Below are 55,805 nucleotides of genomic sequence, written 5' to 3' on the forward strand. Positions count from 1 at the left end.
GAGGATGGCGTGGTGCAGGATGATGCGCGCGCCCTCCCACGCAACGGTGATACCCTGGATATGGAACAGGACCACCAGGATCGCCGCGGTGCCGCGCAATCCGTCCAGAACTTCGAAATGCGCCTTGCCGGTAGCTGTGCGGTCGAGCCTGGGTGCGTTTTGCGCCTCATGCCGGGCTTCCGGTGTTGCCGTAAGCCGTGGCCTTGCCAATCGATCCAACTTGTCCGCTCCCGCAGTCGCTTTTCTTGTTGCGGTCGGACTGGGTGATTTACCGTTAAATCACAAGAGCCTTTTTCAGCCCGATCCGCGATCCGCGCGCGGTTGGGTATGAAGCGCCAAGCCCCTGCAATGGCCGGCATTCGGGCCGCTGATGGATAGATGCAAGCGGCCATAGCGCTCCGTAAGTGCGGCTTCGCGATTCTGCGGGCAGAGGCAGGCTGGCGAATCGAGCTGCACGTTATTGCATGTTCTGTTCTCGTTTGTGCTGGTTTTGCGCCAGTCGATCCTGTAGGCGGCGCCTATGACGAAAGAGATTCCCTCCGCCCGGCGCGAACTGATCGCGTCCCGGCTTCTGGCCGGGGAAGCGGTCAGCAGTACGGCGCTTGCCAGCGAATTCGCGGTTTCCGAAGATGCGGTGCGGCGCGATCTGCGGGCGCTGGCGGCGCAGGGCACATGTCGGCGGGTCTATGGCGGCGCCGTGCCCATAGGCGCGGGCAGCACCCCGATCGCAGCGCGTTTGAGCGAGGACTCGGAAGAGAAGCGCGCTCTGGCCAGCGCGGCGATGACGCTCATATCGCCGGGAAGCTTCGTTTTCATCGACAATGGCAGCACGAATGTGCTGGCCGCGGAGTTCCTGCCGGACGATGCCGAACTTTCGGTCGCGACCAATTCCGTCCATGCGGCGGCAAGGCTGGCGACGCGCCAGGACGTGCCCTTCGTCCTGCTCGGCGGCGGCGTGGACCTGGCGATCGGCGGCTGCGTCGACGGCACGGCCATCGAAGCCTTGTCGCGTCTGAACATCGATCTCTGCCTGCTTGGGGCCTGCGCGGTCTCTGCGGAGCGCGGCGCCAGCGCTTTCGACGCGGCCGATGCGGCATTCAAGCGCGCGCTTGTCGGGCGAAGCCGGTGCACGGTCGTGCTTGTTTCGAACGACAAGCTGACCGCAACGGCGCCGTTCACGGTTGCCGATCTGGACAGCATCGACCACATCGTGCTGTCCCACGACGCCCCCTCCTCCCAGGTTGCCGAGCTTGAGCGGGCCGGTGCAAAAATCCTGCGCGCTGCGGCCCCGCAGGCGAACTAACGGAAATCACCGATCATGACACACGATGCCGGCTCCCGGTTCGCGACCCGTGCTGCCTTTCTCGTGGCCGGCTTCGGCCTTGCCTGCTGGGCCCCACTGGTCCCGCTGGCGAAGGCGCGCCTTGGCGTGAGCGATGGCACGTTGGGGCTGCTGCTCCTGTGCCTGGGACTGGGTTCGGTCGCCGCCATGCAACTTGCCGGCCCGCTGACCTCGCGCATGGGCGCTCGTCCGGCGGTAATCGTCGGCGGAGTGGGGCAGGCGGTGCTGCTGCCTTTCCTGGCCTACGCGCCCGGCGTCGGATCGATGGCGCTGGCCTTGCTGCTGTTCGGGGGTTTTCTTGGCGTGATCGAAGTGGGCATGAACGTACACGCGGTGGAAGTCGAGAAGCGCGCCGATCGTCCGCTCATGTCGGGTTTCCACGGACTCTTCAGTGTGGGCGGCTTTGTCGGCGCATCGATGATGACGCTTGCGCTTTCGGCCGGACTGGCGGCCGTGACCGGCGCGATCGTCGCCGCGGCGCTCATGATCGCGGCGCTGATCCTGGCGGCGCCCCGATTCATCGCGACGCCCCGCGCGCAGGAGGCACCGCTCCTTGTCGTGCCGCGCGGCATCGTCGTCCTGCTTTCTCTGCTGGCCGCGCTCACTTTCCTGACCGAGGGCGCGATCCTCGATTGGGGCGCGCTCCTGCTGAGCGGCAAGGGGCTGATGCCGGCAGCGCAGGCGGGCATCGGCTATAGTGTCTTTGCCGTAGCGATGACGTTCGGCCGCCTGACCGGCGATCCCGTGGTGGCGCGGCTTGGCGATCGGCGCACCATGTTCTGGGGCGGACTGCTCGCCATTGCCGGCTATGTCGTGCTGCTGACAGCGCCGGTCGCGCCGCTTGCTTTCGCGGGCTTCCTGCTGATCGGTCTTGGCGCATCGAACACGGTGCCGGTGCTGTTCCGACTGGCCGGGGCGCAGAAGGCGATGCCGTCGGGCCTGGCCATCGCCTCGGTCACAATGGTGGGCTATGCCGGTATCCTGGTCGGCCCGGCCGCCGTAGGCTTCGTGGCGCAAGGCATCGGACTGCCGAACGCCTTCTGGATCCTTGCGGCGATGCTGCTGCTGGTGCCGCTCTGCGCCGGCCTTGCCACTGGCCCGGCTGCGCGCGGGTCCTGATCGGGCGGCCCTGAACTCGGGGTAAGTGCCCATTCCGGCGACCCGGGAATATAGCCATTCTCGAAAGCGAAATGGCCCCGCCTGCTTCCTTGTCCGGCTCACCCGGCGGCGCGTCCTGCGGTAGCCGGGAGCCGTGGGGGCGGCTCTGGATGACGGCGCTGGTCCTGCCCATGGGGCTCACTCTTGCGACCGGGACCGCCATCGCCGCCGGTCCGAACGACCAGATGGACGAGATCGACGAGCAGGCGACCGCGGTGGCCGAGGCTGCCAGGGCCGGCATTGGGAAGAAAGGGGACAAGGACGTGCTGGCCGTGCCCTTGCCCATCACCAGCCCGGTGCTGGGCGTCGGCCTCGTCGTGGCCGGCGTGGTGTTCTACAATCCGAACGGCGCGCCTTCGCCCTGGATCAGCGGCGCCGCGGCGATGAAGACCAACAACGACAACTGGCTGCTGGGCGGCTTCCACAGCATGTCGCTGGCAGACGACCGCTTTCGCTTCACCGCCGCCGTCGGTGCCGGCAAGCTCGTCACGGACTACTACGGAACCGGCGACGCTGCCGGAGACCGGGACGTTGCCGCCCAACTGGACGAGAAGACCGTCGCGCTGCGGCTGCAGCCCCAGATGCGGGTGCTGCCCGGGCTCTATGCCGGCGTGCGCGCCCTGGCCATGCATGTGAAAGTGAACCCGCGGGATGCGGACCCGGCCTTTCCGGATCTGGCCATTCGCCAGGACCAGCGCAACAGTACCCTCGTCCAGTTCGGCCCCGCCGTGACATACGACCGGCGCGACGACAGCCTGAACCCGCGGCAAGGCGCATTCCTGCATGCCGAATGGCTCTGGGGGATCAAGGCGCTGGGCAGCGATTACAAGGGCGGGAAATTCACGGCGGGCGCCAGCGTCTACGTTCCCTCGGGCACCAGGACGGTCTGGGCGTTCCATGCCGGTCTCTGCGATGCCGCGGGCGATCTGCCTTACTTCGACTTGTGCCTCTATGGGCAGAAGAACGATCTCAGGGGGTACAAGGCCGGGCGCTACCGCGACGGCATGAGCTGGGCACTTCAGGCGGAATGGCGGCGGCACTTGTTCGGCCGCGTGGGGATGGTGGCATTCGGCGGGATCGGCGGGATCGCTCCCAGCCTTGCGCAGCTTGGCAGGACCGATTTCCTGCCGGCCGGGGGCGTCGGGCTGCGGTTTCAGCCTTCGCGGGCCACCAACATCAACCTTCGGCTCGACCTTGCGGTGGGGAAGGATTCGCAGGCCGTCTATCTCGGCATTGCCGAGGCCTTCTAGCGCCTGGCCCGCGACGCCCGCCAGATGGCGTCAGAACATCACGCCGAGACCCAGGATCCCCACATTGGCGTTCGGTTCGCCATTGCCCACGGAGAGGTGCTTGAATTCCACTTTGGCATAGAGCTTTTCGGTCAGGTTCTGCTCCCAGCCGGTTCCGAGCCCGACGGCATTGCCGCAGTCCCGGCAATCCTTGGACTGCCAGTTCAGGCCCACGAAGACTTTGCTTTGCGGCAGGACTTCCGCTCCGGCGCGGCCGCCGATACCCCAGGCGACGCGGGTGCCGTCCGTCAGCAGCTTCTCGGCCGTACCTTCGACGCCGACGAAGAAGGTCTCGTTCAGATCGACATCGTAGCCCAGGGCCACGCCGGTGATGGCATCGGTTTCTTCGTCGTTCAGTTCACGCCGCCCGTGAATTCGACATAGGCCTCGTCGGCCCATGCGGGCGTGCCGGCGAGCATCAGGAGGAGAGCGAAAGGAACTGCTGCGCTGCGCATGTTTCGGAACCGTCCATAGGATTGGCGGCCCCAACCCTAGCAGCCCTGTTTGCCGAACATTCTAGGGGTTTCCACCGCTATCCGGGCGGACGAAGCCCCACCCCGCCTAACCGCGCGCGTGGTCACGCCAGCGTTTGCAAGGCGCCGCCTTGCGCTGCGGACGCGCGCATGGCGTCCATGATCCGCATGCATTCCAGGCCGTCGCGGAACGTCGGCGCCGCCACGCCGCTCGCTTGGGCCTGGCCGGTGATCCGCGCTTTCAGCGCTTCGGCGAGACGGGTGAAAGGCGCCAGTTCGAACGGCGGGCCGCGACCGGAGGCGGCGGGATCGGACGGGGCCGGAGCCTGCGGTAGCGCCAGTTCGGGGGGCACTTCAAGCTGGCGGGTGCCGGCGCTGTCGGCCAGAAACACCTTGCCGCCATCGATCCAGACGGTGCCTTTCGATCCCGCGCAACGGCAGAGGCTCGCCGGTTGGCCCCAGGCGCCCGCCGATTGCTGCATCGAACCTTCGACACCGCTCTTCGTCACGAAGCGCACCGAGTAGGAATCCTCGGCCACGTCCTTTCGGTCGGACACGGTCAGGAGGTTCGCGCTCAGGGCGTGGATGTCGCCCAGCCAGGCGCGGACCTGGTCGATCAGATGGGAGCCCCCGGCGCCCAGCCAGCCGCCACCGGCCTCCGCGTCGAACCACCAGCGCGGGAGCCGGGCGGCAGGATCCGCGCAAAATGGAATGAACTGGTCCATGACCAGGAAGCGCGGCTCGCCGATCAGGCCGTCCCGGATGGCCTGGCCGAACAGCGCCCGCTCAGGCAGCCAGCGGAATTCGTGCGAGACCATGTGCACGACCTGCCGTTCGTCCGCGGCGTCCAGAAGGGCGGCGCCTTCGGCCGCATTCAAGGCGAAGGGCTTTTCGCAAAGGACATGGCATCCGCGGGCGATGGCCCGGTGGGCCAGGCTTGCATGCGTGTCGGGCGTGGTGGCGATCGTCACCACTTCCGCGCCGGTGGCGGTGATCGCTTCGTCGAGATCGGTGAACCAGGCGGGAACCCCGCTGTCGGCGGCCTTGCGGGCGAGCCTTTCCTCGTTCCGCCCGACCAGTGCGGCGACCTCGAACCCAGCGGCGCGCAAGGCCGGAACATGGATGCGGCAGCCGAAACCGGTGCCGACGACGATGGCTGGGATGGTCTTCATCCACGATTCTCCGCGGAGCGGGCAGGCTCCGTAGTCTTGACGCCAGCGGCGCATTTCCTCCGCCGATTGTTCACAAGAAAGTGCGCACTGTCGATGCCGGGCAAGCCGGATCCACCGCGCTCGCGGCGCTATTCGCCGGTGCGATGTCTCCCTTGCCGCGGTCAGGGCGCTTTACCTCGGCCTGTTTCGCCGCCACCCCGGAAGGCCGCCAAGGCAGTCGGCGCTCTCATGGAGCGGCGCCTGCCTTTCACCTCCGCAGCGGCGCCGGGCAGTCCGCTCCGCACGCTCGATCGGGACCAGGATGCGGCCGGTAAGTCTTGAGTTCGTCAGCACCTTCGGCCTGCCTCCCGTCGAGTCCGTGCAACTGGCGGCGCGGCTCGGCTATCAGCATGTCAGCACCGTGCTGGAACCGTTCCGCGAGAGTCTGGAGGGCCACCCGCATTTCTCGCTGCGCAGCGACGCGGCGCTGCGGCGGGACCTGCTGGCGGCGATGACCGACACCGGCGTCACGATTGCCTCCGGGGAAGGCATCGCCGTGCTGCCCGGCCGCGATGTTCGGGATCTCTACGCCGGGGACCTCGAAATCATGGCCGAACTGGGGATTCCCAGGATCAATGTGGTGAGCCTCGATGCCGACCTTGCGCGGACATTCGACCAGCTTGGCCGGTTGAGCGAAATGGCCGGTTCCTTCGCCATCGAAACCCTGATCGAATTCGTCCCCATCCTCCCGATCCGCGACTTGGAGACGGCGATGCGCGCGATCCGCCATGTCGGCCGCAGGGATTGCCGGCTCACGTTCGACATGATGCATTTCTTCCGCACCGGCGGGCAAACGCAGGACATTGCTGCAATCGACCCGCAGGCGATCGGCTATATCCAGCTATGCGATGCGCCCTTCGCGCCGGTCATCGCGGACTACATGGAAGAAGCCGTGTGCGAGCGGGCCGTCCCCGGGGAAGGCGAATTCCCGCTGGCAGAGGCGCTCGCACAGCTTCCCACGGACCGGGTGGTGGGGGTCGAGGTACCGCAACGATCGGCAGGCGCTGCCGGCGTCTCCCTCGATGCCAGAATGGCGCACTGCCTGGCGGCGGCACGCCGGCTTCTTGCATGAGGAGCGGCCGGCAAATCCTTCAACGCCCAAGCGATGGTTGCGTACCAAGGCTGCGCTTGGGCCGATGTCCGGCGGGCGGAAATTGACCCTGCGCGCACCGCTGCGCTAAACATCCGTTCAACAGTGGAGAGGTGCCGGCAATGGATCTGGAAAGCGAAGTCGCGGCCCTCAGGCGCAGCGTGCAGCATATCAGGGACCGGCAGGAGATCCTCGATGTCATCGTCCGCGAATCGCGGGGGCGGGACCGCCACGACGAGGCGCTGACGGCAAGTTGCTACTGGCCCGAGGGTGCGGACGAACACGGCCCCGTGCCGCTGCCCGCAACGGAATATCCCGCGAAGGCCAATCGCGGGCATGCCGCGATGTTCGCGATGAACCAGCACAACCTGGCCAACCATTCCTGCGAGATCGACGGCGACACCGCCTATTGCGAGACTTACGTCATCGGCACCCTGCTTTCGCACGACGGCCTGACCTGCACGATGGCGGCGGGTCGCTACATGGATCAGATGGAGCGGCGGGACGGCGAGTGGCGGATCCTGTGGCGTCGCTCGACGGTGGAGGCCGCGATGCAGGGCGATGCCTCGTGGTTGCAGACCCCGGCCGTGAAGGGCTTTCTCAAGGGACGGCGCGACCGGGACGATCTTTCCTACGACCGCCCGGTCGCAGTGGGCGCGGCGGGTACGCGCTGGTGAGGCGCGCACCGGTAAAGGGGGCTGGCCAGGCTGCCCTCCTGCCGGAAATCAGCGGATAATCAGGGGGTGGTGGCGGTGCGGCGCCACCTTGTGGGTATCGCGGTATGACGGCGGCTGGCGGCCGCCCTCGTCGGTCAGCCCGTATCGCACGGCCATTTCCGCCCCGATCACGGTTTCGCCGTTGAGCGCGGCCAATTCGGGATCGTTATAGAGCGCCCAGATCACATGGCCGGTAAATTCCGGCGTTTCGATCTGGCCGCGAAGATAGCCGTACTTTTCCGGATCGGCGGCGATCATGGCCAGCAATCTGTCGGTCGCCAAAGCCCCCATCCAGATCGACAGGGCCGCGACGCGGGTACCGGCCGCCTTGAAGTCCACCGCCATGTCGAAGGCCATCTTGTCGATCCCGGCCTTGTGCGCGCCATAGGCAGGCCCCATCGCGTAATGCGCGGCGCCCGAGGCCGAGGTGAAGACGATCAGCCCATGGTCCTTCGCGGCCATGCCCGGCGCCGCCAGCCAGCTCGCCACGTAGCTGCTGCGTATCCCGACATCGATCATGTCGGCAAGTTTGCGCGGCTTTTCCCAGAACTGCCCGGGCATGGACAGCTCGTCATAGACGGCGGCGGCATTGTTGACGAGAATATCGATCCGGCCTTCGTCCGCCAGGACCTGATCGAACAGCGCTTCCACCTGGGTGTCGTCGCCATGATCGCAGCGCACCGCGATGCCCTTGCCCCCGGCGCGCGTCACCGCCTCGCCGGTTTCGTAGATGGTGCCGGGCAGGGCATGATCGCCCTGCCGTTCCGACCGGCCGGTGACGTAGACGGTGCATCCGTGGCTGCCCAGCGCAATGGCAATCCCGCGTCCGGCACCCCTGCTGGCGCCGGTGACGATGGCGATGGTCCGCTCTGTCATGTGCCGTTCTCCCTCAGGCCGCGCGACCGGCCAGCGAGGCTGGCTGCCCGATGGGGGTATAAGCGCGGTAGGCAAAGCGCCATTCGCCGCCCTCCCGCACGAGGCGGTCGGTATAGAGGCCGGTCATCGTCATGCCGCTTCCGGATTTCAGCGCGATGGTCTCCAGCACGGTGGAGAGCACGCTGGCGCCGTCCTGCGTGAAGGCGATCGGGCCGATCTCGTTGAAAGGCGTGACGCTGCGGAAATCGGTCCAGGTCGCGGTCCACATCTGCTCCAGCGCGGCATGGCCGGCAACTTCGAACTGGGGCGTTTTCCAGGTGGCGTCCGCGGACCAGCAGTCCAGCCAGTCGGCGCCGTCCTGGCGGACGACGGCCATGGCATAGCGCCCGTAGACTTCGCGGATGAGCAGCCGGTCTTCGATCCTGCTATCGGACATGTCCTGCGTTCTCCCGTTCCCGCCCCGGCCTGCGCGGTGTCCGCCGATTTGCGAGCGGGCGGCGGGGCTTGTCAATGCGGGCATCCCAGAGCGCGCAGGGGCGATGCCAGAGGCCGGGACCGGACCTTTCAGGCGGCGGCTGGCGGCGCCGTCAGCGGGCCTTTTCCAGGAGATCGTAGCGCTGGATATAGTCGCGGAACGGCTCCCGGGCCTGGTCCGCGGTCATGCCGAAATCGGTGATGTCATACTTGTGCGTCCCGCGCGCGAGTTCGGGTTTTTCCGCAATCCGCTTCGCCAGCCCCGGCCGGAGGGTTTCGGGAATGTCCATGTCGATGAAGGCGTAGATGCGTTCGAGGACGGCCATCGGATCGGCATGGAAGTCGGCATGGACGACATCGAGGACCTGCCCGGGAAAGCGGCTGCGAACCCGCTGGGCCTTCTCGACCGCCTCGGACCACTTGGCCACTTCGCGGATCAGCATGTTTTCCGACCGCTCCTGTCGGCGGCCTTCCTCGAAGAGCGGGTGAAGGTTCGCCATGAGCGACACGAGCGAGGGGATCGCCTTGCCGGGATCGCGGTGCGTCTGGATGATCTTCGCATCGGGGAACACCGCAAGCAGCAGGTCGAGGTTCTCGATATGCCCCGGGTTCTTGAGCAGCCACCGGCGATGCGGCTCGTTGCTGCCGATCAGCTGCACGCAGGCGCGGAAGTAATCGTAGGAGGCCGCTTCGGACTGGCTTCGCCACCAGGCGTCGTAAGTCTGCGCAGAGGGCCCGGCGCAGGCCAGGATGTTCGAGGTGAAGCCGTGCCACAGGATCATGCAGCATTCGTGGACTTCCTCGGCCGCGCGGAAATGGGCGGCCTGGTGATCGGGCGCGGCGGCGTGCTGGGCATCGATGCCGGCCATGGTCTTGCGGAACTGCGGATAGTCGGCCCAGGTCTCGATCGGCGGGCGAGGCATCGGGGAATCGATCAGCCAGGTCTGAAGCCCCTGGAAGCGGGGATCCACGGCCATCAGGCGGTGCAGCGCCGTGGTGCCGGTGCGCGGAACGCCGGTGATGACGACCGGGCTCACCACCGGATGGCGGTCGAAACCGGGATGCTGTTTCATCGCACGATAGGCATGTGCCCGGCCGCGCAGGATGGCCACGATCTGGCCCCAGGCCGCGCGCCGTCCCTGTTCGTGAAAGCGGGGGTCGTAGTCCATGGCATGAAGGTAGGCGTTCAGCCCGGGGCGATAATCGTCCGGGCCGAAGTCGCTGCTGCCGATCTCCGCGGCGACGAGTTCGTGCAGGGCATCGCCCGCATGGCGGAATGCGCTGGGGGGATCGTACGTCAGGTCCATTCGAAATCATCCTCGCCCGCGGCCGTTCTTGCGCGAGGCACCATGTTCGATCGGCGATTCAAGACAGTCAAGACTATCTAGCTTGGCCGGGCCGATATCCTGCCTGCGATGTGGCGGGGCTGCTCCTGCCAGAGGGCTTGCGGCGCCGCACTATGACAGTGCATGCTTTCCTCGGCGCAATGCCCGGCCCGACGCGGTGCCGGGACGGCCGCACTCGACGGGACCGGACAACCGGACGCTTTCAGCAGAAATCCATGCCGCGAAGACCCCCGGGCGGGCGCGGAGGGAATGGGTGAGGATATCGTATGGGTCCTTCAATAGAACCGCTCGCCAGCTACCTGGCCCCTCTCGAAGAAGCGGCCGCGGAGCTGGCGAACACCTGGCACCCGGAAGACCCGGCCTATCGGGCGGAAGTCTGCCGGCAGGCGCTGATGAACCTGTCCTACGGCTATTTTGTCCATTTCAACGCCGATGCCGAGCATCCGGACTGGAGCCCGCTCTACAACCCGGTGTTCCTGTGCCAGCCCAATCCCGACGATATCTACCTCTTCAGCCCGCTGCGCGATGACCTGACCTACCGCGTCAGCGGCGACAGGGGCACCGTGAGCAAGCTGATCTTCGTGACCCAGCGCGGGATTCCCGGCACGCTCGAAACGGTGGGTGAATATGGCGCGGCCAGCAGTTTCGACGATTCGGACTTCACCGTCGGCCCCGACGGGCGGATCGACATCGTGTTCAGCGCTGTGCGGCCCGAGGGATACGAGGGCGACTGGTCGCAGCTGAAGAACGGGGCCGACTGCATCTTCGTACGCTATCGCATGATCGACTGGAGCTGCGAGGTCGATCCGCAGCTCACCATCGAATGCCTGGACCAAGTGCCGATGAAGCCGCGTCTCTCGCCCGAAGCAATCGCCGCGCGCCTGGGCCGTCAGGCCGCGGTTCCCCGCAACCAGAACCGGCTGTTCTACACGATGCAGAACGAGATCCTGGAGGCGGTCGGCCAGAACAGGATCCATCCGGTGCGGCTGCCCGGCCTCGACAAGCAGCTCTACTGGCCCGCGGTGTTCTCTTTCGAGGAGGACGAGGCGCTGATCGTCGAGACCGAGATGCCGGCGGTCGCGCGCTACTGGAACATCCAGCTAAATGACCCTTTGTTCAACGCGGTCGAATATGTCTACCGGCAGAGCAGCCTCAATGGATCGACCGCGATCATCGACGGCGACGGCAGGCTTCGCATCGTCATCGCGCTGACCGATCCCGGCGTGCACAACTGGCTGGACCCTGCGGGCTATACCGAGGGAACGCTTTACGGGCGCTGGTACGATTGCTCCAGCCTGCCGATCCCCACCATCACGACTGTCAAGCTGGCCGATCTGAAGGCGCACCTGCCGCCTGGCACGGCCACGGTTTCGCCCGCCGAGAGGGAGCAGGCCCTGCGCAGCCGCGTGCGCGCCGCCCAGCGCCGGCGCCGCTGGTAAGGCCCTTCCCCCGAGACCGACCATTCCGACTGGAGACGCATTGTGGCCACCAAGACAACCTCGATCCTGGATTACCTGGGCGATCTCGAACAGGCGGTGGACAATCTGGCGATGAGCTGGCGGCCTGAAGACCCGGCCTATCGCGCCGATGTCTACCGCCAGACGATGACCAGCCTGTCCTATGCCTATTTCATGTATTTCCACGCCGATGCCGAGCATCCCGACTGGGCGCCACTGTGGAACCCGGTCTTCACGCTTCAGCCCAACCCGGACGATATCTATGTGCAGAGCCCGATCCGGGGGGACTTGCGCTACCGGGTCTCGGGCAATCGCGGGACCTGCCGCATCCTCTCGTTCACCACGCAGAAGGCGCTTTCGGGCACTGTCGACGAGATGTCCCGGCCCAATGGCCATAATGAGGTGGATTGCGACGATCTGGGCATCGGGCTGGGCGAGGATTTCGAGATCCGGTTCAGCGCGGTGCGGCCGGAACGCCATGCCGGGCACTGGGCGCCGATCGATCCGGAGGCGCGGGGCATGTACTTGCGCTACCGGATGTATGACTGGGAGAACGAGACCGATCCGCAGCTCTCGATCGAATGTCTGGACCCGGTTCCGCCCAAGCCCCGGCTCTCGCCCGAGGATATCCTGGCGCGGATCGGCGAGATGGCGCGCTTTCCGGCGCGCAAGACGAACCTCTACTACCCCATGCAGAACGGCGTGAAGGACCGCGCGGGCTTCAACGTCTTCGAGCCGGTCCGCATGCCCGGCGCGCTGGTCAAGCAGGTCTACTGGCCGGCCTGCTTCCAGCTCGCGGAAGACGAGGCGCTGATCATCGAGACCGAGATTCCCGAACGGGCGCCCTACTGGAACATCCAGCTCAACGACCCGCTCTTCAATGCGCTGGAATATGTCTATCGGCTGTCCAGCACCAATGGCGCCATGGCCAGGCTCTCGTCGGACGGACGGTTTCGGGCGGTGATCGCGCTGACCGACCCCGGCGTGCCCAACTGGCTGGACCCGGCCGGCTACACCGAAGGCGGCATCTATGGCCGCTGGTACGATTGCAGCGCGGAGCCGACGCCGACGATCCGGCGCGTCAAGCTGGCCGAGCTGCGCGATCACCTTCCCGAAGACACGCCCCATGTCACCCCCGCGGAGCGGCGCGAAGAGATCGCCCGGCGCGTGCGGGCCTGCCAGCGCCGCCGGCGCTGGTAACACCGCGCCTTGGCGCCGAGAGTGGCCAGCGCCGCCGGCGCTGGTGAAACCGCGCTTTGGCGCCGGGAGTGGCCAAAGCCGTGGCGGCGCTATAGGACGGCCGCAAGTGAGGCGGTGTTTGGCGGAGCAGAGTTTGGACAGGCAGAACGACAGGCCGCGGCAAAGGCGCGCTCCCGCACAAGTTCGGGAGGAAATTCTCCGCGCCGCGGAAGCGGAGTATTCGCGCTATGGTTTCTCGGGCGCCACCACGGCGGCCATCGCGGCGCGCGCCAATACGACCGAGACGCAGATTTTTCGCTACTTCAGCTCCAAGGCCGAGTTGTTCCGCGAAGCGATCCAGCGCCCGTTGGACAGCCACCTCCAGACCTTCATGTCGAACGTCTCCGCCGCCAGCGGCGATGCACCGCTGGAAGCGCAGGCCAAGACCTACATCGCCGAGTTGCAGGACTTCATCGCCGAGCACCAGCGCATGTTCCTCTCGCTCATCATGGCGGAAACCGGCAAGAGCAGCGAAGTGCAGGGCATGGCCGCGGTCGATGCCCTGCACGACTATTTCGCGCGCGGCGCCGAAGTGGTGCGCGGTCGTACCGGGGGCACGGACAAGCTGCCGCCCGAACTGATGGTCCGCATCAGCTTCGCCTCGCTGCTGGGCTGCGTGCTGTTCAAGGACTGGCTCTATCCCGAAGGCATGGCCGACGATGAGACCCTGCGCGCGGCGACCACGCGCTTCGTGATGGACGGGATCTACGCGGACCCCGCGTAGCCCTGGGCGTCGATGGGGGGTGGGATGCGGACCGGATCGGGTCCGGTCCCACGCCAAGCTGTCCACGCCGTCCTGTCACGCCGTCCTGTCACGCCATCCTGTCACGTCATCGTGACGTGGACTTTGGTTTCCTCGTTCGGGCCGCGCAGCATCGCCATCGTCTCGGGCAGGGCCGTCAGCGGCACGGTGCTGGTGACGATCGCCTTGGGGTCGACGTGGCCCTTGTCCATCTGGTCGGCGATGTAGAGGAATTCCTTCATCGAATAGCCGACCAGGAACTGCACGTTCACGCACTTGTAGGAGGCGAGGGCGGGTATCACCGGATCGGGCGAGGTGCAGAAGCCCAGCGAGACGACCCGGCCGAACGGCCCGGCATGCAGGATCGCCTTGCCCAGCATCCCTTCCGCGCCCACGCATTCGAACACGACCTCCGGCACGCCGCCGAGCGCTTCCCTCACTTCGCCCATTTCGTCGTTTCCATAGGGAATGAAGCGGTCGGCGCCCATCTGCAGCGCCAGGTCGGCGCGGCGGGCGGAACGGGACATGACGACGATCCTGCCCGCGCCAAGACGCCGCGCCCAGTAGATCGCGTAAAGCGCCACGGTGCCGCCGCCCAGCACCACGACCTTGTCGCCGGGCTGGATCCGCGCGTGTTTCACGCCGTAGAGGCTGATCGCCATCGGTTCGATCAGGGCGCCGTCGGTGAGCGTGAGGACGGACGGTAGCCGGGTGGCCACGGCAGCCGGCACCCGCGCCAGTTCGGCAAAGCCATGCATCGCGCTGCCGGGCGAGGCCTGGCACAGCACGTTGTTCTGATGCGCGCAGCCCGGGCACTCCCCGCAGGCGACCGAGGGCAGCACGGCGATGCGGTCTCCGATCGCCAGGGTGGAGACGCCCGCGCCGAGCGCGACGACTTCGCCGGCATATTCATGGCCGAACTGCGAACCCGCGCCGAAATCCCAGCCGGCGCCCTTGGTCATCGACAGGTCCGTGCCGCAGATGCCGCAGCGGCTGACCCTGATCAGCACTTCGCCGGGCGCGGGCTCCGGATCGGGCAGTGTCTCGATGACGACAGGCTGGCCCTGCCCGGGATAGATGGCCGCTTTCACGAATGCGTCTCCATGGTTGTCACCGCGATCGCGTCAGGCGACCTCGCCTTTCATGAAGGCGGGGTTGATGGCGCCGGTGAACACGCCGCTGGCGAAGCCCTGGTCGGTGTAGAGGAAGCTGCCGGTAACCGCGCCGTTGAGCGGACTGTTGAGCAGGACCAGCGGCCAGGCCTGATCTTCCGCCGTGGCCATGCGCCCCAGCGAGGGATAGGGCCAGGCGTCGAGAAAGCCTTCCGGCAGCAGCTTTTCCTGCTCGTCCATGAAGGCGGTGCGGGTGGGACAAAGGCCGATCGCATTGAAGCGGATGCGCCGGGCATTGCCGTATTCGACCGCCTTGTTGGCCACCCAGACCACCAGCATCTCCTTCGAACTGGTATAGCCGTCGCGGACGCGGGCATCGGGATCGGCCTCGCACCAGGCATAGGCTTCGTCCGGGTCGGAAATCGCCAGCATTTCCAGTGACTGGGCGAGGTTGCCCTGCCAGCCCATCGCCGCATCGGAAGATATCAGCGCGATCCCGCCGCCGTCGCGGACCGAGGGCAGCAATTCTTCCACGAACAGACGCGTGCCTATGTAGTTGACCCGCATGCAATACATCGGCCCCTTCATGTGCGGCGGCAGGCCGGCGCAGGGGAACACGAAGTCTATCGGCGCTTCCGCCAGCGCGGCGGCGGCGGCGCGGACCTGGTCGAAGTCGGAGAGATCGCACTGCCGGAAGCTGAGGTGCGGCACTTTGGGCGGCTGGATGTCCACGATGTGCACTTTGGCGCCGAGTTCGCCGAGGATGCGCGCGACTTGCTCGCCCATGCCGGACGACCCGCCGGTGACCACGACTGTCCTGTCCCGATATCCCAGCCCGTCGAGGTTCTGCATGCTCAATCCCTTCGCCATGGTCCGGTCCGATCGCACTGCTGGAGCCGGGCTCGCCTTGTGTCGTGACCTATCACCCCGACACGCCGTGCAGAAGGTGGATAGCGAGCACTATCCTGTTTCGCAGCTTGCCAAGGGCCCTGAAACCGCTGCGGCGATGCCCGCCGACAGTCGCGGCGCCCCGCCCGAAACGCTCAGTCCAGCCTGAAGCGCGGCGGGTCCAGCTTGAGACCCGGCGTGCCTGAACGACCGCGATAGAGAAAGGAGTTCCGGGCAGTGATCTTGCCCGCTTCCTTCAGGGTATCGCCGCCATCGACGGGCACGGAATTGACGTAAACGTCGCGCATGTCGGCGCCGCCGAAGCGCACCTGGGTGATGGCGCCGCCCGGAGTGGGACAGTCCGCCAGCCGGGTACCGTCCGGCGCGAGGCGGGTGAGGGCATTCGAGCGGAAGCCCGTGATCCAGAGGTTGTGATCGGCGTCGAGGGCCATGCCGTCGGCATCCGCCTTGTCGAGGATCATGCGCCGGTTGGACACGGTGAGGTCGTCCGCCACGTCGAAGGCCCAGGTGCCCCGGAACGTGTCGTTGCAGTAGAGGCGCCGGCGTCCGGCATCGAACATCAGGCCATTGGTGAAGCCGATGTCCCCGGCGACCTGGATGACTTCGCCGGAAGCGGTCATGCGATGGATCGCCGTCGGCCGCGCGGGTTCGCCCTTGATGACGCTGACGATGTCGAGCGTGCCGAAGAACAGCCCGCCCCGGCCGTCCGGCGCCATCTCGTTGATGCCGTTGATCGGCTGGCCGTCGATTTCGCGCAGCAGCCAGCCCGATCGCCCGGTTTCGGGGTCGTTCCACATGATGCCGCCCTCGCCGGTGGAGAGCACTGCGCCATCGGCGTTCATCGTCACGCCGCCGGTCCACCGCCGATCGGGGTTGAAGGACGCGACCCGGGTGCCGTCGGGCTTCACGCCGTGGATGCCGCCGGCAATGACGTCGCTGTACCAGACGATGTCGCGCAGATGGTCGATCGCGAGGCCCTCGATGTAGGTCCCCGCCGCTATCCTGTCGAATGCCTCGATTGCCGCCTGCATCGATTGCCTCCTCCCGCCAGCCGTTTCATCCGCCCTGTCTTCCCGCCGGACAGGATGTTGGCCGCGCCATATCCTGTCAAGGCGGAGGCAGGCCGGCGGGGACCAAGCGGATCAGCGCGCTGGGGGGAGGGTGGGGACGCCTGGTGGCACTTGCCCGAATCCCGCCGCCGATCCATGCCGAAGCGCAAGATCGGTCGAGCAGGTGTCCGCGATCCGTGGCTAACGGAGAGCGTCACGGAGGAAGGAACGATGAAGGCGGCGCTCGATACCTACCATGCCCGGATGCTGCGGGCGCTGGACCATATCGACCGGCACCTCGACAAGGCGCTGGACCTCGAAACGGTGAGCCGCGTGGCTGCCTTTTCGAAGTTCCACTTCCACCGACAGTTCACGGCCATGTTCGGGATCTCCGTCCATCGCTATGTCCAGCTGGCCCGCATGAAGCGCGCCTCGCACCGGCTGGCCTATCGCGAGGGGCAGAGCGTGACCGACATAGCACTGGATGCCGGTTACGAGGCGCCGGACGCCTTCGCCCGCGCGTTTCGGCATAGGTTCGGGCAATCGCCCTCCTCGTTCCGCAAGAGCCCCGATTGGGCGCCGTGGCTCTCGGCCTTCGAGCCTCTCGACACAGCCAGGAGCAAGTTCATGCACAGGACATTCACGCAGGAAGACGTCGTTATCCGCGAGGTGCCGAAGCAGTTGGTGGCGATCATGGAGCACCGGGGCGACCCGGCCGGGTTGGGAGGCACCATCCAGCGCTTCATCGCCTGGCGCCGCCGCGCCGGTCTGCATCCCTCCAGAAGCGCGACATTCAATATCTGGCGGTCGGAGCGCCGCCCCGCCGCACCGGCCGATTATGGCATCGACCTTTGCGCGGGCATCGAGGGGCCGGTCGCGGCCGATGGCGAGGCGGTGCGGATCGGCGAGATCCCCGGCGGCCGCTGCGCGGTGCTGCGGCAGGTCGGCCAGACGGATAACCTGGAGCCGGCGGCGCTCTTTCTCTATCGCGACTGGCTTCCCGGCAGCGGCGAGGAAGTCCGCGACTTCCCGCTCTATTGCCAGCGCCTGCGCTTCTTCCCGGAAGTGCCGGAGCACGAAGCGGTGGCGGAGCTGTTCCTGCCGCTGAAATAGCGCGCGCGGTTCAGGCGGCAGGCCGCCATCGTTCGAGCTGGGTCAGCACGTCATTCACGATCTGCTGTTCGGTAAGGCCGGTAAGGTCGCGGTGGCGCTCGGTGGCGACCTGCCCCGTCAGCATCCAGGTCAGGCTGCGGCGGCCTTCCGAGGCTTCCAGCGCGGTATAGGCGGGCAGGGGGTGCGACCGGGTGCCCAAGCTGTAGACGAACCGGCTCTCCGGCCCGAACGTGATGGTGAGCGCGGGCTGCCCCTCACCCTCGGTGACATGGCTGTCGGCCCAGCCTTCCGCCAGCATGGCTGCGCAGACGGATCGCAGCGCGGGGGTGCCGCGCTCCGCCAGTTGCCGGACGATCTGCGCCTTGCTGGAAGGCACGAAAAGGCGTTTGAGCCTTTCGCTGACGGTCGCGGGCTCATCGTCGGAAATGGTGATGCCTGCAAGGTCGGCTGGTGAGGTGGTGGCCGAACCCGTAGAAGCGCGCCATGGCCGTGGCGGAGAGGGCAATGGTCACGAAGTTGGTGACGAACAGGGCGAAAGCGCCGCCCAGCACGGGCATGTTCCATGTCGCCAGACCGAAGCCGACCACTGCGAGCGGCGGCATCAGGGCCGTGGCGATGGCGACGCCGACGATCGTGTCGCCGCGCCCGCGGATGATCGCGAAAGTCCCCGCCAGGGCCGCGAACAGCGCCACCGCCAAGTCGAACAGGTTGGGCTGGGTGCGGGCGATGATCTCGCTGGTCGGCGCCTGCAGCGGGGAGAGGGCCACGATCAGCGCGGTGAAGATCGCCGCCGCCACCGCGCCCACCGCCAGGGCGGTAAGCGAGCGGCGCATCTCGGAGAAACCGAACAGCGCCAGGCTGAAGCCCAGCCCCAGGATCGGGCTCATCAGCGGCGAGATCAGCATGGCGCCGATGACCACGGCCGGCGACGAGAGCAGCAGGCCGAGCACGGCGATGCCCGCGGACATCATCACCATGAAGGCATAGCGCGGCGACCACCCGGAATCCTCGGTGATGCGCGCCATCACGCTCTCGTGATCGACCCGCCCGACGACCGATCGCCGCCACCAGCGATAGGGCGCGATCTGCTCGAACCGGTCCTGCATGGCGCTGTTTGGGCTCTCCGCCCTTGCTGCCTGTTCCACCCCCCGTTACCTCCTTGTCTGCAGTCCGGCCCGATCCGCGGTCCGGCAACAACCCGCCGCGCGCCCTTCGGTTTCCGCCCGGCACGAAATCGGCCCTCTCGCCGTTCCGCGCAAGCCGGCGCTCAGGACATGGTGCGCGGGCAGCTGCCCAGTGCGGCAAGCACCATGCGGTAGTCGGTGAGGGCCTGCATCTTGCCCTCGTAGGTGGCGGAAATATTGGCCCGCTCGGCCGGGGCAGGCGGCAGGAAGCAGGCCAGGCTGTACCATTCGAGCGTGCCGCGCGCGGGCGGACGGCCCGCCGTCGCCACCACCGCGGAGAACGAGACGCCCCAGGCGGGCGCCTGGCCCGGTTCATGGCGGACCGTGATCGAGGCGCTGCGCCCGCCCTCGGTATCGAGGAAGATCTGCGTGCGTCCCTGCCCGGCGAGGTTGCCGGGCACGTAGAGCATTTCCCGCACCCGCGTGACATTGCTGGGCGCATTGCGGGCGACCCGGCTGCGCAAAACGGCGCGCAGGCGCACTTCCTCGTCCGGGCTCCAGAGGATCTGGGCGGTGGGGGCGATCAGTTTCAGGTCCTCGGGGCGGCCCGGCACCGGGGAGGGAACAGGATGACATCGCGGCCGGGCAGTTCCGCCGGTCCCATTCCGGTCATGACGCCGTTTGCGGGGCCGTGCGCGGGGCCGTCTTGGGGCAGGTCCACCAGATAGCGCAGTGATCCGCCGATCGGCGAGGCGCCAAACAGCAGCGCGCCGGTTGTGGCCTCGACATAATAGCGGGCATGGCCGGGCGCGGGGATGCGCTGGCTTGCGGTGCTCACGCGCGTCACGCCGGCGACTTGCGCCCTGACGACCATATCCGCCCGTTTCGCGAGCGAGACCACGTCGGCATCGGTTGGCCCTGCCTGCGCAGCAGAGAGTCCCGCCTGCGCAGCAGCAAGTCCTGCCTGCGCAGCATTTGGCCTGGTTTGCGCGGCGGCGGGTGGGGGCGTCAGGGCAAGCAGGGCAGCGGCCGCCACGGCGGAGACTGCGGAAAGGAGCGGGCGGCAGGTATGGGCAAGGCGGCCTTCATGTCACGCAGGGTCCTGAACGGGAAGGGAGGGAGCGGGGGGCAGGACGGCGTCCGGCGAGGATGCCGACCGCGCGACCGCGCCTGACAGGTCGAGACCGGTGGGCCGCTGGAAAACGCGGAGGTCGAACTCCGGGATGATCGCGATCAGGTGGTCGAGAATATCGGCCTGGATGCTTTCGTACTGGGCCCAGGCCGTAGTGGAGGCGAAAGCGTAGATCTGCAGCGGCAGGCCGTATTCGCCGGGTTCGAGCTGGCGCACCAGCAGGGTCTTGTCCTTCGCGATGTCCGGGTGCGCGGTCAGGTAGGCGTGCACATAGGCGCGGAAAGTGCCGATATTGGTCAGGCGGCGCATGTCCAGGATCTCGCCTTGCGCGTGGTCCTGGTTCCAGCGGTTCACTTCGCCGCGGCGCTCCGCCAGGTACTGGCGCAGCAGGGTGAAGCGCGAGAGCGCCTCCAGTTCCCCGGCCGTCAGGAAGCGCACGCTGTTCTGGTCGATCATCAGCGAGCGCATGATGCGCCGCCCGCCCGATTCCGACATGCCGCGCCAGTTGCGGAAGCTCTCGGTGATGAGCCGGTGAGTCGGCACGGTGGTGATGGTCTTGTCGAAGTTCTGGATCTTCACCGTGTGCAGCGCGATGTCGATCACGTCGCCATTGGCGTCGAGCTTGGGCATCTCGATCCAGTCGCCCACGCGGACCATGTCGTTGGAGGTGATCTGCACCGATGCGACCAGCGAGAGGATGGTGTCCTTGAACACCAGCAGCAGCACGGCCGCCATGGCGCCCAGCCCGGACAGCAGCAGCAGCGGAGACTGGTCCATCAGCGCGGCCAGCACCAGGATCGCGGCGGCGCCGTAGACCAGCAGCTTGGCCACCTGGACATAGCCCTTGATCGGCCGGTGCCCGGCTTCCGGGCGGCGTTGGTACACGTCGTTGGCCAGGGTCAGCGCGCCGGACAGGGCCAGGGCGAGCGTCAGGATCACCACGGCCGCGCAAAGGCTGTGCACGAAGCCGACCAGCGCGGGCGGCAGGCCGGGCACCGTGCCGATCCCGCCCTGCACGATCACGGCGGGCAGGATGTTCGACAGGCGCGCGACGATGGCGCCGATATGCCCCGCCTCGACATCGAAAGGCGTGCGCCGCAGCAGGCGCATCATGCCGCTCAGGACGATGCGCTTGGCGATCCAGTTGGCCAGCCAAGCGGCGGCGGCCAGGAGCAGCAGGGCGATTCCGGTGTGCATCCAGGGCTCGGAGGCCCAGGGCGCCATGGCCCAGGGCCCGCTTGCTCCGGGGGCAGCCAGGGCGGCGAAAGCATCGGTTTTCAAAGGGAATCCTCGGTTAGGCAGTCAGACGGCGCGCAGCGGCTTGCCGGCGGTTTCCTGGGTATAATACAGCGCCACCAGCCCGACGAGACAGGCGGCGATCATCACGTAGGCGGGGGTGAGCGGATCGCCGGTCCGGTCGATCAGCCAGGCGTTCGCCGCGGGAGCGGTGCCGCCGAACAGCGAGGTCGAGAGGTTGTAGGCGATGGCGAAACCGGCAAAGCGCACCGGGGTGGGGAAGAAGGCGGGGAACGTCGCCGAAATCGTCGCCAGTTGCGGCACGTAGAGCAGCCCCAGCAGGGCATAGCCGATCACCGCGCTGGCAAGGCCGGTATCCATGAAGTGATAGAGCGGCACCACCGCCAGCATCAGCCCGATCAGCGAGGCCATCCACATCGGCTTGCGCCCCACCCGGTCCGACAGGGCGCCCGCGAAGGGAAGCAGCACCATCATGAACAGCATGCCGGCGATGGGCACGGCCAGCGCGGCGTCGGTCGAAAGGCCCAGCCGGCGCTCCAGATATGTCGGCATGTAGCTGAGCAGGGTGTAGTTCACCACGTTGAGCGCGATCACCAGCCCGCTCATCGCCAGCAGCGGGCGGCGGTGGCGGCGCATCAGGTCACGCAGCGGCGTGGCGGATGCGTTCTGGCCGCTCTCTTCCACTTCGCGGAACAGCCGCGTCTCCTCCATGCTTGCCCGCAAGTAGACGCCTACGAAACCCAGCGGTCCTGCCAGCAGGAACGGCAGGCGCCAGGCCCAGTCGCGCATGGCGGCATCGCCCAGCAGCAGCGAGAAGCCCAGCATCAGCAGGGCGCCGCCGCAGAAGCCCGCCAGCGTGCCGACTTCCAGGAAGCTGCCATAGAAGCCGCGCTTCCGGTCGGGCGCATACTCGGCCATGAAGATCGCCGCGCCGCCGTATTCGCCGCCGGTCGAAAAGCCCTGCACCATGCGCACCACCACCAGCAGCGCCGGTGCCCAGAGGCCGATCGCCGCGTAGGAGGGGATGAGGCCGACGCCCACCGTGGCCGCCGCCATCATCACGATGGTGATGCCCAGCACCGCCTTGCGGCCGTAGCGGTCGCCCAGCGGACCCCAGAAGAAGCCGCCCAGCGGCCGCACCAGGAACGAGATCGCGAATGTCGCCAGAGCGAAAAGCGTCGCTTCGGCGGCCTCGCCGGGGAACAGCGCGGCGGAGATATAGCTGACGCCATAGGCATAGATGCCATAGTCGAACCACTCGGTGGCATTGCCGATCGCGGATGCGGCGATGGCGCGGTGCAGTACGGCCGGCGAAGTTTGGTCGGTCATTCAAGAGTGCTTTCGTCCGAGGCCACCGGGTCGAGCGCGGCGGACATGGGCGTGGTGCGCGGCAGCACGACGTAGGTTTCCTGGAGATGGCCGGGGACCGGCTCGGAGCGGACCTGTCGCCACAGGCCGAATGCCAGCGCGGCGCCGGCGCAGGCGGCGACGAAGAGGAACAGCCCGGCCGTTCCCAGCAGGGTCATCGCCAGCGCTCCCAGCGAGGGGCCGATGGCGGCGCCCAGCGAATAGAGCAGCACCAGCCCGCCGCTGGCGGCGACGCGCTGCTCGGCCGAGAGGTGGTCGTTGGTATGGGCGACGCAGAGCGGATAGAGCGCGAAGCTGAGGCCGCCCCACAGCGCGCCGAACGTCAGCAGCGGCAGGTTGCCCTCGGTCAGGGCGATGGCCAGGCTGGCGGCCAGCGTGCCGGCGAAGGCCATGACGATCACCATGCGCCGGTCCATCCGGTCGGACAGGCGGCCCAGCGGCCATTGCAGCGCCACGCCGCCCATGATGACGACGCTCATGAACAGCGCGGTCGCGGAAAGGTCCAGCCCCGAGCGCCGGGCATAGACCGCGCCCATCGCGTAGAAGGCACCGAGCATGATCCCGGTCAGGAAAGCGCCGACGATCCCCAGCGGCGAGACCGCGTAGAGTTCGCGGAACGAGAGCGAGGAGGCTTCCCCCGGTGCGGGTGCGGCGATGCGGGTCAGCACCACGGGCACGGCGGCGAGCGAGATCAGGATCGATCCCACCATCAGCGGCATCGTCGATGCCGCGTCGCCGAGGTTGAGCGTGAACTGCCCGATCGCCTGCCCGCCGTAGAGTGCGATCATGTAGCCGGCCAGCACGCTGCCGCGCCCCGCGCCTTCGGCCCGTTCGTTCAGCCAGCTTTCCAGGCAGACGTAGATGCCGGCCAGGCAGATTCCGTCCGTGAAGCGCAGCAGGCCCCAGAACGGCACGTCGCGGTGGATGGCATAAGCCAGCGTGCTGGCGCTCAGCACGGCCACGAAAGCGGCGAAGGCGCGGATGTGGCCGATGCGGCGCAGCAGCGACGGCGCGCGCATGGAGCCTGCGACCAGTCCTGCGAAATAGGCGGTGCCGACCAGGCCGATCGCCAGGGTGCCAGACCCCCCGCGCTCCAGGCGCACGCTGACGAGCGTGTTCATGAAGCCGCCGCCCGCCATCAGCACGAAGATGGCGAGCAGCAGGCTGCGCACGGGGAGGATGGCTTTCAGCATGATCAATCAAGCGATCAGGCGGCAGCCAGTTCCTGGGTTCCGGCCGGTTCCGGGGTTCCGCCAATCGGGGCGGCGGCGCCGCCCTCGACCAGCGCCTTGTGCAGCACCCGCACCGCCTGGTCGAAGGCCTCGACCGCGACGATGAACTGCACGTCGACATTGCGGATCTGGTGCTGCATCGCGGCCATGCCGATCCCGGCCTCGGCCATCGCCATCAGCGCGCGCGGGACCAGGCCCGGCTCCGCAAGGTCGCTGCCGATCACCGAGACCATCGCCACCGGTTGCACCGTCACGGCGGCGCCGGGCCAGTGCGCCTCGATGTCCGCGACGATGGCGGCCATCTGCGCCGGGCTGGTGCCCGAGAGGTAGTGCGTGATGGTGTTGGCGTTGGAGCTCTTGCTGACGATCCACGCCCCGTGGCGGGTCAGCGCCTCCAGGATCGCGGCGTCGTAGCCCTTCTCGCCGACCATGTCCTGTTCGAACACCTGCAGCGCCTGGACCGAGACCAGCCCGGTGACGATCTCCACGCGCGGACGGTCGGAAACGTAGTCGCCGCAGATCAGCGTGCCGCCGTCGTGCCGGTCGAACGTGTTGCGCACCCGCAGCGGGATGCCGGACTGGCGCAGGCCCCGCCCGGCCCGCGGGTGGATGGCCTCCATGCCCAGGTTGGCAAGCTGGTCCGCCACGTCGTAGTTGGTGCGCCCGATCTTGCGCGCCACCGTCTCGCCCACCAGGCGCGGATCGGCGCTGGAAAGGTGGAACTCCTTGTGGATGATCGCCTCGCGCGCCTGCGTCAGCACGGCGATGCGCGAGAAGGTCATTTCCGAATAGCCGCGCGCATAGCGGCGCACCATGCCGCCCTCGCAGCCCGCATAGCCGGTGACGATGGGCATCTGCCTGGCAAGGTCGATCGGCGCCATGGCCTCGACGATGCGCTCGTCCAGGCTGCGCATGTCCGCGTGGTCCCAGAGCGTCAGGTCGACGAAGACCGCGTTCACGCCCCGGTCGCGCAGCATCAGCGCGGTGGAGTGCGCCGAATGCGCCTCGCCCAGGCCGGCCAGCATCTCGCGCACGGTGGTCATCTGGTCCTTCAGGCAGAAGCGACCATGCGCGCGCAGGCGGTCGAGATCGTCCAGGCAGGTTTCCAGCGCGGCGATGCGCATGGCCACGAAGGCATCCGCTTCCTCCCGGCTGGCGGAGCGCGCGAACATCTCGGCATTGCGGGCCCACATCGCGCCCATCACGTCCGCCAGGGCGGAACGCCAGGCGCCGGGCACTTCGTTGCGGATGAAATGGGCATGGACGCCGGGCTCGCCCGACTTCTTGTGCTCCAGCAGCAGGTCGGTCATCCCGGCATAGGCCGAGACCACGAAGATCCGGTTGTAGAGGTCTGCACCCTTGCGGCCGGCGACCAGCACGTTGTCGAACACCGTGGAGGTGGCCGCCATCGAGGTGCCGCCGATCTTCTCGACGGAATGGGTCCGGTTCATGCGGCTTCTCCTTCGAGGATGCCGGAAACCGGCATGATCGTCTTCACCTCGCGCGCGGCGATGAAGTCCGGACGCGGAGTGGCGGCGGCGAAAGGCGCTTCGAGCCGGTTGCTCACGGCGTTGTAGACCAGGAAGGCATTGGCGCGCGGGAAGGGCGTGATGTTGCCGTTGGACCCGTGCATGGTGTTGCAGTCGAACACGATGACCGTCCCCGGCTTGCCAGTGGGCGAGACGATGCCCTGGCGGTGCGCCAGCTGGGCCAGCGTATCTTCATCGGGCACGCCGTATTCCTGCTTGCGCAGCGACGCGCGGTAGTGGTCTTCCGGCGTCTCGCCCACGCAGGCGATGAAGACGTGCTGCGATCCGGGCATGACCATCAGCGGGCCGTTGTGAGGCGTGTTTTCCGCCAGCAGCACCGACATCGACAGCGCGCGCATGCGCGGCATGCCGTCCTCGGCGTGCCAGGTCTCGAAGTCGGAGTGCCAGTAGAACTCCTTGCCCTTGAACCCCGGTTTGTAGTTCAGCCGCGACTGGTGGATGTAGACCTCGTCGTCCAGCAGGTAGCTGGCGACGCCGGCCAGCCGCGCGTCGGCGGCCAGGCGGCCCATGGTCTCGCTCTGCTCGTGGATCTCGAAGATCGAGCGGATCTCGCGGCTGCCGGGCTCGGCGATGACGGTTTCGTCCTTCAGTCCCGCCGGGTTGCCCAGGAGGCGGCCGGTCTCGGCCTGGAGCGCGGCCATTTCGGCCTCGGAGAACACGTCCTCCAGCACCAGATAGCCGTCACGGTCGAACTGGGCGATCTGCTCGGCGCTGAGCGGTGCGCCGGGCTGCCATTCGCGGCGCGCGACGGGTTCGCCGCGGGGAAAGAGCTGCGGCTGCGCAGCGCAGCGGGTGGGATAATGATCCTGCATCGTCTGGCCTTCCTCCTCAGTCCGTGAGGGCCGGCTCGCCGGCATCTTCACTGGCGTCGGCGGGATAGGCGCCGCTTTCGTCATGAACCTCGCGTCCGGTGACGGGCGGGTTGAACACGCAGGCGCAGAGGATGTCCTCGGTGGGCCGCACGATGTGCTTGTCGTTCTGGTTGAGCGCGTACATCACGCCGGCCTTCAGCTCATGAGTCAGGCCGGTGCCCAGGTCCTCGATGGTCCCGGCGCCCTTCAGCACCAGCACGGCTTCCAGGTGGTTCTGGTAGTGCATGTGCAGTTCCTCGCCCGCGAACATCGTCGTGACGTGGAACGAGAAGCCCATGCCGTCGTCCTTGAGCAGCAGCCGGTCGGAGTGCCAGCCGTTGGACTCGACGTGGCGGTCGGACTTGCGGATTTCCTTGAGTTGGCGAACGATCATATGGTCAATTCCTGAAAATCTGTGCCTCTAGTTCGAGGCGATCTGGAAGGGTGCTCAGGCAGCGACGCCGAGCGGGCGCTTCACCGGGGCGATCGCCTCGGCCAGCGAGGTTTCCAGGATGTCGAGGCCCACGTTCAGCGTGGCATCGTCGATCACGAGCGGGGCGAGCACCTTGACGATCTCGTCATGCGCGCCGCTGGTCTCGATGATCAGGCCGGCATCGAAGCAGGCGCCGGTGATGCGGGCGGCGATCTCGCCGCTGCCCACGTCGATGCCGCGCATCATGCCGCGGCCGCGGGTCGAGAGGCCATGGCGGTCGGCCATGCGCTCCAGCCGGCCTTCGAGGATGCCGCCGCGGCGGGCGACGTCGTCGGCAAAGGCGGGATCGGCCCAGAATTCGCGCAAGGCCGCCGTGGCGGTGACGAAAGCGTGGTTGTTGCCGCGGAACGTGCCGTTGTGCTCGCCCGGCGCCCAGATATCGAGGTCGGGGCGGATCAGGGTGAGCGCGAAAGGCAGGCCCATGCCCGAAAGCGACTTGGCCAGGGTGACGATATCCGGCGTGAAGCCCATGCCCTCGAAGCTGAAGAACCCGCCGGTGCGGCCGCAGCCGGCCTGGATGTCGTCGACGATCAGCAGCGCCCCGTGCTTCCTGGCGAGCGCGGCGATCTTGCGCAGCCAGCCGGGGCTGGCGGCGTTGAGGCCGCCTTCGCCCTGCACCGTCTCCACCAGGAAGGCGGCGGGCGCATCGAGACCGCTCGACGGGTCGGACAGGCGCTGTTCCAGCAGGTCCGCGGTATCCACGCCCTCGCCATAGTAGCCGTCGAAAGGCTCGTGGCTGACATGGTTGAGCGGCACGCCCGCGCCGCCGCGCTTGCCGGCATTGCCGGTGCAGGCCAGCGCGCCCAGCGTCATGCCGTGGAAGCCGTTAGTGAAGGCCACCACCATCTCGCGGCCGGTCACCTTTCGCGCCAGCTTGATCGCGGCTTCCACCGCATTGGTGCCGGTCGGCCCGGTGAACATCATGCGATAGTCCAGCCCGCGCGGCTCCAGCACGACATCCTCGAAAGTGCGGAGGAACTCGGTCTTGGCGTCGGTGTGCAGGTCCAGCGCGTGAGTCACGCCGTCACCGGCGATGTAGTCCACCAGCGCGGCCTTGAGCACGGGATGGTTGTGGCCGTAGTTCAGCGAGGAGCAGCCCGAGAGGAAGTCGAGATAGCGGCCGCCCGCATTGTCGTTCATCCACACGCCCTGCGCCTTGCCGAACTGGCGCGGCATGGAGCGGGAATAAGTACGCACGGCGGATTCGCGGCGCTCGTAGATTTTCGTGTCGGGCGCGGCGGCGCTCGGCATGGGCATCTTGGTCATGTCAGGGTTCCCCTGTTCAGGATTGGGCGGACGGCAGGGGCGCGATGCTCGCCTGCCATTCCGTGTCGTGCGCACCGGCAAAGTGCGCGTCGCGCTCGAAGCGCGGCGATTTCGAAAGCTGCGCGCCGTGGCGGCGCGCGAAGGCCGTGAACAGCGCCCAACTGGCGGCATTGTCCTCGGTGATGGTGGTGGTCAGCGTGGTCGCGCCGAGTATGGCGGGCCGGGTCAGCAGGGCATCGAGCATGCGTCCTGCCAGTCCCTCGCCGCGGGCCGAGGCGGCCACGGCCACCTGCCACACGAAAAGACGCTCGGGATGCGAAGGCGGGCGATAGCCGGAGATCCAGCCGACGGCCTGCCCGTCCCGCTCCGCAAGCACGCAAGTATCGGCAAAATCGCTGCACTGGAGCAGGTTGCAATAGGCCGAGTTGGGATCGAGCGGCGGGGAAGCCGCGATCAGGGCCGTGACGGCGGGGCCGTCTTCGGCAGTGGGGCAACGCAGGCGCAGCGGCGCTTTGGCCACGTCTTCCTGCGGCGCGTTCTCGGGGCCCCCGGAAAGATCCCGGAGGCTTGCCTCGTTCGCATTCAAATCTAAGATTACTTCACCCTCCGAAGCACATCGTTGTGCTTGGCTATTGCCTCATAGTGACTGCGTTTGCGGCGAAACATACTGATTCGGCGCGGCATTGCAACAGTCCACCGGAGGAATGGTTCCAGAGACCCTGCCGTTTCATGTCACAAATCTTCCATATCCGAAGCATATTCACACTTGGCGCAAAGCCCCGTCAAAGCTAGCTGTCGGGCATGGAATCGGACCTCACGCCAGCGGCGCTGACGGCGCTGCGAAAAATTATCGACGCCGCCGATCTGGATAACCGGAAAATGGCCGCCGCGACCGGTCTCACCCCGTCGCAGGGCCTGGTCCTGCGCCAGATCTGCGGGCACGAATCGATCACGCCCGGTGCGGTCGCCACGGCGCTGCGGTTCGGCCAGGCGACGATCACCAATATCGTCGACCGGCTGGTCGCCGGCGGCCTGGTCACGCGCACCCGCAGCCTGACGGACAAGCGGCAGATGTTGCTGCAGGCGACGGACGAGGGTCGCGAGAAGCTGCGCGCCTCCCCGTTCCCGCTGCAACTGCGCTTCAGCCAGGGCTTCGGCGCGCTGGAGCGGTGGGAGCAGGCCATGCTGCTGGCCGCGCTGGAGCGGCTCGATGCCCTGCTCACCCCCGGCCGGGGCGAAGAGACGCCGCCCCCGGCGCGCTAGAGGTTCCGCTAGATCCGGAACGTCAGGTAGGCGGCGGCATAGAACAAGTCGCGCCCCGGCTTGAACTTCTCCGAAACATCGCCGTAGATCGTGTAGAAGCCGAGCGTTGTGAAGGGGTTGAGCGCATAGCGCCCGGCCGCCGTGGCACGCTTTCCGAAGAAGCGGGAATCGGTCTCGTCGGCGCGGCGCAGCACTTGCCCGCCCAGCGAATAGACGCCGTCGTGGATCGAGGTGCGCCACAGCCCTGCCGCCGAGAAGTCGAGCGTCAGCTTCGCGTTCGGCTGGAGCGTCAGCATCGGCTGGAAGATCGTCAGGTTATGCGGCCCCAGGTCGCCATTGTAAGTGAGCGGCTTGGGGAAAAGCGGGCCGTAAGTGCCGGCCTTGCCGTCGGCGGGGTTGCGGTCGCCCGAGCCTACGTCCACGCGCAGGGCCAGCTTGGGCTTCCAGCCGCCCTGCCAGCCGTGAGCGATGGTGCCGGTGACGTAATAGGCATCGATGTCGAGGTTCCCGAACGAGCCCCATTGCCGGATGCCCTCCACATCGACGCTCCAGGCATCGGCCTTCCCGGCATAGCGCAGCGAAAGCGTGCGCCGCCGGTCGCGCGCGGCGGGTGCGGTGGCGAAGGACACGCTGGCGCGGTCGGAGGAAACGAACAGCATTTCGGCCCGGCCCGTATGGCTTCCGGCACCGAAAGTGCGCCCGGCGTGGAGCCCGGTCAGGTCGTAGTCGTGGTTGGTCTCGTCGTCGAAGGTGCCCAACTTTTCCAGCACCGCGTGGCCGGTGAGGAAGCCGCCGTCCCACGGGCCCATCGTGCCCATCACGCGCAGGAGGTCCAGCGAGCGACGGGTGTTGGCGCCTTCGCGCATGTCGAACATGGTCTGGTTGCCGATGCCGATTTCCTGCCGCCCGAAGCGCGCGGTGATCCGGGCGCTGCCGACCGGGACATGCGCCTCGACGAAGGCCTGGTTGAAGTCCAGGCGGCCTTCCTCGATCGGCGCCACCACGGAATCGAGCCCGGTGCTGGTGGCGTGCTCCAGGTCCACGAAGGCGCGGAACAGGCCCTCGACCTGGAGGTCTCCCCAGACGCGGGTGCGCTGCTGGAAATTGCCGTCGTCGTCCTGCGGACCGCGTCCCCAGCGTTCGCCGATGCGCAGTTCGGGCCGCAGGCGCAGCTCTCCGCCAAGCGAGGCATACGTATTGCCCGCCAGCGGAATGTACTTGATCCGGGTCCAGAGATTGGCGTCGCGCACGGCGCGGAAGCTGGAATAGTCCTCGTCATGGTTGATCGGCTTGAAGGCCGGCTTGGGCGCCTTGGGGCGGTTCGGACTTTGCGGCGGCGCGATTTCGGGCGCGGCGGTCTGTGTTGCGGCGGGCGCCTCGGCGGGTGCTTGCGCCGACACCGGCTCGGGTACTTGTGCGGGCACCTGCGCGGTGGCTGCGGTCAGGGCATGCGCCATGATCTGGAACATTGATACTCTCCCGTTTTTTCGTTTGTTCTGAAGGGGGCGACCCAGTCGCAGCCGCTATGTCATCGTCTTGCGGCGAAAGTCTGGAGCATGTGCACGGCCAGCCCGAAGACCAGGCCCCAGAAGGCGGAGCCGAGGCCCGCCAGCGTCATGCCCGAGGCACTGACCGCGAACGTGACGAGCGCCCCGTCGCGGCCCTGCTCCGCGCGCAAGGCGGTGCTGAGCGAGCCGGAGACGACCGGAAACAGCGCCAGTCCGGCCAGCGCGGCGATCAGGGTCTTGGGCAAAGTGGCGAACAGGGCCAGCACGGTCGCCGCGAAAGCGCCGAAGATCAAATAGGTCACGCCGCCCGCGATCCCCGCGAGATAGCGCTTCGCCGGATCGGGGTGCGCGTCCGGGCCGAGGCAGATCGCGGCGGTGAAGGCCGCCAGGTTCAGGCCGTGGCAGCCGAACGGGGCGAGCAGGATCGAGCCTATGGCGCTGGCCGAGACGATCGGGCGCGCCGGCGGGGTCTCGTAGCCCGCGGCGCGCAGGACGGCGATGCCGGGAAGGAACTGCCCGGTCAGCGCCACGACCGCCAGCGGCAGGGCGATGCTGGCGGTGGCGGCCCAGTCGAACCGGGGCGTGGTCCAGACCGGCACGGTCGGGCGGGGGGTGCCGATAATGCCCGAAAGGCCGCCGTCCAGCATGGTCAGCACCACGCCCGTCACCAGCACGGCGACCACGGCATAGCGCGGGGCGAGCACGCGTCCGGCGAAGAAGGCGGCGATCATCGCGATCACCGTGACCGGCGCGGAGGGGACGGCGCCGATCATGTCGATCACGAAGCGGAACAGGATGCCGGCCAGCATGGCGGCGGTGATCGCGGCGGGCAGGCGCTTCATCAGCCGGTCGAACGCGCCCGAAGCGCCTACCGCCAGCACCGCGAGGTTGGCGACGATATAGGCGCCCACGGCCGTGGCGAAATCGGTCTGGGGCAGCATCGTCACTAGCAGCGCCGAACCCGGCGCCGACCACGCCACCACGATCGGCACGCGCCAGCGCCAGCTCAGCACGATGCCGAGCACCCCGCTGCCGATCGAGATCGCCCAGATCCACGAGGCGACGACCGCCGGTTCCAGCCCTTGCGCGGCCTGGAACACGATCACCAGCGGTCCGGCATAGGATATGGTGGTGGCGATGATCCCGGCGACGATAGCCGGGATCATCGATGTCTGGCCTTGTGCCGGGAGCGTCTCGATGGTGGTGGTCATGATCGTCCGTTCACGCCGCGAGGGCGTAGGCTTCCCGGCTGCGCTGCTGGCGGCGGCTCACCATGTAGAGCGCGGTCGCCAGCACGGAGACGAGGCCCGGAATGGAGAAGGCAAGGAAGTTGAGCGCCATCGGCAGTTCCGCCGCGAGCAGCAGTCCGCCCAGCATCGGCCCCACGATCGCGCCGACCCGGCCCATTCCCGAGGCCCAGCCCAGTCCGGTGGAGCGCACGGAAAGGCTGTAGAACTCCGCAACGCTGGCATAGAGCAGGATCTGCGTGCCGGTGGTGCCGGCGCCGGCGATGAAGATCAGCAGATAGAGCACCGGCATGGCGCTGTTCAGGCCGAGCAGGGCGATGCAGAGCGCGCCCAGGGCGAAATAGGCCATGACCACGCGGGGCAGCCCGAAACGGTCGGCCAGGCGCCCGCCCATGATCGCGCCGAACATGCCGCCGAAATTGAGGGCCAACAGGAACGAGAGGCTGGAACCCAGGCTATATCCGGCGCTGCGCATCAACTGCGGAAGCCACGAACCCAGCGCATAGACCATCAGCAGGCAGCAGAAGAAGCACAGCCACATGGACAGCGTGCCCAGCGTGCGGTCATGCCGGAACAGTTCGCCCACCGAGGCGCGTCCCGTGTCGGCCTCGCGCAGGAGCAGCGGCGCGCCGGAGGCGGCCTCGGGGGAGAGCTGGCGAAGGATCGCGCGGGCCTTGTCCTGCTCGCCCTTGCGCACCAGGAAGCCGACCGATTCCGGCAGGCCGCGCAGGATCAGCGGAAGCAGCGCCAGCGGCACGGCGGCGGCCAGGAACATCGCCTGCCAGCCGAACCGTGGCAGCAGCCAGATGCCCAGGCCCGCCGCAACCATGCCGCCCACGGCATAGCCGCTGAACATCAGCGCCACGAGCGTGCTGCGCATCCGCCTGGGGGCATATTCGTTAGTGAGCGCAACGGCATTGGGCATCAGCCCGCCGCAGCCCAGGCCCGCGGCGAAGCGCAGCACGCCGAACATCGTCGGCGTCGTCACGAAGCCGTTCAGGAAGGTCGCGGCGCTGAACAAGGTGAAGCAGAGGGTGATGCACTTCTTGCGGCCGATCCGGTCACCCATCGGTCCGAACAGAAGCGCGCCGGACATCATGCCGAACAGCGCCCAGCTTGCCAAAGAACCGGCTTGCGGTGCGGTAAGTTGCCACTGCTCCATCAGCTTGGGGAGCACGACTCCGTAAATGAATACGTCGTAGCCATCGACTATAAGCAGCAATGCGCAGGCTATAATTATCTTGAGGTGCAGATTTCCGAATCTGGCTTCGTCCACAAGACGACTTACATCGATACCTTGCATATCGATTCCTCTCCCATTTCACGTTGTGTGATTTTCCGGGAAAGTGAATGACCTGCAGGGGTTCAACAAATACCGTTTAAGTCCGATGCGAATACGCAGCGGGTATCGCCGGAAACGCGCCGGTCACAATTCCTCGCTCAGCGCGGCGGGCACGTCATAGCCCCACTGCGCATATTGCCGCGCGATCACCGCGGCCATGAGCGCCAGTTCGGGAGAGCGGTCTCCCGGGCGGTGGCTCATGATGATGGGGGAGGTGGCCGGTTCCACCAGTTCGCGGAAAGCGACATCGTGGCTGCGCGCGCGGCGCACCGATTCCGGGACGATGGCCATGCCTTCCTCCGCCGCGACGAGGCCGATGGCGATCTGCAGTTCGCGCGCCTCGTGCACGATGCGCGGCTCTATCGAATGGTCGCGGAACAGCGAGATCACCTGGTCGGCATAGCTGGGGCGGGGCGCGCGCGGATAGATGATCTGCGGCTCATCAGCCAGGTCGCGCAGCGAGATCGGCCCACTCCCGTTGGCCAGCGGGTGGTCGACCGGGAAGGCGGCCACGAGCTTCTCGTTGCGCAGGATGATGCGGCGGACCGAAGGGTCTTCGAAACGGATGCGCCCGAAGCCGACATCGATGCGCCCGTCCTTCAGGGCGGCGATCTGGTCCAGCGTGGTGGCTTCCACCATGACCAGTTCCACGTTCTCCGCCGCCTTGCGGAATTCGCGGATCAGTTCGGGCAGGCGGGCATAAATGGTGGAGGCGACGAAGCCGATCACCAGCCGCCGCCGCTCGCTGGTGGCGGCGGCCCGCACCATGGCCTCCACGTCCTCCATGCGCGCCAGCACCTGCAGGGCCTGTTCGTGGAGCAGGCGGCCAACGGCGGTGAGCCGCAGCGGGCGCGTGCCGCGATCGAGCAGCGGCGCGCCGACATGCGCCTCCAACTGCTGGATCGCGCGCGAAAGCGGCGGCTGGGCGATGTGCAGCCGTTCGGCGGCGCGGTTGAAGTTCCCCTCGTCCGCCACGGCCACGAAGTAGCGCAGAAGGCGCACGTCCATCACGATAATATACCTCTCAGGTATAGGCCTGTAACCGCATTGATCTTTGCAGCCGCTGCGACCGAGGCCTAACTTTCCTATCGAAAGCTAAACATTCGGGAGAGTCGCTGCAATGGCCCTGTTGAGCCAAGCTGATACCTTAATCGTCGATGTACCGACGATCCGCCCGCATGTTCTGGCCATGGCCACGATGCATTCGCAGGCGATGGTGATCGTACGCCTCACCGACGGTGACGGCGTAGAGGGCATGGGCGAAGGCACCACTATCGGCGGCCTCAGCTACGGCGAGGAAAGCCCGGAAAGCATCAAGTCCGCCATCGACACCTATATCGTCCCGGTCCTCAAGACCTGCGATATCAGCCATGTCGGCGCGACGATGGCCAAAGTCGCCAAGTGCGTGCGCGGCAATCACTTTGCCAAGTGCGCGGTGGAAACCGCGCTGCTGGACATGGCGGGCAAGCGGCTGGGCGTGCCCGTTTCCGAACTGATCGGCGGCGGCCGCGTGCGCGACGACATGCCCGTCGCCTGGACTCTCGCCAGCGGCGACACCGCGCGCGACATTGCCGAGGGCGAGGAAATGCTCTCCCTCCGCCGCCACCGCATCTTCAAGCTGAAGATCGGCAAGCGCGATGTGCGGGACGACGTCGCCCATGTCGGCGCGATCTGCAAGGCGCTGGGAGACCGCGCCAGCGTGCGCGTGGACGTGAACCAGAACTGGAGCGAGGCGCAGGCCAAGCTGGGAATGGCGATGCTGCAGGACGTGGGCTGCGACCTGGTCGAACAGCCCATCGCCGGGGACGATATCGCGGCGATGACCCGTCTTGCCACCACGCGCGGCGTGCCGTTGATGGCCGACGAGGCGCTGCACGGCCCGCGCACCGCGCTGCGCATTGCCTCTGCCGGTGCGGCGGGTGTGTTCGCGCTGAAGATCGCGCAGTCGGGCGGGCTTTTCGCCACCGCCGAAGTGGCGGCCATCGGCACGGCGGCCGGGATCGGCCTCTATGGCGGCACGATGCTGGAAGGCGGCGTGGGCACGGCGGCCTCGGCCCATGTCTTCGCCACCGTTCCCGAGCTTGCCTGGGGCACCGAACTGTTCGGCCCGCTGCTGCAGACCGAGGAAATCCTCACCCAACCGCTCGGCTACGGCGACTTCTCGCTGAAGGTGCCGACCGGCCCCGGCCTCGGCATCGCGCTCGATCCCGCCAAGGTCGAATTCTTCCGGCGTGACCGTTCGGGTCCGCGCCTTCACGCCGTAAACGCAGGAGCCTGAGCCATGCTGTTCATGGTCGAAATGGACGTCAACATTCCGCTGGACTTCGATGCCGATGAGGCCGCGAAGATCAAGGCGGCCGAGAAGGCCTATTTCCAGAAGCTCCAGACGGCGGGCACCTGGCGGCACATCTGGCGCAAGGTCGGGCTCTATTCGAACGTCTCGATCTTCGATGTCGAGAGCAATGCAGCGCTGCACGACACGCTGATGGGCCTGCCGCTCCACCCCTTCATGACCATGAAAATCACGCCGCTCTGCCGGCACCCATCCTCCATCCATGGCGACGATCGCTGATCGCCGACGCCAGCTAAACCAGTCCTTGGGAGAGAACAAAATGGACGTCAGCTTCGTAAAGACCCCGGAAATCCAGCAGCTGCTCGATCGCGCCGCCGGCGTGAACGAGAGCGGCGGCAGCCCCCGCCTCAAGGCGATCATGCGCGACCTTACCGAATCGGTGATGGAGCTGATCGTCCGCCACGACATTTCCGAAAGCGAGTTCTGGCTCGCCATGAAGTACCTGTCGGACAGCGCGGGCGAGATCGGCCTGATCGTGCCGGGCACCGGCCTTGAGCACTTCCTGGACCTCTACATGGACGCCAAGGATGCCGAGGCTGGCCTGACTGGCGGCACCCCGCGCACCATCGAGGGCCCGCTCTACGTCGCCGGCGCGCCGCTGGTGGAAGGCAATGTGAACCTCTCCGTCGACGAGGACGAGGGCACCACCGTCCTGCACATGACCGGCGATGTCACCGGGCCGGACGGCGAGGCGGTGGAAAACGCGATCGTCCACGTCTGGCATGCCAATTCGAGGGGCTGGTATTCGCACTTCGACCCCACCGGCGAACAGACCCCGTTCAACAACCGCCGCCGCATCAAGCTGGGCAAGGACGGGCGCTATGCGTTCCATTCCAAGCAGCCGAGCGGCTATTCGGTGCCGCCGGGCGGTTCGACCGACCAACTGATGCAGGCGCTGGGCCGCCACGGCAATCGCCCCGCCCACGTCCACTTCTTCATCGAAGCACCCGGCTACCGCACGCTGACGACGCAGATCAACTTCGGCGACGATCCCTTCGCGGCCGACGATTTCGCTTTCGGCACCCGCGCGGGCCTGCTGCCGGTGCCCAGCCGCCAGGGCGACAGCGCCTACATCCAGTTCGACTTCCAGATGCAGCGCGCTGCCGACGCGGACGACGAGCACTTCTCGTCCCGCGCCCGCGCCGAAGCCGAACCGCAGCCCGAAACAGAAACGGCCTAACGCACCATAACGGGAGACAGGATCATGTACGAACACCTCATGCACCGGATCTCGACCGCCGTGGTCGATGACGTCGAAACCGGAGAGTTCCGCTGCCGCCGGGACGTCTTCACCGATCCGGCGCTGTTCGAGCTGGAAATGAAGTACATCTTCGAAAGCAACTGGGTGTACCTCGCCCACGAAAGCCAGCTTCCGAACAAGAACGATTACTTCACGACCTTCATCGGGCGCACGCCCGTGATCCTGACCCGGGCCAAGGACGGCGCGATCAATGGCGTGGTCAATGCTTGCGCGCATCGCGGCGCCAAGCTCTGCCGCCGCAAGCGGGGCAACCAACCGCTGTTCGTCTGCCCGTTCCACGGCTGGAGCTTCAAGACCGACGGCAAGCTGCTGCGCGCCAAGGATGCCAGCACCGGCGCCTATCCGGAGAGCTTCGACCACGAAGGGTCGCACGACCTCACCAAGGTGCGCGTCGAAAGCTATCGCGGCTTCGTGTTCGGATCGCTGAACCATGACGTGCTGCCGCTGGAAGACCATCTGGGCGAAGCGAAAGTCATCATCGACCAGATGGTCGATCAGGCGCCCGAGGGGCTGGAAGTGCTGACCGGCAATTCCACCTACACCTTCGACGGCAACTGGAAGATGCAGATGGAGAACGGCTGCGACGGCTATCACGTCAGCTCCGTTCACGAAAACTACCAGTCCACCATGGGCCGCCGCGCCGAGGGCGGCACCAAGGCGGTGGACGCCAACGGCTGGTCCAAGGCGCCCGCCAGCGGCGTCTATGGCTTCGAGCATGGCCACATCCTGCTCTGGACGCAGGTGATCAATCCGGAGGTCCGGCCGATCTGGAACCACAAGCCCGAACTCGACGCCCGGCTGGGTGAGGAGCGGGCCAAGTTCATCATCGAGCAGACGCGCAATCTGGCGCTCTATCCGAACGTGTTCCTGATGGACCAGTTCTCGACCCAGATCCGCGTCGTCCGCCCGATCGACGTCCACACCACCGAAGTGACGATCTACTGCTACGCCCCCAAGGGCGAGAGCGCCGAGGACCGCGCCCACCGCATCCGCCAGTACGAGGATTTCTTCAACGTCACCGGCATGGGCACGCCTGACGATCTGGAGGAATTCCGCTCCTGCCAGAAGGCCTACGAAGGTGCGGGCGAGCTGTGGAACGACCTCAGCCGCGGCGCCACCCGCTGGATTCACGGCGCGGACGCCAATGCCAAGGCGATGGGCATGAACCCGCTGCTCTCCAGCGAGCGCAGCGAGGACGAGGGCTTGTTCGTGCGCCAGCACGAATTCTGGGCGCAGATCATGCTCGACGGTCTGGCCAAGGACGCGGCCAATCAGCCGCCGATGATGGAGGCGGCGGAATGAGCACGCTCGACATGACCCGTGAAACCCTGTCCTACCGCGACATCTGCGCCTTCCTCTACCGCGAGGCGCGCCTGCTGGACGACCGCCGGTTCGACGAGTGGCTGGAATGCTATTCGCGGCAAGTCGAATACTGGATGCCGGCCTGGACCGACGACGATGCGCTCTGCACCGATCCGCAGACCGAAATCTCGCTGATCTACTACGCCAATCGGCAGGGCCTGGAAGACCGCGTCTACCGCCTGAACACCGAGCGCTCCTCCGCCTCCACGCCCGAGCCGCGCTCGGCGCACTTCATCGGCAATGTCGAAGTGCTGGAGAGCCGGGAAGGGCAGGTGGACCTGCGCTACAACTGGCACACGCTCAGCCACCGCTACCAGCAGACGCAGCAGTTCTTCGGGACCACGTTCCTGACGCTGGATACCGCGGATGAGACGCCGAAGATCCTGAAGAAGAAGATCGTCCTGAAGGACGACTACATTCATCAGGTCATCGACATCTACCACGTCTGAGGAGGTGGCAATGTCGGTTCACTCACTCTCTTCGCGATCGTCCTCCTCCCAACCCTCGTCATTGCGAGGAGGCGAAGCCGACGCGGCAATCCAGAGCGGCGCAAAACCGCCCCTGGATTGCTTCGCTACGCTCGCAATGACGAAGAGTGGGGAGGCACGCTCATGATCTTCGCAGGACGTTTCGCAGGTAAAGTCATGGTCGTGACCGGCGCGGCGCAGGGCATCGGGGCCGGTGTCGCGGCCCGCGCCGCTGCCGAGGGCGCGAGCGTGGTTCTGGTCGACCGCGCCGAATTCGTGACCGAAGTCGAACAGGCCATCGTCGCCGAGGGCGGAAAAGCAATCTCCGTCTGCTGCGACCTTGAGACCTACGAAGGCGCGGCGGCGGCGATGGACAAGGCAGTCCAGGCGTTCGGCCGGATCGACATCCTCATCAACAATGTCGGCGGCGCGATCAGGATGCGGCCCTATGCCGAGTTCGAGCCCGCGCAGATCGACGCGGAAATCCGCCGCTCGCTGATGCCGACGCTTTACTGCTGCCACGCGGTGCTGCCGGCGATGCTGGAGCAGGGCGCGGGCACCATCGTCAACCTTTCATCCAACGCCACGCGCGGCATTCGTCGGGTACCCTATTCGGCGGCGAAGGGCGGGATCAACGGTCTCACTCAGAGCCTGGCCATGGAATATGCGGAAAGCGGCATTCGTGTCGTCGCGACGGCACCGGGCGGCACCAGCGCTCCCCCGCGCCGTGTCGCCCGGAATGCCGAAGGCGACAACGCGCAGGAGCAGGCGTGGATGGCCGAGGCGGTCGCGCAAGTCACCGATTCCGCCTTCCTCAAGCGCTACGGAACCCTTGAGGAACAGATCGCCCCGATCCTGTTCCTCGCCTCGGACGAGGCCAGCTACGTGACCGGTACCGTGTTGCCCGTCGCGGGCGGCGATCTCGGTTAAGGAGACACCAGATGTCCAAAGTATTCGACAGCCCCCGGGGCGCACTGGAAGGCCTGCTGTTCGACGGCATGACCATCATGTCCGGCGGGTTCGGCCTCTCGGGCAATCCGGAGAGCCTGATCCCCGAAGTGCGCGCGGCGGGTGTCTCGGACCTGACGGTCATTTCCAACAACGCGGGCGCGGACGGGTTCGGCTTGTGGATGCTGCTGGAAAGCCGTCAGATCCGGAAGATGATCTCGTCCTACGTGGGCGAGAACAAGCTGTTCGAAAGCCAGTACCTCTCGGGCGAGCTGGAGCTGGAACTCAACCCGCAGGGCACTCTGGCCGAGCGCATTCGCGCGGGCGGCGCAGGCATTCCGGCGTTCTACACCAAGACAGGCGTGGGCACCGTGGTCGCCGAAGGCAAGCCGGTCGAGGTGTTCGAGGGCGAGGAATACGTGCGCGAAACCTGGCTGCGCGCGGACCTGTCGATCATCAAGGCCTGGCGCGCGGATGAGGAGGGCAACCTCCAGTTCCGCAAGACCGCGCGCAACTTCAACCCGAACATGGCGACGGCGGGCAAGGTCACCGTGGCCGAGGTCGAGGAAATCGTCCCCGCAGGGACCTTCGACCCCGACTGCATCCACACCCCCGGCATCTACGTCGACCGCGTGGTGCTTTCGACCATCAACGAGAAGCGCATCGAGAAGCGCACTATTCGGGAAAGGGAGGCTGCGTAATGAGCTGGACCCGCGACGAAATGGCCGCCCGCGCCGCCAAGGAACTGCGCGACGGGTACTATGTGAACCTCGGCATCGGCATCCCGACGCTGGTGGCAAACCATGTGCCGGAGGGCATAAAGGTCACGCTCCAGAGCGAGAACGGCATGCTCGGCATCGGCCCGTTCCCCTATGACGAGGATGTCGATCCCGACCTCATCAATGCCGGCAAGCAGACGATCACCGCGCTGCCCACCTCCAGCTTCTTCTCCAGCGCGGACAGTTTCGCGATGATCCGCGGCGGCCATATCGACATGGCCGTGCTGGGCGCGATGGAAGTCTCGGCCGAGGGCGATCTCGCCAACTGGACGATCCCGGGCAAGATGGTGAAGGGCATGGGCGGGGCGATGGACCTCGTCGCCGGGGTGAAGCGCGTGGTCGTGGTCATGGACCATGTCTCGAAGAATGGCGCGCCGAAGATCCTGCCGCAATGCAGCCTGCCGCTGACAGGCAAGGCCTGCGTGGACCTGATCGTCACCGACCTTGCCGTGATCGCCGTGGACCGCATTCGCGGCGGACTGACGCTGGTCGAACTCGCTCCCGGCGTCACCGAAGCGGAAGTCGCCGAGAAGACCGGTGCGCCGCTGGCCCTGCCAGAAGCGGCGTAAGACAGGATTGTTCCGTGCCTAGACTGATCGTCGTCGACCGTTCGGGAGACGAAACCGCCATCCATGCCGAAGAGGGCCGCTCCGTGATGGAAGCGATCCGCGACAGCGGCTTCGATGAACTGCTGGCGCTCTGCGGGGGCTGCTGCTCCTGCGCCACCTGCCACGTCTTCGTCGACGAGGACTGGACCGCCGCGACCGGAGCCATGTCCGAGGACGAGAACGACCTGCTCGATTCCTCCGACCATCGCGGCACCCGGTCGCGCCTGTCGTGCCAGATCGCCATGACCGCCGCGCTCGACGGGCTGCGTGTCGCCATCGCCCCGGAGGATTGACCCATGGCCTTTACTCACGTTCCCGGAGCCAGCCTCTACTGGAAGCGCGACGGCCGCGACCACGCGCCGGCACTGGTGCTGCTCAATTCCATCGGCACGGACATGGACTTGTGGGACGCGGTCCTGCCGCACTTGCAGGACCGTTTCGCGCTGCTGCGCATCGACACCCGAGGTCACGGCGCTTCGGTGGCGGAGCCGGGTGACTTCTCGATGGCGAGATTGGCCGAAGACGTGCTGGCGGTGGCCGACGCCGCCGGGATCGCGCGCTTTTCGCTGGCAGGCGTGTCGCTGGGCGGCATGATCGGCATGGAACTGGCCCTGCGCGCGCCGCAGCGGCTGGAAAAGCTGGCGCTCGTCTGCACTTCCGCCACCATGGACAGCGCCTCGTGGAACGACCGCATCGGCACCGTGCGCACCGAAGGCATGGCCGCCATCGCCGACCTCGCCATGGGCCGCTTCCTCTCGGACGCCGCCGCGCCCGCACTGTTCGAAAGCGTGCGCCGCCAGCTCCTCGGCATGGACCCGCAAGGCTACGCCGGTTGCGGCGCGGCGATCCGCGACATGGACCTGGCCCCGCGCATCGCCGCCATTGCCGCACCCACCCTGGTCGTCACCGGCACGCGCGACAGCTCCACGCCGTTCGCCGGGCACGGCGAGCACCTCGTCCAGAGCATTCCCGGCGCGGCGCATGTCTCGCTCGAAGCTGCTCATCTTGCCCCCCTGGAAGCGCCCGAGGCGCTGGCAGGGGCACTCGCCTCGTTCCTGGAAAGCTGAAGATCATGGCCGAAGCCTTCATCTGCGACGCCGTGCGCACCCCTATCGGCAAGCTGAACGGCTCGCTTGCCGCCGTGCGCGCCGACGACCTTGCCGCGCTGCCGCTCAAGGCGCTGATGGCGCGCAACCCGGATGCCGACTGGGGCGCGATCGACGATGTGATCCTGGGCTGCGCCAACCAGGCGGGCGAGGACAACCGCAACCTGGCGCGCATGGCCGTGCTGCTGGCCGGGATGCCCGAAGGCGTGCCCGGCGTGACCGTCAACCGGCTGTGCGCCTCGGGCCTCAATGCGCTGGGCATGGCGGCGCAGGCGATCCGCGGCGGCGATGCGGACTTTCTCATTGCCGGGGGCGCCGAGAGCATGACCCGGGCGCCCTATGTCATGGGCAAGGCCGGCAGCGCTTTCGGCCGCGACCAGAAGATCGAGGACACCACGCTGGGCTGGCGCTTCGTCAATCCGGCGATGAAGGCGGCTTACGGCGTCGACACGATGCCGCAGACCGGCGAGAACGTGGCCGAGCAGTGGCAGGTGAGCCGTGAGGAGCAGGACCGTTTCGCCCTCGCCAGCCAGGAAAAGGCCGCGCGCGCGCAGGCCGATGGCAGGTTCGCCGCCGAGATCGTTCCGGTATCGGTCCCGCAGCGCAAGGGCGATCCGGTGATCTTCGCGCAGGACGAGCACCTCCGCGCCACCAGCCTCGAAGCGCTGGCGAAGCTCAAGCCGGTAGTGAAGGCGGACGGCACCGTGACGGCGGGCAATGCCTCGGGCCTCAACGACGGCGCGGCGGCCATGCTGGTCGCCAGCGCGGAGGCGGCGAAACGCCACGGCCTCACCCCGCGCGCCCGCGTGGTCGGCATGGCGGCTGCGGGCATCGCCCCGCGCATCATGGGTGCAGGCCCGATCGAGGCGGCGCGCAAGGTGCTGGCGCGTCATGCGCTGGGCGTGGACGACCTTGACGTGATCGAGCTGAACGAGGCTTTCGCCAGCCAGGCCATCGCCACCTTGCGCGATCTCGGCATCGATCCCGGCGACCCGCGCGTCAATCCCAATGGCGGCGCCATCGCACTGGGCCATCCCCTGGGGATGTCCGGCGCGCGTATCGCGCTTTCGACGGTGGAGGAACTGCATCGCACCGGCGGCCGCTTGGCGCTGGCCTTCATGTGCATCGGCGTCGGGCAAGGCCTGGCCGTGCTGCTGGAGCGCGTGTGACCATGGCGGAGCGTGCAGACGTCGTTATCGTGGGAGCCGGGCACGGCGGTGCGCAATGCGCGATCGCCCTTCGCCAGAACGGTTTCGAGGGGACCATCACCGTCATCGGCCGCGAGCCGGAGCATCCTTACGAGCGGCCGCCGCTCTCCAAGGAATACTTCGCGCGCGAGAAGACCTTCGACCGTCTCTACATCCGCCCGCCGACGTTCTGGGCCGAGAAGGAGATCACCTTCAAGCTCGGCACCGAAGTGACCAAAGTCGATCCGGCGGCGCAGGAACTCGTGCTCTCGGACGGTGAGACTTACGGCTACGGCAAGCTGGTCTGGGCCACGGGCGGCGATCCGCGCCGGCTGTCGTGCTCGGGCGCGGATCTGGCCGGGGTCCATGCCGTGCGCACCCGCGAGGATTGCGACACGCTGATGGCCGAAATCGATGCGGGCACGAAGAACGTGGTCGTGATCGGCGGCGGCTACATCGGCCTCGAAGCGGCGGCAGTGCTCTCGAAGATGGGCCTCAAGGTCACGCTGCTGGAAGCGTTGCCGCGCGTGCTGGCGCGCGTGGCCGGGGAGCCGCTCTCGGAATTCTACCAAGACGAGCACCGGACGCACGGCGTCGACCTGCGCACGGGCGTCGCGGTCGATTGCCTGGTGGGCGATGGCCACAAGGTCACCGGCGTGCAGCTTGCCGGCGGCGAAGTCCTGGGCGCAGAGGCGGTGATCGTGGGCATCGGCATCGTCCCGGCGGTCGGGCCGCTGATCCTGGCCGGCGCGGCCGGAGCCAACGGCGTGGACGTGGACGAATATTGCCGCACTTCGCTGCCGGACATCTATGCCATCGGCGACTGCGCGGCTTTCGCCTGCGACTTTGCGGGCGGCACGGTGATGCGCGTGGAATCGGTGCAGAACGCCAACGACATGGCGACTTGCGTGGCCAAGGCGATCTGCGGCGATGCCAAGCCCTACAAGGCGTTTCCGTGGTTCTGGTCCAACCAGTACGACCTGCGGCTGCAGACGGCGGGGATCAACCTGGGCTTCGACCAGACCGTGATCCGCGGCAATCCCGAGGATCGCAGCTTCTCGGTGATCTACCTCAAGGAAGGCAAGGTCCTGGCGCTCGACTGCGTGAACGCGGTGAAGGACTACGTCCAGGGCCGCAAGCTGGTGGAAGCGGGCGCCAAACCCGATCTCGCGGCACTGGCCGACAAGGAAAAGCCGCTCAAGGAACTGCTCGCCGGGTGAACGCCGCCGGGGCTACCGGGCGGCGCAGTCGGTGCCTGCCCGGGCCTGCCACTGGTAGGTGCCGGGCACCGTTTCGCCGCGCGGCAGGTAGACGATGCGAAGCTGCTGCCCGCCGCGCTCGACCTCCAGCGTGACTTCGGCTTTCTGGTCGCCCTGGAGAGCATCCTGCGGGAAGCGGTTGAGAATGCGGTCGCCGTTGCGCAATCCCGCCGCTTCGGCGTTGGAACCCGGCTTGAGCCCCGCCACGATCCGGTCCTTGGTGACGAGGATAAGCGGATCGAAGCCGAGATCGAAGCGCTTCATCGGGCGCGTCACGCGTTCGAAGCAGGGACCGAAGGCATCGGAAAGCGGCAAAACCGTGCCGCCTGCCAGCATGGCGTCGAAATCGGCCAGCCCCCGCGCGCCGAGTTCCTGGCCGAGCAGTCTCTTCCAGAGCGCCAGGTCCATCGGCCGGCCTGCGCGCCGCTCCGCCAGCATGTGGCGGACGAGATCGTCCAGCGAGCGCTTGCCCTGCGAGGCAGCGCGGATCTGCGCGTCCACCGAGGCGAAATAGAGCGAGCCGCGATCGTAAGGCAGCACGCGGATGCGCGTATCCTTCCAGAAGCCTTCGGCGATCTGCGCGTTCGGCGTGGCGATCAGGGCATTGGTGTAATAGCGGCCCGCCGTGGAGTTGAGATCGTCAAGGAAGGCTTGCGAAGAGATCAGCCCCGCGCGGAAGGGCAGGATGCGTTGGTAGTGGACGGCCAGCCCTTCGCCGAACCAGGAAAGCCCCAGCCCGCCGGGCGCATCCATGGAATCGCTGAGCGAATTGATCCAGGCGTGGACCATCTCGTGCGCCAGCAGGCTTTCGAGATCGGCGATCGGGGTCTTTTCGCTGAACGTGAAGGCGAAGCTGTCCGTCAGGCCGATGCCGCTGCCGGGATTGACGTGGTTGGTCCGCGCGAAGACACCGAAGCTGGCCGGGCGCTGGTCGAAGAACGTGCCGTAGAAGGCCTGGAGCCGGGCGGCCCAGTCCATCAGGTCCGGTCCGTTGAAGCCGAAACGGCCCTGCCAGGTGCCGAAGAACGTGCCCTTGGCATATGTGCCGATCTGTCCGGCCATGTAGTAGCCGCCGGCGATCTGGTCCGCCCGCAGGGGACGGCTGCTGAGGCTGTCGCCCACGCCGATGCTGGAAACGCCGCGCGCGTCCTTGCCGGCGCGCGCGAGGTCCCAGTGCACGACGAGGTCGCGCGGCAGGGTGTCGGCAGGGAGGACGAGGAAGGCGTTGCCCGCGCCGGACAGGCCGCCGTCGCTGGCGCGCAGTTCGTACTGCGGCTTGGCCTGTTCCGGCTGCGCGGGATCGATCGCCAGCCGGTAGGAGACGGTGACGGCACCCTCGACCGGGCGCAGCGGTTTCCACGTCCGGTCCCGGTTGTCGCCGTCCCTGGCCGCGTCCCGCGCTTCCACGGGCAGGGCGCCCTTCGCATCGGAAAAGGCCAGCGCTTCCATATGGCCGGCAGACGTCTCGACGGTGTTCGCGGTGAGGGCGATCGCGGCCAGGGCATCGCCCTGCGGCGGGGCCTCGAAACGGATCGCGACATCCATGCGGGTAAGCGCGCCCCGGGGATCGGCGACGGGCGCGAGGGTAATCGAGAGATCGGGCGCATCGTCTGCCCGCGCCGCCGCGAAAGGCGCCGATGCGATGAGGACGGCGGGAAGCGCGGCGATGAAGGCGATGCGATGCAAGGTCATGGCACGAGGCTAACAGTCCGTTCCGAAGGATAATGTGCAAAGAGCATGGTGCCGGCCCGCCGGCGCGCATGAAATATGCTCGTCGCTGCGATCGGCGGCGGGCTCCGCCTTGCGGTCAGCCCGGCAGCGAGGGCAGCGGCAGCCGGTGCGTGCACTTCAGTTCGGACAGGGTGGCGGTGGAACGCACATCCTCCACGCCGGGCAGGCGCAGCAGCGTGCGGAACGTGAAGTTCTGGTACCAGGCGATGTTCGGCGCGAGGACCTTGAGCATCACGTCCATCTCCCCGAACAGCGTATAGGCTTCCAGGATTTCCGGGGTGGCCTCCACCGCGTGGACGAAGCGGTCGCGGTCCTCGTCGGACAGGCGGGACATCTTGAGCTGGGCGAAGATGAACATGCTCTCGCCGAACTTCTCGCGGTCGAGAACGGCCACGGTATGGCGCACGTAGCCCTCCTCCTTCAGCCGCTGCATCCGGCGCCAGCAGGGCGATTGCGACAGCCCCACGCGGTCGGCGATTTCGCTGGAGGATTCCGAGGCGTCGATCTGGAGGCGATCGAGGATCTTCATGTCGAGCCGGTCAAGTTCGGCGGGCAAGATTATGCTCCCTTTTATGGTTTGTTGGTTTGAACATGCCACGCATACCGGATCGAGCGCAATAAAGGCGGAGATATTTCCAGGCGTAGCGCTATCACTGATGCTCGACGCAAACCGATAATCGGCAACAGGGACGGGTCATTCTATGAAACGAGGCGAACTGGCGATCTTCGATGCGAAGGACGTGCGCGCGTTGCTCGACTATCCCTCTTGCATCGCGGTTGTTCGAGAGGCGATGAAGGCGCTGTCGCTGGGAGAAACCCGCCAGTTGCTGCGCACCATGATCCACATGGGAGAAGGGCGGACTTTCGGGCTGATGCCTGGAGCGCTGTCCGAACAGGGGATGTTCGGCGCCAAGCTCATCAGCGTCTTCGCGGAGCCCGGCAATCCCGGCGTGCGCCGCCATCGCGGGGTGGTGACGCTGTTCGAACCCGTGGAAGGCCGCCCCGTCTGCGTGGCCGATGCCGAGGAGATCACGCATATCCGCACGGCCGCCGCCACCGCCGTCGCCACGGCGGCGCTGGCGCGGGACGATGCCGAAGTGCTGTTGCTGATGGGCACGGGCGGGCAGGTCCATTCGCACCTCGAAGCCCTGCCTTTGGTCCACCGCTTTTCGCGGATCCTGATCTGGGGACGCGATCCGGCCAGGGCGCAGGACGTGGTCGACGCCTGGAAGGACCGCCTGCCGGTGGAAGTGGCGCTGGACGCGCAAGCGGCGGCGGGCGAGGCGGACGTCATCTGCACGCTCACCGGTGCGCGCCAGCCGATCTTGCTGGGCGCCTGGCTGCGACCGGGCACGCACGTCAACGTCGTCGGCTCCAGCGGACCGGGGCCGGTGGAAGTGGACAATGCGCTGGTCGTCGCCTCTCGCTTCATTGCCGACAGCAAGGCCTCCGCCCGCGATGCCGCCGCCGAGTTCCTGGTGGCGAAAGAAGCCGGCCTGGTGGACGACGCGCATATCGTCGCGGAGATCGGCGAAGTCCTGCTGGGCCAGGTGGCCGGGCGCCGCAACGCCGAGGAAATCACCGTCTACAAGTCGCTAGGCCATGCGGTGCAGGACCTGGCATCGGCCGCCCATCTCTACGAAGCACACAGCCACAAGACCCACGGAACCCAGAACCGATGACGATGAGACCGACCGCCGGCCTGCGCTGGCTCGCCTGTTCCGCCCTGGCGCTTTCGGCCGCCGCCCTCCATGCAGAGACCCAGCGCTTCGCGGTGATCGACAATGGCGAGAACGTCGGCCATGTCCTGGCCGATATCGAGGGCGATACCGTCTCGATCGACCACGACGTCAAGAGCAACGGCCGCGGCCCGACGATGCACGAGACGATCGTGCTGGGCGCGCAGGGGCTGCCCACGAGCTGGACCCTGCAGGGCACGTCGACGTTCGGCAACAAGGTGGACGAGCAGTTCACGGCCAAAGGCAAGCGGCTGTCCTGGGTCGACACCACCGGCAAGGGCGCGATGGCGGCCAGGGTGCCCACGCTCTACGTGGCGCAGGAGGGCAGCCCGTTCTCGCTCGGCCTCTATGCCCGCGCGCTGCTGGCCGATGCCGACCATGTGCTCGCAGCGGCACCGGGGGGAACGCTCTCGCTGGAGGAAGAAGCGTCGGTCACGCTGGGTGGCACGGCCTATCGCGCGTTCCTGGTCAAGGGCATTGGCCTGACGCCCAGCGCGATCCTGCTCGACGACAAGGGCGCGCTCGTCGCGGCCTATTCGCCCACGAATGCCACGGTGCGCGAGGACCTTTCTTCGTTCGCCGGGGAACTGGCGAAGATCGCGGCCGTGCGTTCGGCCGAGCGCTTCGCCGCGATCCAGAAGAAGGTCGCGCACACGTATACCGCACCGATCCGCATCCGCGACGTGCGCGTCTTCGACCCGGCGAGCGGCAAGATCGGCGATCCGGTCTCGGTGGTGGTCTTCGGGGATCGCATCGCCTCGGTGGAGCCGCTGGACAGCCCTGCCTCACCCGGCGAGGCGACGGTCGAGGGTGCGGGCCGCGTGGTCATTCCCGGCCTGCACGACATGCATGCCCACGTCTCGCTCCAGTCCGCCCTGCTCTACATCGCCTCGGGCGTGACCAGCGTGCGCGACATGGGCAACGAGAACGCCTTCCTGATCGACCTGACGCACCGCATCGATGCGGGGGAAGTGGCCGGGCCGCGCATCGTGCGCAACGGCTTCCTGGAAGGACGCAGCCCCTACAGCTCGCGTAACGGCTTCATCGCGGGGAGCGAGGCGGAAGCGCTGGACGCGGTACGCTGGTACGGCGCGCGCGGCTATTGGCAGGTGAAGATCTACAACAGCTTCAATCCCGCATGGGTGCCCGGCGTGGTCCGGGAAGCGAAGCGCCTGGGCATGGGCGTGACTGGGCACATCCCGGCCTTCACCAATGCCGATACCATGATCGCGGCGGGCTATGACGAAGTGACCCATATCAACCAGCTGATGCTGGGCTGGGTGCTCGATCCCAGGGAAGACACCCGCACGCCGCTGCGCCTCACGGCCATGCGCCGGACGGCGGGGCTGGACCTTGCCTCTCCGCGCGTCGCCGCCACGCTCGATACGATGCAGGCGAAGCACATCGCGCTCGACCCCACGGCGGTGACGCTGGAACTGCTGATGATGAGCCGCGACGGCAGGATCAGCCCGGCGGTGGCGCGGTATTTCGATCACTTGCCGGTGGGCGTGCAGCGCAATCGCCGCCAGGGCATCGCCCCGATCAAGACGCCCGAGGATGCCGCCGGTTACGACGGCGCCTTCGTGACGATCAAGGCGCTGCTGCTGGACATGTACAAGCGCGGCATCACGCTCCTGCCCGGAACCGACGATGGCACCGGCCTGTCGGTCCACCGCGAATTGCAGATCTATGCCGAGGCCGGGCTGCCCGCAGCCGAAGTGCTGAAGATCGGCACACTTGGCCCCGAGCGCTACATGCACCGCGACCAGTCCTACGGCTCGGTCGAGAAGGGCAAGTATGCCGACTTCGTGCTGCTGGACGGCAATCCGCTGGAAGACCTGTCGGCGATCCATCGCATGGCGATGGTGGTGAAGGGCGGGACGGTCTACTTGCCCTCGGAAATCTGGCGCGAGGTGGGGGTGAAGCCCTTTGCCGAGGCGCCCCGGATCGTAGCGCCCGTGGCCGAGGCGAAGCCGGTGGCGCTGACCAATGGATCGGGCGCCGAAGCCCACGAGGACCTCGCGTTCTGAGCCGGTAGAGGGCGCCGGGCAGGGGGCGATCGGCCGCCTGCCCGGCGCCTTCATCAACGGTCCCGGCGGGCGAAATACCAGATCGCGCCGATGCCGCCCCAGACCAGCAACAGCACGTAGGGCCGCCAGTCCGCCTCAAGGCCCACGGCGATCAGGCCGAGCGCGCAGACCGCGCCGGCCAGGCCCAGGACCACCATCGTCCGGCGCGCCGGCCTGAAGCCCGCGCCTTCGTGAAGCTGCGGGTGGCCATGGGCGACGCGGGCGGCGGAAAGGCAGATGCTGCCGTATTTCACCAGGTTCGGGATGTTCACGGCCAGGAACAGGAACGTCAGCTCCATCGGCATCAGCAGTCCCACGCAGCCGATGCCGAAGACGGCGAACAAGGCCATGTGCGGAACGTGCGAGCGGGGATGCACGCGGGCGATGATCCGCGGCAGCACGCCCGCCTCGGCCATGGCGAAGAGGCTGCGGCTGAACATCGTGAAGATCGCGTTGAGGCTGGTGCCGATCGCGGCGACGGCGGCCAGCATGATGACCGGCACGGCCAGGGGCCCCATGAAGCGTTTGGCCGTGTCGAGGATCGGCGCCTCGCTGCCGGCAAGGGCTTCCGGCCCGAGGACGGTGAGCGCCACGAAGGCGACGGCCACGTAGAGCACCGTGGCCGAGCCGATGGCGAGCGCGATGCCGGCCGGGATGTTGCGGCGGCTGTTCGCCACCTCGCCGCCGGCTTCGGTCGCGGCTTCGATACCGAAGAACAGGCCCATCAGCAGCGGCGCGGCGGCGAGCGCGCCGTGGAAGCCCTTTGGCAGGAACGGTTCCAGCCGCGCCGGTTCCGACGCCGTGAAGCCGCCCCAGGCCACGAACAGGCCGAACAGCACGATCAGTGCGGCCACCATCGCGGTCTGCGCGCGGGCGGCGACATGGACGCCCACGAGGTTCGCCAGCAGCGCCAATACCAGCACCGCGAACATCGTCGGCTTGACCGGCAGCGGCACCAGCATCGAGACATAGCGTACCAGCACCAGCGCCAGCACGACCATGGCGCCCATGTTGGCGATGATGCGCATCCAGGCGATGAAGAAGCCCAGGGTGGGATGAAGATAGCGGGAAGGCCATACGAAGCTGGCGCCCGATACCGGATCGGCCGATCCGAGATAGGCATAGCTGACGGCGATCAGGTACATCGGCAGCGCCGCGATCACGACCGAGAGCAGCATGCCCGGCCCGGCCAGCCCGGTGGCGGGGGATACGGCGGAGAAGATCGACACGCCCACCGCCGTCCCCAGGCCGAGCGAGACGACGCCCCAGAGACCGATGCCCTTGCGCAGGGCCTGTTCCGCGTCGCTCACTTGCGCGCCCCCCGGCAGCCGTCGGCCGCGATGAATTCGGCAAGGTCGGATTGGAACCGCGCGCGGCTGCCGTCATCGGAGTAGAAGACGTGCCCACCGACGTAGCGGGCGTTGCGATAGCGCTCGCGGGGCACGCTGGACTGCGCGAAGAGGTAATCGGCCGCGCCGATGGTGGTGGTGGTGTCGTAGATCCCGGTGCCGACGAACAGGCGCAGGCAGGCGTTGCTGGCGGCGTGGCGCTCCACGGTGGCCATGAACGGCCAGTCCGCGAAAGGCGAATCCTCGGCGCCGTAGCTCCAGCTTCCCTCGAAGCGCGCGATCACCTTGTAGGCATCGGCGCCCGGCGCCTTGAGCGTGCCGGCCAGATAGTCCTTCATCGCCTGGCCGAAAGCCTCGGAGATCGACGAGGACGGATCGCCGGGCATCATCGTCGTGACGTTGTCGGGCCGGTCGGCCAGGTAGCGCGCGTCGTAGCGGCCCATGACCTTGCCTTGCGCGCGCAGGAGTTCGACGCGGAAGCGCTCCTTGGAGATGCGCAAGTCGTTGGCGAGGTAGAACCCGGCGGGAATGCCGGTGAGTTCGGCCAGTCGCGCGGCCAGGCGTTCACGCTCGGCCTGCGGCAGGTCGCGGCCAAGGTAGAGCGCGGGCAGGTATTCCTCGTGGGCGAAGCGGGCGGCCTGCGCCGTCACGCTTTCGGGCGTGCAGGGGGCCTTCACCATGCCGTGATAGCAGGCGATGGCCGCCAGCGTCGGCAGCGACACTGCATAAGTCACCACGTTTCCGGGCCGCTGCGAGGTCTCGATCATGTTGAGCGCCTGGCCCAGTAGGACCACCCCGCGCACGTTCTTCCCAAGGCCCTGCCGGTCCAGCGCATCGAGCATGGCCACGGCGCGGATCGTGCCGTAGCTCTCGCCCAGGATATAGACCGGCGCCCCCAGGCGGTCATGGCCGCGCAGCCATTGCCGCACGAGGTCGGCGGCGGCGTTGGCATCGCCCTCCACGGTGTTGTAGGGCGCCGCGGCTGCCCCTTCCGGGCGGCTGGAAAAGCCCGTTCCGGGCGGGTCGATGAACACTACGTCGCCGAGGTCGTAGAGCTTGGCGGGGCCGGGGCCGATGCCGCCGGGGCGGGCATCGCGGCTCGCCGGGTCCTGCGGGACATGGGCGAGCACGGGGCCGAGCAGCCCCATGTGCAGATAGGCGGCAGAGGCGCCGGGGCCGCCGTTGAAGGCGAAGATCACCGGCCTCTCGGCCGAACGGGCGACCTTGCGCGAATAGGAGAGGTAGCCGGCCGTGGCCGGGGAACTGTCCGCGCCGGCTGAAACAGGGACAAGTCCCAGCTCGGCGCGGACAGGATGCGCGGGATCGGGTTGCGATACCCGCGCATCGATGAGGACCCGTTCGGCCGGCGGCGCGGCCGCGAGCGTCGGAAGGGGTCCGGCAGACGCCGCTGACAGTGCGATCCCCGTCAGCACCGAAAGGCGCAGCGGAGACTTCTTTTTGCGACCGAAGGGCTGCGGCGGCGTGAACTTCATGGCGTTTCCAGCTGCTTGTTATGTTCCCGATAGGTGATGAGGCCGTCGGTCAGGGCCTGAAGCCCGTAATCGAGGCGCGACGGCTCCATGGCGAAGCCGAGGCGGACATGTCCGGGCGCGCCGAAATATTCCCCCGGCGCCACCAGTACGCCGCAGCGATCGGAAAGCCAGCCGGAGAAGCGCTCGGTATCCCCGATCCCGACAAGGCGGGGGAAGGCGATGCAGCCGCTTTCCGGCAGTTCGCCCTCGGCCAGGCCCTCGGCTAGCCAGTAGGCATGGTAGGATTCGATGATCGGCCGCGCCTTGGCCAGCACGGAGAACGTATTGTCCAGAAAGCGCGCGGGATGCTCGACGATGAGCGCGGATACTGCGTGAGCGAGGTTCGAGATCGCGAAGTCCACCTCCTGCGCCAGTTCGCGCACGGGATTGACCACGCTCTCGTCCCCGACGATCCAGCCGCAGCGCAAGGTGCTGAGACCGAAGATCTTCGTCAGGCTGTTGACCGAGACCAGCCGCGGCGATGCACCGAGCGAGGCGGCCGGGCGGATCCGCGTTCCGGCGTAAGGCGCGTAGACTTCATCCACCACGACGAGGAGGTCGTGCCGCTCGGCGATCTCTCCCAGCGCGGCGATCGTGGCATCGTCCACCGCCATGCCCGAAGGGTTGTGCAGGTTGGAGATCACGATCATCCGCGTCTCCGGTCGCAGGCCGGCCTCGACCGCGCCCGGATCGATGGCGAAGCGCGGTGCCGGGCGCTCGAAGGTGTCCACCGCGATGCCGCTGGCCTGAGCCAGGTTGCCGAACAGTTCGAAGCTGGGGTTCTCCACCAGCACGCGGTCGCCCGGCGAAAGCAGCGCGCGGTAGATCAGGGACAGCGCCCCCGTGGCGCCGGTGGTCGTCAGCACCTGTTCCTCGCGCACGCCGTAGTCCCGCGCCAGCGCGGCCACGAGGTAGGGATTGCCCTTCACGAAAGTGCTGGCGTAGCGCGAGGTCATGCCCGCCTCGAAGCCTTCGAGCAGCACGTCGCGCAGCAGGTCGCGCGGCTCGGGGACCGAGCTTTCGAACAGGCTGACGAGGAGGCTGCGGGAATTGCTGTTCCGGATGATCGAGCGCCTGACCCATTGGGCGTAGGACTGCGAGGTCTGGTCGTCTGGGCGGGAAGCCATTGTCTCGTATCTGCCGGGTAATGCCGAGTGCGTCGGGTGGCGGCGGCGCCGGGAAGGGAATGTTCCCCAGCGCCGCCGGAACCCGTCACATCTTCAGCTTGGCGCCGATCCAGAATCGGCGGCCGAGGATGTCGCCATAGGCGATCTGCGGGTAGGAAGGCGCTTCGTCGGTGAAGTTGTCGATGCCGGCGCGGAAGGTGATCGCGCCCGCTTCGACTTGCGCCGAGATCGAGTGCGTCAGGTTGCTGTCCAGCATCGGGTTGGGGTTGGTTTCGATCGTGGCGTCATAGGCGGCACGGGTCTTGTCGAGGTAGTAGGCCTGGTAGCTCACCCGCACCGGACCCCTGGTCCAGTCCAGGTTGAAGCGGCCTTCCCAGGTGGGCTTCTCGTACGTGTTGTCAGTGCGGATATAGTTCTCGCCGGTGACAGAGGTGGTCAGCAGCGTGTTGTGCGTGGCGTTGACGCCGACGTGGAAGGCGCCGATCCGGCCGGGCTCGAAGGTGTAGTCGATGGCGTAGACTTCGCCGCGATACTTGACGACACCGGCGTTGAAGGTCGTGGTGGTGCCGGCCAGGATCGTGCCGCCCGGGCTCACGCCGTCCGAGGCGGCAATGCGCGAGAACGCGTTGCAGACAGCCGGATCGGGGTTGGTGTTGTCATAGCAGGCGGCCGTGAAGTCCTCGGTGGTGAAGGCCGAAAGACCGTCCTTGAGGTCGATCTCGATGCGGTCCGCACTGATCGTCAGGCCGGGGATGAACTTGGGCTGGAGCACGATACCGTACGTGAAGGTATCCGAGATCTCGTTGCGCAGGTTCGGGTTGCCGCCCGTGGTGATGGTGGCGCGCTCGAAGTTCTCGGCCGGGTCCTGGAACCGGGCGAGGCGTTCGGCCGGGCTGAGGCCCGCATTGGTGCCGTCGGCCTCTACGCCGTAGTTCGCGTTCGCGGTGAAGGCGGCCACGCAGTTGGCATAGCGTACCGAAGGGTTGGCGCCGCTGTTGATGCGGTCGGCGTCGCAGGGGTCGTAGCCCACCGAACCGAGCGAGGTCGTCGTCGGCGCGAACAGCATCGCCAGGGTGGGCGCGCGGAAGTTGCGGCTGCGGCTGACGCGCAGGGTCACGCCGTCCACCGGCTGCCAGCGCAGGCCGAGATCCCAGACCTGCTCCTTGCCGGCGATCGAGTTGTCGACCAGGCGGCCCGCCGCGCTGGCTTCCAGCATCCGCACGATCGGCACGTTCATCGCGCTGTCGATCAGCGGGATCAGCAGTTCGCCGGAGAGTTCGTCGGTATTGTACCCGGCCGACTGCGCCATCTCCAGCGTGCCGCCGCCGAACAGGCCCTGCTGGTTGGCGGCGAGCGGGTTGTAGGAAACCTGCTCGTCGCGGTGCTCGTAGGCCAGGCTGAACTTCACCGTGCCGCCCGGCAGGCGGACCACGTCACCGCCGAGCGTGGCGAGGATGTCGGTCTGCTCGTTGCGATAGTCCAGTCCGGCGCGCACGCTTACGTACTTCTGCGCGGCCTTGGAGACATTGCCGTTGCCGAAGGGGTTGATCGGCGCGCAGGCCGCGTCGTCGTTGGTGGCATCGGCGTCGGCGTTGATGCCGCAGACGATCTGGCCTCCCGAGAGCACCGCGTCGATGGCGTTCGCGTACTTGGCGTTGTCCACTTCCCAGCGGCGCTGCGAACCGTCGACCCGGGCATA

General features: G+C 67.3%; 54 protein-coding genes and 1 pseudogene (2 of these 55 only partly in view). 24 read left to right on the top strand and 31 right to left on the bottom strand.

The features are described from left to right. A protein-coding gene (locus tag AC1VV3_RS14430; RefSeq protein WP_482962609.1) for an acyltransferase family protein crosses the window boundary here: on the bottom strand, positions 1-219 show its start. It extends 948 nt beyond the left edge of the window; 219 of the gene's 1,167 nt are visible here — the first part of the coding sequence; its start codon is at positions 217-219; the stop codon falls past the left edge of the window. A gap of 301 nt (positions 220-520) precedes the next feature. On the opposite strand from AC1VV3_RS14430, the gene AC1VV3_RS14435 reads away from it, so the two are divergent. The 3 genes from AC1VV3_RS14435 to AC1VV3_RS14445 all read left to right on the top strand — a co-directional run bounded on the left by AC1VV3_RS14435 (position 521) and on the right by AC1VV3_RS14445 (position 3,750). Next, positions 521-1,303: a DeoR/GlpR family DNA-binding transcription regulator gene (locus tag AC1VV3_RS14435; protein ID WP_482962610.1), complete on the top strand. Its 783-nt coding sequence runs from the start codon at positions 521-523 to the stop codon at positions 1,301-1,303. A gap of 15 nt (positions 1,304-1,318) precedes the next feature. Beyond that, entirely contained in the window at positions 1,319-2,461 is a 1,143-nt protein-coding gene (locus AC1VV3_RS14440) for an MFS transporter (protein WP_482962611.1), read from the top strand. A 149-nt stretch (positions 2,462-2,610) separates the two neighbouring features. Next, a complete protein-coding gene (locus AC1VV3_RS14445) occupies positions 2,611-3,750 on the top strand; it encodes a BamA/TamA family outer membrane protein (protein ID WP_482962612.1) in 1,140 nt (379 codons plus the stop codon). Positions 3,751-3,780: 30 nt separating this feature from the next. Here AC1VV3_RS14445 and AC1VV3_RS14450 read toward each other — a convergent pair whose 3' ends face one another. Together AC1VV3_RS14450 and AC1VV3_RS14455 are read right to left on the bottom strand one after the other, a co-directional pair. Continuing rightward, on the bottom strand, positions 3,781-4,113 hold the full coding sequence (locus AC1VV3_RS14450) for a hypothetical protein (protein WP_482962613.1): 333 nt from the start codon (positions 4,111-4,113) through the stop codon (positions 3,781-3,783). Positions 4,114-4,366: 253 nt separating this feature from the next. Further along, positions 4,367-5,434, bottom strand: a complete 1,068-nt coding sequence (locus AC1VV3_RS14455) for a Gfo/Idh/MocA family protein (RefSeq protein ID WP_482962614.1) — start codon at positions 5,432-5,434, stop codon at positions 4,367-4,369. A 301-nt stretch (positions 5,435-5,735) separates the two neighbouring features. On the opposite strand from AC1VV3_RS14455, the gene AC1VV3_RS14460 reads away from it, so the two are divergent. Both AC1VV3_RS14460 and AC1VV3_RS14465 read left to right on the top strand, forming a co-directional pair. Next, a complete protein-coding gene (locus AC1VV3_RS14460) occupies positions 5,736-6,545 on the top strand; it encodes a sugar phosphate isomerase/epimerase family protein (RefSeq protein ID WP_482962615.1) in 810 nt (269 codons plus the stop codon). A gap of 140 nt (positions 6,546-6,685) precedes the next feature. Next, a complete protein-coding gene (locus AC1VV3_RS14465) occupies positions 6,686-7,240 on the top strand; it encodes a nuclear transport factor 2 family protein (protein WP_132268953.1) in 555 nt (184 codons plus the stop codon). A 48-nt stretch (positions 7,241-7,288) separates the two neighbouring features. Here AC1VV3_RS14465 and AC1VV3_RS14470 read toward each other — a convergent pair whose 3' ends face one another. The 3 genes from AC1VV3_RS14470 to AC1VV3_RS14480 all read right to left on the bottom strand — a co-directional run bounded on the left by AC1VV3_RS14470 (position 7,289) and on the right by AC1VV3_RS14480 (position 9,936). Further along, positions 7,289-8,155, bottom strand: coding sequence for an SDR family NAD(P)-dependent oxidoreductase (locus tag AC1VV3_RS14470; protein ID WP_482962616.1), 867 nt, complete (start codon positions 8,153-8,155; stop codon positions 7,289-7,291). A 13-nt stretch (positions 8,156-8,168) separates the two neighbouring features. Continuing rightward, the gene (locus AC1VV3_RS14475; protein ID WP_166675362.1) at positions 8,169-8,591 is read right to left on the bottom strand and encodes a nuclear transport factor 2 family protein; all 423 of its coding nucleotides are present in this window, start codon (positions 8,589-8,591) and stop codon (positions 8,169-8,171) included. 151 nt (positions 8,592-8,742) lie between these two features. Next, positions 8,743-9,936 carry a sulfotransferase family protein gene (locus AC1VV3_RS14480; RefSeq protein WP_482962617.1) on the bottom strand — a complete coding sequence of 398 codons (1,194 nt, stop codon included), beginning with the start codon at positions 9,934-9,936 and terminating at the stop codon, positions 8,743-8,745. Between the two features lie 305 nt (positions 9,937-10,241). Here AC1VV3_RS14480 and AC1VV3_RS14485 point away from each other — a divergent pair, with 305 nt between their 5' ends. The 3 genes from AC1VV3_RS14485 to AC1VV3_RS14495 all read left to right on the top strand — a co-directional run bounded on the left by AC1VV3_RS14485 (position 10,242) and on the right by AC1VV3_RS14495 (position 13,395). Then, complete coding sequence (locus AC1VV3_RS14485; protein ID WP_482962618.1) at positions 10,242-11,414, top strand: DUF1214 domain-containing protein; 1,173 nt, start codon at positions 10,242-10,244, stop codon at positions 11,412-11,414. 42 nt (positions 11,415-11,456) lie between these two features. Then, positions 11,457-12,632 (top strand): hypothetical protein, encoded by a 1,176-nt coding sequence (locus AC1VV3_RS14490; protein ID WP_482962619.1) that lies wholly within the window; start codon positions 11,457-11,459, stop codon positions 12,630-12,632. Between the two features lie 133 nt (positions 12,633-12,765). After that, positions 12,766-13,395, top strand: a complete 630-nt coding sequence (locus AC1VV3_RS14495) for a TetR/AcrR family transcriptional regulator (protein WP_482962620.1) — start codon at positions 12,766-12,768, stop codon at positions 13,393-13,395. 101 nt (positions 13,396-13,496) lie between these two features. Here AC1VV3_RS14495 and AC1VV3_RS14500 read toward each other — a convergent pair whose 3' ends face one another. The 3 genes from AC1VV3_RS14500 to AC1VV3_RS14510 form a co-directional block, all read right to left on the bottom strand. Continuing rightward, positions 13,497-14,504: an alcohol dehydrogenase catalytic domain-containing protein gene (locus tag AC1VV3_RS14500; RefSeq protein WP_482962621.1), complete on the bottom strand. Its 1,008-nt coding sequence runs from the start codon at positions 14,502-14,504 to the stop codon at positions 13,497-13,499. A gap of 33 nt (positions 14,505-14,537) precedes the next feature. Continuing rightward, entirely contained in the window at positions 14,538-15,377 is an 840-nt protein-coding gene (locus AC1VV3_RS14505; protein ID WP_482962622.1) for an SDR family oxidoreductase, read from the bottom strand. Positions 15,378-15,568: 191 nt separating this feature from the next. Beyond that, positions 15,569-16,465 carry an SMP-30/gluconolactonase/LRE family protein gene (locus AC1VV3_RS14510; RefSeq protein ID WP_482962623.1) on the bottom strand — a complete coding sequence of 299 codons (897 nt, stop codon included), beginning with the start codon at positions 16,463-16,465 and terminating at the stop codon, positions 15,569-15,571. Between the two features lie 249 nt (positions 16,466-16,714). Here AC1VV3_RS14510 and AC1VV3_RS14515 point away from each other — a divergent pair, with 249 nt between their 5' ends. Further along, on the top strand, positions 16,715-17,596 hold the full coding sequence (locus AC1VV3_RS14515; protein ID WP_482962624.1) for an AraC family transcriptional regulator: 882 nt from the start codon (positions 16,715-16,717) through the stop codon (positions 17,594-17,596). Between the two features lie 10 nt (positions 17,597-17,606). On the opposite strand, the gene AC1VV3_RS14520 is transcribed toward AC1VV3_RS14515, so the two are convergent. The 12 genes and pseudogenes from AC1VV3_RS14520 to ectA form a co-directional block, all read right to left on the bottom strand. Continuing rightward, positions 17,607-17,972 carry a hypothetical protein gene (locus tag AC1VV3_RS14520; RefSeq protein ID WP_482962625.1) on the bottom strand — a complete coding sequence of 122 codons (366 nt, stop codon included), beginning with the start codon at positions 17,970-17,972 and terminating at the stop codon, positions 17,607-17,609. 67 nt (positions 17,973-18,039) lie between these two features. Next, positions 18,040-18,702: pseudogene (locus AC1VV3_RS14525) on the bottom strand (DUF389 domain-containing protein); the annotation flags it as partial. Between the two features lie 161 nt (positions 18,703-18,863). Beyond that, the gene (locus AC1VV3_RS14530; RefSeq protein WP_482962626.1) at positions 18,864-19,334 is read right to left on the bottom strand and encodes a hypothetical protein; all 471 of its coding nucleotides are present in this window, start codon (positions 19,332-19,334) and stop codon (positions 18,864-18,866) included. Next, on the bottom strand, positions 19,310-19,756 hold the full coding sequence (locus tag AC1VV3_RS14535) for a hypothetical protein (protein ID WP_482962627.1): 447 nt from the start codon (positions 19,754-19,756) through the stop codon (positions 19,310-19,312). The genes AC1VV3_RS14530 and AC1VV3_RS14535 overlap by 25 nt, the downstream gene beginning before the upstream one ends. A 54-nt stretch (positions 19,757-19,810) precedes the next feature. Continuing rightward, positions 19,811-21,076: a mechanosensitive ion channel family protein gene (locus AC1VV3_RS14540; RefSeq protein WP_482963142.1), complete on the bottom strand. Its 1,266-nt coding sequence runs from the start codon at positions 21,074-21,076 to the stop codon at positions 19,811-19,813. Positions 21,077-21,154: 78 nt separating this feature from the next. Continuing rightward, a complete protein-coding gene (locus AC1VV3_RS14545; RefSeq protein WP_482962628.1) occupies positions 21,155-22,438 on the bottom strand; it encodes an MFS transporter in 1,284 nt (427 codons plus the stop codon). After that, positions 22,435-23,670, bottom strand: a complete 1,236-nt coding sequence (locus AC1VV3_RS14550) for an MFS transporter (RefSeq protein WP_482962629.1) — start codon at positions 23,668-23,670, stop codon at positions 22,435-22,437. The genes AC1VV3_RS14545 and AC1VV3_RS14550 overlap by 4 nt, the downstream gene beginning before the upstream one ends. Positions 23,671-23,684: 14 nt before the next feature. Further along, on the bottom strand, positions 23,685-25,160 hold the full coding sequence (locus tag AC1VV3_RS14555; RefSeq protein WP_482962630.1) for an aspartate kinase: 1,476 nt from the start codon (positions 25,158-25,160) through the stop codon (positions 23,685-23,687). After that, entirely contained in the window at positions 25,157-26,071 is a 915-nt protein-coding gene (gene thpD / locus AC1VV3_RS14560) for an ectoine hydroxylase (RefSeq protein WP_482962631.1), read from the bottom strand. Before thpD ends, AC1VV3_RS14555 begins: the two co-directional genes overlap by 4 nt. 16 nt (positions 26,072-26,087) lie before the next feature. Next, complete coding sequence (locus AC1VV3_RS14565; RefSeq protein WP_132268927.1) at positions 26,088-26,504, bottom strand: ectoine synthase; 417 nt, start codon at positions 26,502-26,504, stop codon at positions 26,088-26,090. A 54-nt stretch (positions 26,505-26,558) separates the two neighbouring features. Then, positions 26,559-27,869 carry a diaminobutyrate--2-oxoglutarate transaminase gene (ectB, locus tag AC1VV3_RS14570; RefSeq protein WP_482962632.1) on the bottom strand — a complete coding sequence of 437 codons (1,311 nt, stop codon included), beginning with the start codon at positions 27,867-27,869 and terminating at the stop codon, positions 26,559-26,561. Positions 27,870-27,885: 16 nt separating this feature from the next. Beyond that, positions 27,886-28,368, bottom strand: coding sequence for a diaminobutyrate acetyltransferase (gene ectA / locus AC1VV3_RS14575; RefSeq protein WP_482963143.1), 483 nt, complete (start codon positions 28,366-28,368; stop codon positions 27,886-27,888). A gap of 302 nt (positions 28,369-28,670) precedes the next feature. Between ectA and AC1VV3_RS14580 the strand changes: the two genes are divergently transcribed. Further along, a complete protein-coding gene (locus AC1VV3_RS14580; RefSeq protein ID WP_132268924.1) occupies positions 28,671-29,132 on the top strand; it encodes a MarR family winged helix-turn-helix transcriptional regulator in 462 nt (153 codons plus the stop codon). Positions 29,133-29,140: 8 nt separating this feature from the next. Here AC1VV3_RS14580 and AC1VV3_RS14585 read toward each other — a convergent pair whose 3' ends face one another. The 4 genes from AC1VV3_RS14585 to AC1VV3_RS14600 form a co-directional block, all read right to left on the bottom strand. Next, the gene (locus tag AC1VV3_RS14585) at positions 29,141-30,601 is read right to left on the bottom strand and encodes an alginate export family protein (RefSeq protein ID WP_482962633.1); all 1,461 of its coding nucleotides are present in this window, start codon (positions 30,599-30,601) and stop codon (positions 29,141-29,143) included. A 59-nt stretch (positions 30,602-30,660) separates the two neighbouring features. Next, positions 30,661-31,851, bottom strand: a complete 1,191-nt coding sequence (locus AC1VV3_RS14590; RefSeq protein ID WP_482962634.1) for a benzoate/H(+) symporter BenE family transporter — start codon at positions 31,849-31,851, stop codon at positions 30,661-30,663. 10 nt (positions 31,852-31,861) lie between these two features. Then, on the bottom strand, positions 31,862-33,109 hold the full coding sequence (locus AC1VV3_RS14595; RefSeq protein ID WP_314468697.1) for an MFS transporter: 1,248 nt from the start codon (positions 33,107-33,109) through the stop codon (positions 31,862-31,864). A gap of 204 nt (positions 33,110-33,313) precedes the next feature. Then, positions 33,314-34,237 (bottom strand): LysR family transcriptional regulator, encoded by a 924-nt coding sequence (locus AC1VV3_RS14600; RefSeq protein WP_132268978.1) that lies wholly within the window; start codon positions 34,235-34,237, stop codon positions 33,314-33,316. Between the two features lie 112 nt (positions 34,238-34,349). Here AC1VV3_RS14600 and AC1VV3_RS14605 point away from each other — a divergent pair, with 112 nt between their 5' ends. From AC1VV3_RS14605 to AC1VV3_RS14660, 12 genes are all read left to right on the top strand, one after another. Next, positions 34,350-35,507, top strand: a complete 1,158-nt coding sequence (locus tag AC1VV3_RS14605) for a muconate/chloromuconate family cycloisomerase (protein ID WP_482962635.1) — start codon at positions 34,350-34,352, stop codon at positions 35,505-35,507. A 3-nt stretch (positions 35,508-35,510) separates the two neighbouring features. Continuing rightward, the gene (catC, locus tag AC1VV3_RS14610) at positions 35,511-35,801 is read left to right on the top strand and encodes a muconolactone Delta-isomerase (RefSeq protein WP_482962636.1); all 291 of its coding nucleotides are present in this window, start codon (positions 35,511-35,513) and stop codon (positions 35,799-35,801) included. A 40-nt stretch (positions 35,802-35,841) separates the two neighbouring features. Beyond that, positions 35,842-36,762: a dioxygenase family protein gene (locus tag AC1VV3_RS14615; RefSeq protein WP_482962637.1), complete on the top strand. Its 921-nt coding sequence runs from the start codon at positions 35,842-35,844 to the stop codon at positions 36,760-36,762. 24 nt (positions 36,763-36,786) lie between these two features. Further along, the gene (locus AC1VV3_RS14620; protein WP_482962638.1) at positions 36,787-38,145 is read left to right on the top strand and encodes an SRPBCC family protein; all 1,359 of its coding nucleotides are present in this window, start codon (positions 36,787-36,789) and stop codon (positions 38,143-38,145) included. Beyond that, positions 38,142-38,654 (top strand): benzoate 1,2-dioxygenase small subunit, encoded by a 513-nt coding sequence (benB, locus tag AC1VV3_RS14625; protein ID WP_482962639.1) that lies wholly within the window; start codon positions 38,142-38,144, stop codon positions 38,652-38,654. The genes AC1VV3_RS14620 and benB overlap by 4 nt, the downstream gene beginning before the upstream one ends. 162 nt (positions 38,655-38,816) lie before the next feature. Beyond that, positions 38,817-39,602 (top strand): benzoate diol dehydrogenase BenD, encoded by a 786-nt coding sequence (benD, locus tag AC1VV3_RS14630; protein WP_482962640.1) that lies wholly within the window; start codon positions 38,817-38,819, stop codon positions 39,600-39,602. A gap of 11 nt (positions 39,603-39,613) precedes the next feature. Beyond that, complete coding sequence (locus AC1VV3_RS14635) at positions 39,614-40,321, top strand: CoA transferase subunit A (RefSeq protein WP_482962641.1); 708 nt, start codon at positions 39,614-39,616, stop codon at positions 40,319-40,321. Further along, positions 40,321-40,968 (top strand): 3-oxoacid CoA-transferase subunit B, encoded by a 648-nt coding sequence (locus tag AC1VV3_RS14640; protein WP_482962642.1) that lies wholly within the window; start codon positions 40,321-40,323, stop codon positions 40,966-40,968. Before AC1VV3_RS14635 ends, AC1VV3_RS14640 begins: the two co-directional genes overlap by 1 nt. 14 nt (positions 40,969-40,982) lie before the next feature. Continuing rightward, entirely contained in the window at positions 40,983-41,300 is a 318-nt protein-coding gene (locus AC1VV3_RS14645) for a 2Fe-2S iron-sulfur cluster-binding protein (protein WP_482962643.1), read from the top strand. Positions 41,301-41,303: 3 nt separating this feature from the next. After that, positions 41,304-42,074, top strand: a complete 771-nt coding sequence (pcaD, locus tag AC1VV3_RS14650; protein WP_482962644.1) for a 3-oxoadipate enol-lactonase — start codon at positions 41,304-41,306, stop codon at positions 42,072-42,074. Positions 42,075-42,079: 5 nt separating this feature from the next. Further along, positions 42,080-43,282 carry a 3-oxoadipyl-CoA thiolase gene (gene pcaF, locus AC1VV3_RS14655; protein WP_482962645.1) on the top strand — a complete coding sequence of 401 codons (1,203 nt, stop codon included), beginning with the start codon at positions 42,080-42,082 and terminating at the stop codon, positions 43,280-43,282. Positions 43,283-43,284: 2 nt separating this feature from the next. After that, the gene (locus tag AC1VV3_RS14660; RefSeq protein WP_482962646.1) at positions 43,285-44,520 is read left to right on the top strand and encodes an NAD(P)/FAD-dependent oxidoreductase; all 1,236 of its coding nucleotides are present in this window, start codon (positions 43,285-43,287) and stop codon (positions 44,518-44,520) included. A 12-nt stretch (positions 44,521-44,532) separates the two neighbouring features. Here AC1VV3_RS14660 and AC1VV3_RS14665 read toward each other — a convergent pair whose 3' ends face one another. Both AC1VV3_RS14665 and AC1VV3_RS14670 read right to left on the bottom strand, forming a co-directional pair. Continuing rightward, a complete protein-coding gene (locus tag AC1VV3_RS14665; RefSeq protein ID WP_482962647.1) occupies positions 44,533-46,251 on the bottom strand; it encodes a M61 family metallopeptidase in 1,719 nt (572 codons plus the stop codon). 115 nt (positions 46,252-46,366) lie between these two features. Further along, positions 46,367-46,846 (bottom strand): Lrp/AsnC family transcriptional regulator, encoded by a 480-nt coding sequence (locus tag AC1VV3_RS14670; RefSeq protein WP_243654400.1) that lies wholly within the window; start codon positions 46,844-46,846, stop codon positions 46,367-46,369. A 145-nt stretch (positions 46,847-46,991) separates the two neighbouring features. Between AC1VV3_RS14670 and AC1VV3_RS14675 the strand changes: the two genes are divergently transcribed. After that, a complete protein-coding gene (locus AC1VV3_RS14675; RefSeq protein WP_482962648.1) occupies positions 46,992-47,972 on the top strand; it encodes an ornithine cyclodeaminase family protein in 981 nt (326 codons plus the stop codon). Positions 47,973-47,974: 2 nt separating this feature from the next. Further along, positions 47,975-50,059 (top strand): amidohydrolase family protein, encoded by a 2,085-nt coding sequence (locus AC1VV3_RS14680; protein ID WP_482962649.1) that lies wholly within the window; start codon positions 47,975-47,977, stop codon positions 50,057-50,059. 53 nt (positions 50,060-50,112) lie between these two features. Here AC1VV3_RS14680 and AC1VV3_RS14685 read toward each other — a convergent pair whose 3' ends face one another. The 4 genes from AC1VV3_RS14685 to AC1VV3_RS14700 form a co-directional block, all read right to left on the bottom strand. Then, positions 50,113-51,408 (bottom strand): APC family permease, encoded by a 1,296-nt coding sequence (locus AC1VV3_RS14685; protein ID WP_482962650.1) that lies wholly within the window; start codon positions 51,406-51,408, stop codon positions 50,113-50,115. Next, a complete protein-coding gene (locus AC1VV3_RS14690; protein ID WP_482962651.1) occupies positions 51,405-52,940 on the bottom strand; it encodes a S10 family serine carboxypeptidase-like protein in 1,536 nt (511 codons plus the stop codon). Before AC1VV3_RS14690 ends, AC1VV3_RS14685 begins: the two co-directional genes overlap by 4 nt. Further along, entirely contained in the window at positions 52,937-54,106 is a 1,170-nt protein-coding gene (locus tag AC1VV3_RS14695) for a pyridoxal phosphate-dependent aminotransferase (RefSeq protein WP_132268891.1), read from the bottom strand. The genes AC1VV3_RS14690 and AC1VV3_RS14695 overlap by 4 nt, the downstream gene beginning before the upstream one ends. 85 nt (positions 54,107-54,191) lie before the next feature. Beyond that, positions 54,192-55,805, bottom strand: partial view of a TonB-dependent receptor domain-containing protein gene (locus AC1VV3_RS14700; protein WP_482962652.1) — the 3' portion only. The gene runs 1,395 nt beyond the window's last position; the window shows 1,614 of its 3,009 coding nt (coding positions 1,396-3,009); the start codon falls outside the window, past its right edge; it ends in the stop codon at positions 54,192-54,194.

Source organism: Novosphingobium sp. BL-S-34, assembly GCF_056857015.1.

What these genes read in the sequence shown, in the direction of transcription:
- AC1VV3_RS14435 (WP_482962610.1), top strand. Translation starts at nt 521, where the DNA reads ATGACGAAAGAGATTCCCTCCGCCCGGCGCGAACTGATCGCGTCCCGG.
- AC1VV3_RS14440 (WP_482962611.1), top strand. Translation starts at nt 1,319, where the DNA reads ATGACACACGATGCCGGCTCCCGGTTCGCGACCCGTGCTGCCTTTCTC.
- AC1VV3_RS14445 (WP_482962612.1), top strand. Translation starts at nt 2,611, where the DNA reads ATGACGGCGCTGGTCCTGCCCATGGGGCTCACTCTTGCGACCGGGACC.
- AC1VV3_RS14455 (WP_482962614.1), bottom strand. Translation starts at nt 5,434, where the DNA reads ATGAAGACCATCCCAGCCATCGTCGTCGGCACCGGTTTCGGCTGCCGC.
- AC1VV3_RS14460 (WP_482962615.1), top strand. Translation starts at nt 5,736, where the DNA reads ATGCGGCCGGTAAGTCTTGAGTTCGTCAGCACCTTCGGCCTGCCTCCC.
- AC1VV3_RS14465 (WP_132268953.1), top strand. Translation starts at nt 6,686, where the DNA reads ATGGATCTGGAAAGCGAAGTCGCGGCCCTCAGGCGCAGCGTGCAGCAT.
- AC1VV3_RS14470 (WP_482962616.1), bottom strand. Translation starts at nt 8,155, where the DNA reads ATGACAGAGCGGACCATCGCCATCGTCACCGGCGCCAGCAGGGGTGCC.
- AC1VV3_RS14475 (WP_166675362.1), bottom strand. Translation starts at nt 8,591, where the DNA reads ATGTCCGATAGCAGGATCGAAGACCGGCTGCTCATCCGCGAAGTCTAC.
- AC1VV3_RS14480 (WP_482962617.1), bottom strand. Translation starts at nt 9,936, where the DNA reads ATGGACCTGACGTACGATCCCCCCAGCGCATTCCGCCATGCGGGCGAT.
- AC1VV3_RS14485 (WP_482962618.1), top strand. Translation starts at nt 10,242, where the DNA reads ATGGGTCCTTCAATAGAACCGCTCGCCAGCTACCTGGCCCCTCTCGAA.
- AC1VV3_RS14505 (WP_482962622.1), bottom strand. Translation starts at nt 15,377, where the DNA reads ATGCAGAACCTCGACGGGCTGGGATATCGGGACAGGACAGTCGTGGTC.
- AC1VV3_RS14510 (WP_482962623.1), bottom strand. Translation starts at nt 16,465, where the DNA reads ATGCAGGCGGCAATCGAGGCATTCGACAGGATAGCGGCGGGGACCTAC.
- AC1VV3_RS14515 (WP_482962624.1), top strand. Translation starts at nt 16,715, where the DNA reads ATGAAGGCGGCGCTCGATACCTACCATGCCCGGATGCTGCGGGCGCTG.
- AC1VV3_RS14540 (WP_482963142.1), bottom strand. Translation starts at nt 21,076, where the DNA reads ATGGCGCCCTGGGCCTCCGAGCCCTGGATGCACACCGGAATCGCCCTG.
- AC1VV3_RS14545 (WP_482962628.1), bottom strand. Translation starts at nt 22,438, where the DNA reads ATGACCGACCAAACTTCGCCGGCCGTACTGCACCGCGCCATCGCCGCA.
- AC1VV3_RS14550 (WP_482962629.1), bottom strand. Translation starts at nt 23,670, where the DNA reads ATGCTGAAAGCCATCCTCCCCGTGCGCAGCCTGCTGCTCGCCATCTTC.
- AC1VV3_RS14555 (WP_482962630.1), bottom strand. Translation starts at nt 25,160, where the DNA reads ATGAACCGGACCCATTCCGTCGAGAAGATCGGCGGCACCTCGATGGCG.
- thpD (WP_482962631.1), bottom strand. Translation starts at nt 26,071, where the DNA reads ATGCAGGATCATTATCCCACCCGCTGCGCTGCGCAGCCGCAGCTCTTT.
- AC1VV3_RS14565 (WP_132268927.1), bottom strand. Translation starts at nt 26,504, where the DNA reads ATGATCGTTCGCCAACTCAAGGAAATCCGCAAGTCCGACCGCCACGTC.
- ectB (WP_482962632.1), bottom strand. Translation starts at nt 27,869, where the DNA reads ATGACCAAGATGCCCATGCCGAGCGCCGCCGCGCCCGACACGAAAATC.
- AC1VV3_RS14580 (WP_132268924.1), top strand. Translation starts at nt 28,671, where the DNA reads ATGGAATCGGACCTCACGCCAGCGGCGCTGACGGCGCTGCGAAAAATT.
- AC1VV3_RS14585 (WP_482962633.1), bottom strand. Translation starts at nt 30,601, where the DNA reads ATGTTCCAGATCATGGCGCATGCCCTGACCGCAGCCACCGCGCAGGTG.
- AC1VV3_RS14590 (WP_482962634.1), bottom strand. Translation starts at nt 31,851, where the DNA reads ATGACCACCACCATCGAGACGCTCCCGGCACAAGGCCAGACATCGATG.
- AC1VV3_RS14600 (WP_132268978.1), bottom strand. Translation starts at nt 34,237, where the DNA reads ATGGACGTGCGCCTTCTGCGCTACTTCGTGGCCGTGGCGGACGAGGGG.
- AC1VV3_RS14605 (WP_482962635.1), top strand. Translation starts at nt 34,350, where the DNA reads ATGGCCCTGTTGAGCCAAGCTGATACCTTAATCGTCGATGTACCGACG.
- catC (WP_482962636.1), top strand. Translation starts at nt 35,511, where the DNA reads ATGCTGTTCATGGTCGAAATGGACGTCAACATTCCGCTGGACTTCGAT.
- AC1VV3_RS14615 (WP_482962637.1), top strand. Translation starts at nt 35,842, where the DNA reads ATGGACGTCAGCTTCGTAAAGACCCCGGAAATCCAGCAGCTGCTCGAT.
- AC1VV3_RS14620 (WP_482962638.1), top strand. Translation starts at nt 36,787, where the DNA reads ATGTACGAACACCTCATGCACCGGATCTCGACCGCCGTGGTCGATGAC.
- benB (WP_482962639.1), top strand. Translation starts at nt 38,142, where the DNA reads ATGAGCACGCTCGACATGACCCGTGAAACCCTGTCCTACCGCGACATC.
- benD (WP_482962640.1), top strand. Translation starts at nt 38,817, where the DNA reads ATGATCTTCGCAGGACGTTTCGCAGGTAAAGTCATGGTCGTGACCGGC.
- AC1VV3_RS14635 (WP_482962641.1), top strand. Translation starts at nt 39,614, where the DNA reads ATGTCCAAAGTATTCGACAGCCCCCGGGGCGCACTGGAAGGCCTGCTG.
- AC1VV3_RS14640 (WP_482962642.1), top strand. Translation starts at nt 40,321, where the DNA reads ATGAGCTGGACCCGCGACGAAATGGCCGCCCGCGCCGCCAAGGAACTG.
- pcaD (WP_482962644.1), top strand. Translation starts at nt 41,304, where the DNA reads ATGGCCTTTACTCACGTTCCCGGAGCCAGCCTCTACTGGAAGCGCGAC.
- pcaF (WP_482962645.1), top strand. Translation starts at nt 42,080, where the DNA reads ATGGCCGAAGCCTTCATCTGCGACGCCGTGCGCACCCCTATCGGCAAG.
- AC1VV3_RS14660 (WP_482962646.1), top strand. Translation starts at nt 43,285, where the DNA reads ATGGCGGAGCGTGCAGACGTCGTTATCGTGGGAGCCGGGCACGGCGGT.
- AC1VV3_RS14665 (WP_482962647.1), bottom strand. Translation starts at nt 46,251, where the DNA reads ATGACCTTGCATCGCATCGCCTTCATCGCCGCGCTTCCCGCCGTCCTC.
- AC1VV3_RS14675 (WP_482962648.1), top strand. Translation starts at nt 46,992, where the DNA reads ATGAAACGAGGCGAACTGGCGATCTTCGATGCGAAGGACGTGCGCGCG.
- AC1VV3_RS14680 (WP_482962649.1), top strand. Translation starts at nt 47,975, where the DNA reads ATGAGACCGACCGCCGGCCTGCGCTGGCTCGCCTGTTCCGCCCTGGCG.
- AC1VV3_RS14690 (WP_482962651.1), bottom strand. Translation starts at nt 52,940, where the DNA reads ATGAAGTTCACGCCGCCGCAGCCCTTCGGTCGCAAAAAGAAGTCTCCG.
- AC1VV3_RS14695 (WP_132268891.1), bottom strand. Translation starts at nt 54,106, where the DNA reads ATGGCTTCCCGCCCAGACGACCAGACCTCGCAGTCCTACGCCCAATGG.